Origin of the sequence: Sporosarcina sp. D27 (genome assembly GCF_000586555.1) — a bacterium.
Lineage (GTDB): Bacteria > Bacillota > Bacilli > Bacillales_A > Planococcaceae > Sporosarcina.
Genome location: NZ_AZUC01000047.1, coordinates 115,344 through 173,014 on the forward strand (window position 1 = coordinate 115,344; position 57,671 = coordinate 173,014).

Here is a 57,671-nt window from a genome sequence, read left to right on the forward strand (position 1 = left end):
TAATCGTTTTCATAAGAGCCTCCAAATTTTTTCTAGGTTCTTGTACTTCCTAGTCAGTTTTCCTTCAGTCGTTCCATTTCTCTTTTACAAATTGGTCTATACGGCGCACAGCTTCTTCTAACAACTCAATAGAAGTCGCGTATGATAATCGGATAGTTTCTTCTGAACCGAATCCGCTACCTGGTATGACTGCCACATTTGCTTCTTCCAGTAATGCTTTTGCAAACTCATCCACGTTCTCGTAACCTGTATGCTTCACAGCTTCTGATACGTCTGGTAGCAAATAGAATGCACCTTGTGGTTTGACTGTATGGAATCCAGGAATTTCCTGAATCTGCGGATAAATACGATCTAAACGAGCGCCAAAATCTTTCCGCATAATTTCCACTGCATCCTGTGAACCATTATACGCTTCGATTGCCGCATATTGTGAAGTAGTCACAGGATTGGATGTCGAATGGCTAGCAAGATTTGTCATCGACTTTACGACTTCTTCTTCCCCTGCAATGAACCCAATACGCCATCCTGTCATAGAATGTGATTTTGAAACACCATTAATGATAAACGTGCGCTTCTTAGCATCGTCTGACAAAGTTGCAATGGAAACATGTTTTGCCGTTCCATATACGAGTTTTTCATAAATCTCGTCCGAAATGATCCAAATATCATGTTCCTTACATACTTCCGCAATCGCTTTTAGTTCTTCTTCTGTATACACCATTCCTGTAGGATTACCAGGAGAGTTAAGGATAATGGCCTTTGTTTTTGCTGTAATTACTTGCTTAACCTGACTAGCTGTCACTTTGAACTCTGCATCTGCAGCTGCCTGAACGACAACAGGCACTCCGCCTGCAAGTTTCACTTGTTCCGGATAACTCACCCAATAAGGTGCAGGAATGATCACTTCATCTAATGGGTCTAGAATCGTTTGGAACAATGTGTACAACACATGCTTAGCGCCAATTCCAATCATAATTTCAGTACGCGCATACGTTAAGCCTTGATCTTTTTCCAGCTTCCCAATAACTGCATCCTTTAGAGCAGGAAGACCACCAGATGGTGTGTACTTGGTCTTGCCTTCTTTCATAGAACGCCATGCTGCCTCCAGTATAGGTTCAGGTGTATTGTAGTCAGGCTCTCCTGCACCAAGACCAATTACATCAATACCAGATTCTTTCATTTCTTTCGCTTTAGCTGTAATCGCCAAAGTTGTTGAAGGTGAAAGTGTAGTTACTCTGGATGCTAATTGCTTCGCCAAGTCCATCGCTCCCTTTACCAGTGCGTTCATGCACTTCCTATAAGTTTAATATTCGTTTTTGCCACTGTCCATCTGAAAATGAGACATACACGTAATTCAGTTTATTGTCCTCATTTTTGAATGCGACTTCCCATACAGCAGCATCGTCTTCCTCTCCCAGTTTAACATGGATGAGTTTGTTGACGTTCATTTCTTGTTTGACCGAGGATAATGCTTGTTTTGCGGTTATTCCTTTTTCAAGAGAAATCACTTTCATATCCTCGTCTGATTTCACCTTCTCGTCTACAAAAACGGCTTTTGAAACACCTTTTGCATCTTTTCCATAGACCACTGTAAGCGACGTTGTGCCATTGTACACTTCAGCCCGATCTGCTTCTTCTAAAAGACCCGCATCCAATACTCGATTGGTCGCATTTTCTTTTAATGTAGAAGCAGGTTCATACGCTTTGTAAAAGACAAAAGACGTAAAAGCTAGTGTTAGTGTGAAGAGAAAAACGACGAAAAATTTTATCCAGTTTATCACTATTTCACATCCCACTCTTAATGGGTTTAGACAGACCTAGATTGATTTTAAAGAATACATTCATCTAAGTCCGTTAGACTCATTTATTATAGCAATTATTAAGTTCATCTACCATACGTGCTAGTGACACTTTTTTAACAGGCACGTCTGGCAACGCTTCTAGAAATTTCTTACCGTATGATTTTGTTTCAATTCTTCGATCTAAGATAATGAAAAACCCAGTATCTGTAGATGAGCGAATCAGTCTTCCAAAACCTTGACGTAGTCTCAGAATTGCTTCAGGTAATGCATACGCAGTGAAAGCATTTTTCCCCATCTGGTTCAGTAGGGCAGTTTTTGCTTTAAACACAGGTTCAGACGGAGATGAGAAAGGTAAACGCACGATGATAATCGCCGATAATGAGTTACCTGGGACGTCAACACCTTCCCAGAAACTATTTGTACCGAACAATACCGCTTTTTCATACTGACGGAATGATTTCAACAATCGATACCTACTACCTGAGCTGATTCCTTGAGCGATGAGTGCATAGTCTTCCAACAATCCGCTGTCTGAAATGAGTTCGTGGGTTTGGTTCAACATATCTTGTGAGGTAAAGAGAACAAAAAGTCTTCCCTCAGTTACCATTACCGTTTGGACGATTGCCTCTGCCACTTCTTCCACGTATTCTTGTTGTGCGACTTGTTGAATGTTCGGCATATCATCGACGAGAAAAATCTGAGCACCTGTATAGAAGTGTTCAGGTGCAAGCAACTTCAAAACGGGAACCTCAGGGGCAACACCTAATTGCCGTGCAACAAAGCGCTCATCACTTTTCACTGATAATGTCCCAGACGTCCATATCACACCTTTTTTCTCAGTGAAAAATGAATTCAGAGAATTACGGATCACGGGTGCGCTATCAATCGGACTTTTAATAACTGTAAGACTTCCCGGGATACTTCTTTGGTCTTGCTCCATCCAAACGGTTCCATCCGTTTCGTTTTCAAGGAATAATTCGACCCATTCTCCGATTTTCACACGTAGCTCATCTATCCAATAATGCCATTCCGTAAGAATCGCTTGTTCCTTATCGGAAAGACTTTCCACTTCAATATCCAATCGTTTGACATATGTCGAAGCTTGCTCAATAAAGCTATTCATCGATTGAAACACAGTTTCAAATACAATCCGATCCGCTGAAATATCCTCCAAAGCGACATGAAGTCGACTACCCTTTACATGACCTCTTTGAACAGATTCTGACCCTATTAACTCATGAATGGCAGCGTCAAAAGCAGAAGAGAATTTTTCGAATGCTGTCAAAAGGTTTGAACGCTCACGTGAACGATGTAATCTCTTTCGTATGAGGATCTCTTCGATGCGACGACTAATTTGGTCATCTGCTTCCGAACCGATTTGCCCCAATACATATTTCCAATTCGTATAGGAGAATATGGTTTCATTTGTTTTATAGGCAGCGTGTATAAACTGATGGGCTTCATCGACAACGAGCCCGCAAGATTCCTTGACGATTTGTTCCTTACTGGTCCCCTCACTGAGAAGTAATGCATGATTCGTGATGACAATATCTGCATGACGGCAATTTTCCAAAGCGATTTGATGATAATCGACTCCAACTTCATCATCTGCAAGAACCGAAGACCGTTTGCGTATACGATCGATGTACAGCATGCCGCCACCTGAAAGATTAAGTTCGTTGACATCCCCCGTCGTGGTTTCCGTCAGCCAAACTAGAAGTTGCATTTCAGTGAATATATTGTCATAACTCGATTCGCCACTTAACAACAGTTCAGCAAACTTTGCTAAGGAGATATAATTTGAACGCCCCTTCAGCACGGTAGCTTGAATAGGAATCGATAGTGCTTTCGAGACGACGTCAATTTCTTCATCCATAATTTTATCTGCCAAATGGTTCGTGTACGTACTCACAATGACTGCTTGTTTAGTTTCTACTGCACGAATGGCTGCAGGCAGTAAATATGATACTGTCTTTCCTATTCCTGTAGGAACCTCAACCATGATTTCCGTTCCTGTACGTAAAGATTTCCAAGCTGCATCCATGAATTCCAGTTGCGCGTTTCTAGATTCGTAGGACGGATAAGCTTGAATGAGCAACTGATCTTTTTCGTCTTGACTAATTGGATAGGCAATTTCTCTCGGTTTAAGGTTTTGAATGAGCTCGGTCTTCTGAAATGGGATGCCCCGGAAATGAGAGAGATGCGGGTGAGACGTTTTTTGACGTGCTTCTACTAGCGCTAAATAGAATATTACAGATAGATCTGTTTTCAACGAAAAAGAGCGCTTATGTAAACGAGTTATAGTTTGTTCAGGAAGCAATTTTACTTTTTCAATGCATTTAAGTAATAAGTTGGCTGTCGCTCTTGCATCATCATCTGCACGGTGAGCAGCTGTCAGTTCGATTCCAAGTTCTTCTGTCAATTCTTTTAAACGATAGCTGACAGCCGATGGAAACATGATTTTCGAAAATTCCACTGTGTCGATTTGTTTTCCTTGCCAATGAGGAATTCCACAACGTTGAAACTCTTTTTGCAGAAATGTTAAATCAAAGTTCGTATTGTGTGCGGCAAAAACCCAACCCTCTAACAAGTCTCTCACTTCTTGCGCAATTGCTTCAAATAATGGTGCATCTTTTACCTCGGCGTTCGTGATATCCGTTAGTTCTTGTATAAAAACAGGGATTTTTTGACCGGGATTGACAAAGCGGACATACTCGTTTGTGAGGATGCCGTCTTCAATGAACATGATGGCAATTTGAATAATCCGGTCGCCTTTTTCAGAGGAATGACCAGTTGTCTCCAAATCGACTACTGCAAATTTTAGATTTTCCATGGATTCATCAACTTCCTGTATCGGTTTCCTACTGCAGATTGTACCATATATTCAGTCTAGGCTCTAAAGGAAGGGTACGAACATGACAAAAAATAAAAAAGCTATCCAGAAAGTCAGTAGATACTGATTCCGGATAGTCAAGTAGTTATATGTTCGAATGGAGTGTGTGTTTCTCAACACAATTCACATAGAGTTTATCAAACAATGACGCCGTGGGATTCTTGGATGATTTGTTGTATTTTGTTGTACTCATCCATGAGCAAGACCGTTGGAGCATGATGTTGTGCTTCTTCATCCGTCATGAGAGCATACGCAAGTATAATAACGATATCTCCTGGTTGGACGAGCCTTGCAGCAGCACCATTAACGCAGATCATGCCACTGCCACGTTTCCCTGGAATGGTATACGTTTCGAATCGTTCTCCGTTGTTATTGTTGACGATCTGTACTTTTTCATTAACGAGGATATTGGATGCATCTAGTAAGTCTTCGTCAATTGTAATGCTTCCTACATAATTCAAATTGGCTTCTGTAACGGTAGCGCGGTGTAGTTTACTTGTAAGCATAGTACGGAACATGATTCAGCCTTCCCTCTCAAAGATGATATTATCGATTAAACGAGCTTTTGGAAATTGGACAGCGCATGCAATGATTAGATTTTTCGACTTAGCGGTCGGTTCTTCCAATTGTGGATAAGTCAGTATTGATATATAGTCAACGATTCCCGATGTCTTTTTCTCAAGTTCATCTGTGACAAATTGTTTAACCACATCATTTGCGACCCCTTCAAGGACTAAAACTTGCCCCTGTTGCAACGTTTCATATATTGCTGGTGCTTCGTTCCGTTCTTGGTCAGAAAGATTCACATTCCTTGAACTTTTTGCCAATCCATCTAACTCCCGAACTGTCGGAACGCGAACTATGGTTGCAGGACAGTTGTAATCTCGGAAAAACGTCTCAATAATTGCAAGTTGTTGCGCGTCTTTCATGCCAAAGTATATATTGGTTGGTTGCACGATGTTAACGAGTTTCAAGACCACTTTCAACACGCCATCAAAGTGACCTGGACGGGATGCTCCGCATAACTGGTCTGCCAGAGGACCTGGAACTATACGTATCCCCCCGTCAGTTGGATACATTTCTTCTACCTCCGGACAAAATACAATGTCCGCACCCGCTTGCGCAGCAAGTCTTACATCAGCATCCAAATTGCGAGGATACGCTTCAAAGTCCTCCCCTGGTCCAAATTGAGTAGGATTTACGAATATACTAACTGCCACGCAGTCATTGTTCTTTTTCGCTTCCTGTATTAAAGCAACGTGACCTTCATGAAGAAATCCCATCGTCGGAACAAAACCAATTGTCCGATTCGATGCTTTCATGTCTTGCTGCCATTCAATCATTTTTGAGATTAAAGCTGTACATTGCATAGTAGTCGTATCAGTCACCGGTTTCCGCCTCCATACAAATTCACCAATTCTTCTTCCTTCATCGTAAACTGATGCTGAGTGTTAGGAAACGCCCCTGTTCGCACAGCATTTGTATATGACGTAATTCCATCTTGAATAACTTTTCCAGCATCACTAAAGCTTTCCGCAAATTTCGGCAGATGGTGTTCTCCATATTTTACGAGATCATGGAATACAAGTACTTGGCCGTCTGCTTCTGCACCTGCACCTATTCCTATGATCGGAATACTGACTGCTTTCGTTAACTTCTCAGTCAACTGATGAGGGATACACTCGACAACAATCATGCATGCACCTGCTTTTTCGCACAATATCGCATCATTCACCAATTTGCGTGCAGCATTCGCTGTCTTTCCTTGTACTTTGTAACCTCCAATAACAGATGCCGATTGAGGAAGTAAACCTAAATGGGCAACTACTGGGATCCCTGTATTCGTAAGTAGCTGAATTGTCTCTAATACTTCATCGGCTCCTTCAACTTTAAGCGCGTCTGCACCCGTTTCTTGAAAGACCCGAATTGCTTCGTTAAGAATTCGATCTTGTGATCCTCTAAACGTACCGAAAGGCAGATCGACAACAAGAAACGTATCTTTCGCACCACGCCTAACCGCTTTTCCGTGATGAACCATATCAGCTGAAGTCACATATACAGTTGATGGATATCCCAGAACGACCATTCCAAGAGAATCTCCAACTAGCAAAATGTCAACATCCGATTTTTCAGCAAAAACCGCTGTAGGGTAATCATATGCTGTCATCATCACAATTTTGTTACCCTCAGCTTTCATCCGTTTTAATTCCGTAATCGTTTTCATTGTTCTTCTCCTCTCCTATTCAGGAGAAAACCAAAACATAAAAACCCTTCTAGTCATAAAAAGACAGAAGGGTTGTGTAGGATATCGTCATAGGTTTCCTCCGTCCCTGTCAATATGATCAAGGCAGATTTATTTAATTGTATTCACGAACTGGTATTACAGGTGCGATTCTATATGATATCGCCCTTCTCAATCACTATAACACCCAAAGTGGGTAATTGCCAAATGGTTTTTAATTGTTCAGATAATGTTAATATCAGCTGAATAGATTCCTCGTATAGTTCCGTCGTCAAGCACTACTTCAAGTCGTCCGTCTTCTGAAATGCCTCTAGCAGTCGCTTCGTAGGTGTCTTGTAACGTCGAGATTCGAACACGTTTGCCGATTGAGTCTGCGTAGCTTTCCCAAAGGAGTTTAATCGGTGCGAATCCCTTATCGACGTATAACGCAACGTATAATTCTAAATAATCTAAGACTTTCGCTACCAATTTTGCGCGGCTAACCGGTTGCCCTTCTTCAATACAAAGAGATGTGGCGATTGAACGAATCTCCTCCGGGAAATCTTCTGACTGCTGATTAACGTTCATGCCGATACCAAGAATGATGGCTTTTACACGATCCGGATCTGCTTGAAGTTCTGTCAGAATTCCTGTTAGTTTACGACCATCCACCAAGATGTCGTTCGGCCATTTTATAGTAGGCGTGACATCCGTCAGTTCTTCGATAGCTCGTACAATAGCGACTGCAGCAACAAGCGTCATTTGAGGTGCTTGCTGCGGGGTTAACCTAGGTCGTGTTATAACACTCATCCAAATTCCCTTTCCTGCAACAGATGACCAGGGACGAGATAATCGGCCTTTGCCTGCGGTTTGCTCATCAGCAATAATAACAGTCCCGTCGGGTGCACCATTTTGTGCTTCTTCGTGCGCAAGTATTTGTGTCGATGGGCACGTTTCAACATGCCGAATGGCACGTCCATAGTTTTCAGTTTGTAAAAACTGTTGTACCGCCGCTGGACCTACTGTATCTGGTGAGTCGATTAAGTAATATCCTCTTTTTCGAATCGAACCAATTTCATACCCTTCACTTTCAAGTTCTTTTACATATTTCCAGATGGCGGTACGAGATACACCATACTCATCCGCCAATTGTTGTCCTGACACTGGATTGTCTTTACCTGCCGACATCCGTTTCAGCAACTCACTTTTTACATTCGTATTCATGTAAAAACCATTCCTTTATCGCATTCTGTTCGTTCGGAATTACTTGATATAGGACAGCGTGTTCAATGGCTTGAATCGCTTCACCAAGCCATCTTCCTGCTTTTTTATCGGTCCATTCCATCAGCTGTTCACCTTTCACAGCTAATTCTTGCTTGGAATGGATCGGTAACCCATTCATTGCTAACTTAATCTCGTTTTCATCAATCATTACTTGATGTGTGAAAGCGACTATCATCTTTTCAACAGACACCAACGTCGAATACTCGGCTGCGTAATAATCATCGATTGTATAAGCGCGCTGTTGTCTAATTTCAAAGAACTTTTGTATCGATTTCAGATACAACCGTTCCTTGTTTGATAATTTATATGCTCTTACGACCTCGGATGCATCGAAGTCACCAGCAATCATCAATGACGCCCACCCCTCAAGTGAATTTCGGAATGGGGCACACTGTAACCACGTATCTTGCCGCTCGGGAAATAAGGGAAGTGCCTCTGACAAATTTGTTTCTGCTAGTAACTTCAAAGCATCGTGAGCAAATGTACCTTGAAACAATTTATCGAATTCGCTTTTAATCCGCTCCACAGAGAGAGTTTTAATAGTACTGGCCAGCGCTGTAATCGATTCTTTTGTCGAGTATTCCAATTCAAATCCAAGCACAGATACAAACCGGACTGCCCGAATCATTCGAAGCGCGTCCTCATTAAAGCGTTCACTTGCATTCCCTACTGCCCGGATTGTTTTCGTCGACAAATCTTCCCTACCATTAAAGGGATCTACCACTTCTCCGTCAATCCGAAGAGCGAGGGCATTGATGGTAAAATCTCGTCTTTTCAAATCTTCTTCTAAAGAAGTTACAAAATGGACTTCATCCGGTCTCCGATTATCTGAATACGTTCCTTCTGTACGATAGGTCGTTACTTCAATAGGTTCTCCTGATTCAATCACCAATACGGTGCCATGCTCTGTTCCTAGGTCTATTGTGTTCTTGAAAACAGATTTTACTTGTTCAGGGGTCGCTGAAGTGGCTATATCGATATCCGTTGGTTCTTTACCAAGAAGAAAGTCCCGAACAGCTCCTCCTACAAAAACAGCTTCATACCCGAATTCGTTCAAACGAGTGATGACTGTACGGCTTTTAGTAGTTCCAAACATATTAGCATTCCTTCTTTTGCAAGTCATAATAAAGCTTTTCATATTGTGCGACGATGGTGTCAGATGCGAACTTTCCTTTTACAGTTTTCATCGCGTTCTCTTTCATCTGTTGATGAACATCACTGTCACTCAAAATTCGTAGCGTTTTTTCTGCTATCGCATCGGGGTCGCCTATAGGCACTATATGACCATTAATCCCGTCTTCGATTACTTCAGGGATTCCTCCTGCCTTTGTACCGACTGCAGGAACTCCACATGCAAATCCTTCTAATAATACAAGTCCGAATGCCTCTTTTTCAGAAGGAAGTACCATGACATCACTGAATGATAAAAGTTCTGGCAAGTCATCGCGTTTCCCTGTAAAAATCACATTCTCAGTAACGCCAAGCATGTCCACCAACCTACGAATTCTTGGAACTTCTGGACCCTCTCCCACTAATAGAAGTTTGGAGGGAACTTTTTCTACAATCTTCGCAAATGCACGAATCAGATCTGGAATCCTTTTGACACTTCTAAAATTCGAAATATGAATGACTACTTTTTCATCCTTCTTAATATCAAAATCCTCTCGTAATGATCCACATTCAACAGGATGGTACGTATCTTCATCAATGAAGTTATAGATGGTAATAATATCTTTTGTAGGCTCTATTAGCTCTATGGTTTCTGTACGGAGGGAGTCAGAGACCGCTGTTGTAATATCAGATTTATCAATTCCATATTTAACTGTATTGCGAAGTGCAGGATCGTGTCCGAGAATGGTCACATCCGTGCCATGTAACGTCGTAATAATTCCGATATCCGATTGAATCATGTCTTTCGCCAACACTGCTGAGACTGCATGTGGAACCGCATAATGAACATGGAGCAAATCTAACTGGTGCTCTTCAACAACTTGACCGATTCGATTTGCGAGTGCGATGTCATACGGAGGATACTTGAATACTGCATATCCATCGATTCTTACCTCATGGAAATGAATATTCTCATGAGGTTCGTTATATCTAAACGGAAGGCTAGACGTTATAAAGTGAATTTCATGACCTTTTGCAGCCATTTTAATAGCGAGCTCAGTAGCTACTACTCCCGATCCACCTAAGGATGGATAGCATATGACACCTATTTTTAATCGTTCCATCCCATCATCCCTTACTTATTAAGATTTCATTACGTTATTTACAAATGTATGGTGCTCTTGTTTATCAGTCCAGTCGATTGATTTCCGAAAGGCTCGATTTCAATCCAATAAAAACAAGGAGAGTTTGATGTGACAGATAAAAGTCTTGCTATTTTGCTCTCCCCACAAAAACTACCATGTAGAGTGCATCACACTCTTTTGTCCAACAGTATTAGATGAGTTCTTCTAGCCCATTGATAAATTGATGTTGACCCATAGACTCACGCACAGCAAGAAGAACACCTGGCATGAAGCTTTTGCGGTCAAACGAATCGTGGCGAATTGATAATAACTCACCCTCACCACCAAGCAACACTTGCTGGTGTGCAAGCAATCCAGGCAAACGGACACTGTGGATTTTCATCCCTTGAACGTCAGCCCCTCTTGCACCATAAGCGTTCACTTGTTCGTCTGGATGTCCCTGTAGGTGTGGTGTCCTTACGTTTGAAATCATATCAGCTGTTTTAACAGCAGTCCCTGAAGGAGCATCCAACTTTCGGTCATGATGCATTTCAATAATTTCAACATCACCTAGATAATGAGCGGCTTGTGCAGCAAACTTCATCATCAAAACTGCACCAATTGAGAAGTTAGGAGCTAAAATACAAGATAGTTCTTTTTGTTCTCTCAACATTTTCAACTGATCGATTTCTTCCAGTGTCAAACCTGATGTTCCAATAACAGGACGGATGCCAAGAGTAAGCGCCTTTCGAGCATTCGGAAAGACCGCTTCTGGATCCGTTAAATCGAGAAGTACATCCGGCCTCTCAATTTCTGCTAGTTCAGCAATAGAAGTATATACTCGAACTCCAGGTGAATACTCTTTAAGTGTCCCCTCATTTATGTACCAACCATCGTATTTATAGTCAAGAGCTCCTACAAATTCCATATCTGGAGCTTCCGTTATTGCAGCTGCTGCAGTACTTCCCATTCGTCCACGGGCACCTGCGATTGCGACACGGATTGTCATTAGATTTCCTCCTTTTTAGTCCAACGGTCTGCGTCACGTGTTTTAAACTTATTAAGAACTGTATCCAACGCTTCCGTCAACTCTATTCCTTGAGCGTTTGCAAAGCAAATGAGTACAAATAACAAATCACCTGTCTCTTCAGTTAGAGTGCTCGCGCTTTCAGAACTCTTCTTTTTCTTCATACCATGTACATGCTGAACTTCCCGTGATAACTCACCTAATTCTTCTGTCATACGGGCTATGAGCTCCATTGGCGGAAAGTATCCTTCTTTAAAGCTTGAAATGTATGCATCCACTTCTTTTTGCATCGTTTTCATTGTTTTCAATTCACTCATTGTCGCTCACACCTTTCTTTCCTTATCGTATTCATTCATCTTACTATTGTCAAAATATATTGGATGCCTGATAATAACACTAGTGCTTTTAGGAGAGTGATGAGATGTTCAAGGATATAAAGTTTAAAAATTTGTTTTTCATTGTACTCGGAGCTGCCATTTTCAGTTTTGGACTCGTTCATTTCAATATTCAAAACGAGTTAGCTGAAGGCGGTTTTACAGGGATTACACTACTTCTGTTTTTCGCTTTTAAATGGGATCCTGCGATTATGAACTTAGTACTTAACATTCCTATGTTCATCATTGGATGGCGTATGCTCGGAAAACGTATATTTACTTATACCGTCGTGGGGACGATTGCCGTTTCTGTTTTTCTAAAGGTGTTCATGAAGTATCAGATCGATATCCACCTCGAAGGGGACATGTTCCTCGTATCGTTATTCGCAGGTATCTTTATCGGTGTTGGCCTTGGAATCATTTTTAGATTCGGAGGTACTACAGGCGGTGTAGACATTATCGCACGTCTCGCTCAAATCCATTGGGGATGGAGCATCGGGAAAACGATGTTTATGTTCGATGCTGTCGTCATTCTAGTCTCTTGGTATGTGTATCTCGATCATCGTTCAGTGATGTACACGCTTGTTGCGTTATTTGTCGGTGCGCGAGTCATTGACTTTGTACAGGAAGGCGCATACGCCGCAAGAGGAGCGTTCATCATCTCGGATCATCAAGATGCGATTGCAACTAAGATTGCTCTTGAGATGGATCGTGGAGTGACAGTGTTCAAAGGGTATGGCCACTTCACAAAAGCGGATCGCAGTATTTTGTACTGCGTCATCGCGAAGAACGAAATTATGAGGATGAAAAATATTATCACCTCGATTGACCCACATGCCTTTGTCTCTGTTTCAGATGTCCATGATGTGATGGGAGAAGGCTTTACGTTAGACGATAAGAAACAACCGATTCCAAGATAAAAAATGCCCAACGCTAAAATTTAGCGTGGGCATTTTTTGTTTAGTCACGGTTTAAGAAAATTGTTACAAGACGTAACAATTCAAGTACCGCCACAGCAGCTGCTGCAACGTATGTCATCGCGGCTGCACTTAAAACTTTTTTCGCATGGGGTTCTTCTTCGTTTCGAATGATCCCAAGTTCTACAATTTGAGTCATTGCTCGGCTAGAAGCATTGAATTCAACAGGTAATGTAACAATCTGGAAAACAACTCCAACTGCCATCATAATAATCCCGATTCCTAGTAAACTGTTCAAACTCGAGAAGAGTATGCCCGCCATGATGAAGAACCAGCTAGCATTTGAAGTGATTCCAGCTACAGGAGCGAGACGATGTCTAAATCTAAGGAACGTATAAGCTTCCTTGTCTTGGATAGCGTGACCGACTTCGTGAGCGGCTACAGCTGTTCCAGCGACAGATGCCTCGTGATAGTTTTGACTCGATAATGCAACTATTTTTGTTACTGGATTGTAATGATCACTCAAAACTCCTTGAGTTTCTACAACTTTTACATCTTGAAGGCCATTATGGTCTAAGATTAGACGAGCGACTTGTGCACCAGTCATTCCAGATGTTGAACGAACTTTTGAATACTTGTTATACGTACTTTTTACTTTGAACTGTGCATACAATGGCAACAAAATTATGATGCCTAAATACACTAAGAAATTCAACGGTCCTCACCCTTTCCCTACTCCCTATTTTAATGTGCTTGAAAGTGACTCGCAACTTTTAAGGTGCTTAACGGATTGGCTCTGTTACAATTTTATGACGACGCTTCCAATTCCATACCGCTAGTAAAATACAAGCAATGGATAACCAGAACGTGAAGTAACCGATAGTATCCATCATCTTCATCAAGTCCCCGTAGATCGGCATTTGTCCAAAGACATAATCGATTACATCATTATGTAATGTCCAAACAGCTGCTATTAAGATCGAAATCATTCCGAACTTATACTTATTCCAATACAATACTCCCTGAAGCGCCATTGCCCCATGAGATATGACGAGCATCCATCCTGCAGGACCAATTGTACCCACTTCGTTCAATGTCAGCAGATTCATAGCCACAGCCCATATTCCATATTTCACAAGAGTAATAAGGGCGAGAGCTTCAAACAACCTGAAATTTGTATTCAATAACCAGCCGATGATAGCAAAGCAGAAAAACAAACTGGCAGTCGGACTATCCGGAACGAATATCCAATAGATCGGCTCTGTAATTTCAAGTTGCCACATGTACCAATCATACCCGTATACCGTTCCAATGATATTGATAAACAATAAAATCCATAGGAACGATTTGTTGAACAGAATCATTCGTATCCAAGTTAGTGCAAATTGCATACCCATCACTCCATACATTGCAGAATCCATTTATATGTATCAAAAAAGGAGTCAGTTTCCTGACTCCTTTAAGTTATTCTTTTCCTAGATTCGAGATGAACTCAGCCATAGTCGCCAAGTCTTCGTCGGAACCATCCCATTGACCTGCAGGCATTGTGCCAATACCGTCATGGGCAATTTTCTCAATTTCTTCCGGTGCAAGTCCAGTATCCGTTAGTGGAAGACCCAATCCACCTTGGAACTGATCACCATGACAACCGATACAGCTGGAACCTGTATAAATCTCATAGCCCGGAGCCGTTTCGTCAAATTCAACTTCTTCAACGATAGCACCTTGAGCTGCTGCTTTCTCCCAGTCATGGTTCACAACAGATTCCCATGTCAAGTAGAAAATAGCCGCAAATGCAAGAAGCATGAATCCTGTTGGCAACGGACGTTTCCAAGGACGACGTTCTTTAGAAGTATCCATAAATGGAACGAGCATAAGTGCACCAACAGCAAGTCCAGGAACAACGATAGCTCCAATGACGTTAAATGGACCGGACGCAAATTCATACTTCAGCAACTGGTACATAAACAAGAAATACCAGTCAGGAAGAGGAATATATGTCGTATCGGTCGGATCCGCTTGTCGCTCAAGCGGTGATGGATGCGCTAATGTAATAATCAAATACCCAGTTAAGAAGATTGCTCCAATCATCCACTCTTTCAAGAGGAAGTTTGGCCAGAAGGCTTCCGTCTTACCCGGATATTCGGAATAGTCTTTAGGTGTGTTGGACATTCGATTCGTTTTAATACGTGAATCTCCAACGAATTTCATACCTTTTCCGTGCTGCATCTTGTTCCCTCCTTAGTGAGAAATCAAGGACTTCCGTATATTTTACAATGGTCCGGAAATACCTTGTCTTCTGATCATGATAAAGTGTGCTGCGAGCAATCCAAGAAGTGCTGCAGGCAGGAAGAATACATGGATCGCAAAGAAACGCGTTAACGTTTGAGCTCCAAGAATCGTAGCATCACCTGCAAGAAGGATCTTAATCCACTCACCTATAAACGGAACAGAACCTGCAATCTCAATTCCTACTTTTGTAGCAAATAGTGCTTTCATATCCCATGGCAATAAGTATCCAGTGAATCCAAGACCCAAGATGACAACGAATAATAGAACGCCGACAACCCAGTTCAATTCACGAGGCTTCTTATAAGCACCTGTAAAGAATACACGTAATGTATGTAGGAACATCATTACAATTACGAGAGAAGCTCCCCAGTGGTGCATACCACGCACGATTTCTCCGTATGCAACTTCATTTTGAAGATAATAAACGGATTTCCAAGCATTTTCAATATCCGGTGTGTAATACATTGTAAGAAACATACCGGATAAGATTTGGATTACCGTCACGAAGAATGTCAATCCTCCGAAACAATAGATGAATGCAGAAAAATGATGTGCGGGGTTTACGTGTTCAGGTACTTCATGATCAGCGATATCGCGCCAAATCGGTGTGATATCAAGCCGTTCATCGACCCAATCATAAATTTTGTTCATCAATTTGATTGTACCCCCTGACTATTTAGACTAGTGTGTTCGGCATTGTTTTACCGAGATGGACGAGACCGTCAACAACTTCAACTTCATACTGATCAAGTGGACCAGTTGGTGGAGTGCCAGGAACGTTCTTTCCGTTCTTCTCATAGCGGCCACCATGACAAGGACAGAAATACTCATTAGGGTGGGTATCATCGCCTGCCCAGTTCACTGTACAACCCAAGTGTTTACAAACAGGGGATAACGCGATAATTTTATCGCCAGCTTTATAGACCCAAGCAGTGTTTGAAACGTCTGATTTGTACCAAGCGTCTTTACGATCTTTGATCGTATAATCGACTCGGATAGGCGTTTCTGTTACATCATCCGCTTTTTGGTCAGTTGGGACAAAATCACCACCATCTGCTGATGCTAAAACCGGGTCAATTGCAAAGCGAATCATCGGCATTGCTGCTGCTGAGACCATGAATCCGCCGACACCCATCAATGTGTAGTTAAGGAATTGGCGTCTAGACACTTTGCTGCTCATTCATTTCCCTCCTCTTACTCCAAAGTCAGTCCAACGGACATACTTTTGCTAATTGTTAATACTAGGACATATCTATAATATCCTACCACCACTTGAAATTCAATGTTGCATTTAAATGGGTTTTCTGTTTGTGAACAAATGATGAATTTTTCTCAATTACAATTCACAATTCCTTCTACTTATTTCCTATTTTCTCCATTCATCAGTTAATTGAGGTAAAAGCTGCTTCAATTGATCCTCTAAAATAGATTGTTTTAGACGATCGTCCATATTTTCGATTGGAATCGAGGGAAGCCACAATACGGTTCCTGTTGTTGCAATGCTTGTCCATTGAGAATCCGTTGTCAGGAAAAAAACATGTTTAAAAGAGGATTTTGAGAAGTCATCTGACAACACTTTACCAAATTGTTGTAGCCCCATTGACGGTGTATATGCAAAAGGCGGCGCAACCATAATTCTTCCTTTGAATTGCAGTTCTATATAGTCGACTAAATTCATTAAAAAATCAGTTGATGATGCGCTTGCTTTCATACTCTCTTCAACTGTCTCCACTTTTATAAGCGGTACCACCAATGTATCTATGTACTCTTTTTGCTGCAAAAACAAATTCATGTCAGAAGCGTTCCAATTCATCGAATCCAACCTTTCATAGAGAAGAACGACTCCATCACATAAGATGGAGTCACCGTTCTTCAAATACTTTCAACTCGTTTAACATCGCGGATAAAGCCAAAAATTGCTTCTCATCATTTGCATCAAGGGCTTCATCTACATACTTCATCAACGTTTCTTTAGTCATCGTTGTTACACTTTCATTTAATAACTTCTGAGCAATCTGTCGATCACGCTCACTGACTTGCTGATCCATTGGAAAATAAGGATTCTCTTCAAGCACACTCGCATAGTGTGGCGAACTGTTGCTTTTGAGGAAGTTAAGCTGAATGAACATTTTTTCATCCGGATGCAAACGCAGATCATGAAACGACTTCTCCGCATCTGTCGTCATTAGACTCCCTTTGTAAAATCTGAAAGGCACACCATTCGAGTCAGTAGTCGAAATCACCATCGCTCGCGGACAAAAATGCGCGTCATCTGTAAAATGAACATTTCTCAAAATCTTCTCATGGCTTAGTAAGTAATTCAAAATCCAGACACATTCCCGGCGCTTTAAACGATAGCGCTTTAAAAACCACCTAATGAAATCCTTTTTGGCAGCGACAGGAATCATGGCTTCCATCTTACGCCTCCTCTTCTTCCTGATCCTCTAGAAATGATGTCCATTCAGGATGATCCGGTACAAGCATCACCAGTTCCTTTACAATGTTCATCGCTTCTGGTCGTTTCCCTTCTTCTAGTAGAAATTTGGCGTATCTTTCTAGAAATTCCGGATCTTCCTTCATGCCATTGTATGCCTGAACGTAAGAATCGTATGCCTCCGCATAACGTTCCAGATTTTCCTCAGCATACGCTTTAAATGCAGCTAGTAAAGGGATTTCCAACTGTTCTTCAGATGTATCTTGAAGAAGTTCTAGTAGGTTTTCGTGTTGTTCTTGTTGTTCAAACAAAGAAGCTAGTGAAATGCGTGCTTCTACGTACTCGGGATCTAAAGCTAGTGCATCTCCCAAATAGCGCTCTGCATCTTCAGGTAGCCCTAGCTTCAGTGCAATTTTACCTGCCGCAAGATGCAGCTCTTTGTCGAATTCGTCTCTGCGTATCCCTTCTTTGAAGAAAGAGAACGCTTTTTCACTTTCATCTAGTAATAGACTTGCCTGCCCCGCTAGCATATAAGCAGAAAAATAGTCAGGATCCATTTCGATTAACTGATCTAAATGATTCAACGCTGGTTGAGGGTTTCCACTTTGGTATTGGCTATATGCTGCACCGAAAAGCGTATCGGGATGTACATTCCCATACTTTAGTAGAGACTCGTAATAAGGAACTGCTTCTTCATATGCACCACCAGCACTATATGCTTCTGCAATCCGTGATTCAAGAGATGTGCCACCAACTTCATCGTATCCCCGTTCTCTCAGTTGCAAGTAAAGACGAACAGCTTCTGAATATTTACCACTCTCCAGAAGAAGTTCAGCTTTCGCAAAACGGATGACCGGCTCTTCCGGTGCTAGTTCTGCCGCTTCATCAATTTTAGATAATGCAACTTCTGCCATTCCAACCGTTTGATAGTAATCGGCTAACAATAATAACGCCTGCAGATACTCTTCTTCTTCTTTCTGTATATCCGTCAAGAGTAACAAGGCCTCGTCTTCTCTTCCCAATGCCATCATTGCTTCTGCTCGATCGATTTTCAGTTGACCGGCATCCGGCATGTGGGCGAGTAAAGCATCATATAACTGATCTGCTTGAGGAACAAGACCGTACTCCATTAGAAGAGTAGCACTGTCATAAACCGCATCAAACTCGGTGCTTTTTGTGAGTTGCTCAACCATTTCTTCAATAGCTTGCAAATCGCCATTCATAATTATGTTTTCTAACTGTTGTACCTGCTCCATAGTTTCTCCTTTTTTAACACGTTGTATACAATAAGTCCATTAGTGTTTCGATCGAGTCAACGAATTAAGATGTTCGAAAAATCCAGGATAGGAAACATTGATACTGGAAGCATCTTCAATCTGTACAGGTCCTTCAGCCACTAATGAAGCAATGGCAGCCATCATACCCAATCTATGATCACCATGAGAGCTTAATGTTGCACCTTTTAGTTTAGTTGGACCTGTAACACGCATCCCGTCAGGAGTCGGTTCGATGGATGCACCTAGCTTTTGTAATTCAGAACAAACCGCTTCGATCCTGTCCGTCTCTTTCACCCTGAGTTCCTCAGCGTCCTTAATTATCGTTGTCCCTTTTGCTTGAGTTGCAAGTAATGCAATCACAGGTAACTCATCAATCAACCTCGGTATTAGAGAACCACTAATTTCAACTGCACGTAAGTTTGAAGATTCCACTGTTAGCTCTCCATAAGGTTCGCCTTCCACTTCAAACTCCTGCTCAATAGATACATTAGCTCCCATCTCTTTCAATACATCGACAATCCCCGTACGGGTTGGATTGAGTCCGAGATCTTTAAAGGTAATGGTACTTCCCGGAATCATAGCCGCTGCGCACATAAAAAAGGCTGCAGAAGAAATGTCGCCAGGCACTTTCACATTACACGCTTGCAAGGACTGTCCGCCAACAATTGACACAGAGGTTCCTTCTGTTTGGACGTTCGCTCCAAACTGTTGAAGCATACGTTCAGTATGATCCCGTGAGACCGCTTTTTCAGTAACAACTGTTGTCCCATCTGCTGAAAAACCTGCAAATAATAGAGCGGATTTTACTTGCGCACTGGCAATAGGCATCTCATAAGACATGGCTTTGAGATGAGAACCTTTCACCGTCAAGGGTAACGTTCCTGCTACATGATCACTCTCAAATTTAGCATTCATTTCAGTTAATGGGGTTGTGACACGACGCATCGGTCGCTTACATAAGTAACGATCACCTGTAATTTCAGCAGTCACCATCGATCCTGCGAGAATTCCTAGCAATAATCTAGCTGTGGTCCCTGAATTACCAGCATCCAATGCCTCATCCGGATTTTTCCAGCCAGTGATTCCCGGACTTTTAATGGTTACATTTGTTCCACTTCTCTCAATATTCACTCCGAGCTGGGAGAAAATACGGATTGTAGAAAGACAATCTTCGCCGGCAAGAAATCCACTAATAGTCGTTGTACCCTTAGCAATAGCACCGAGCATGACGGCACGATGCGAAATCGATTTGTCTCCTGGGACATGTAAAGTACCATTCAATGCGCCTCCTTCAAAGGAAGCTGTAATCTTATCTATTTTCTCCATAAAAAGCGCCTCCGTCAAAGTATTTGCATAGAGTACTCTGTTTCTTTCTCAAGCACTTGTGCAGCATTGTTCCGTTCCGCTGCAGAGCGGAAGCTGATGACGAGAATTCCATATACATCAGTCCGAGTTTCAACGATACGTATATTAGTCAAACTGATCTCTTTTACAGCCAAAATACGTGTGATTTCAGAAATCACTCCCGGATGATCAGGAACATCTATATGAAGGTCGAATTGCATATATAGAGCGCCTTGAGCTTCGTCCTGTGTAACTGAAGGAAGATTATCGCGAAACTGTTTCGCTTCATCGAAAAATTGTTGAATTGAACTCGGATCGTTGTCAGTTAACATTTCTCGTACCGTATGCATTTCTGTCAGCCATCGATCCAGCTGACCTACTAACTCTTCTTTGTTCTGAACAGTGATATCCCGCCACATAACCGGATCCGCCGATGCAATCCGCGTAAGGTCTCGGAAACCACCAGCAGCAAGTCTTCGCACAAAAGGTTGTCGTTGTTCTTGATAAGAAAGCAAGTTCACAAGAGAGGATGCGATAATATGAGGGAAGTGACTGACTACTGCAGTCATCTGATCATGCTCGGATGCACCTAGCACAGCTAATTTTCCTTGTGTCACTGTTAACAGTGCTTTCATGCGATCGAGGTCATCTGAATGACAACTTTCTTCAGGAGTTAACACATAATAGGCATTTTCAAATAGATGCTCGATAGCTGCCGAGATTCCACTTTTATGGGACCCCGCCATCGGATGTCCTCCAATAAAGGTGATTCCTTTGTCGATTAACCCTTTTGCAGCACTCATGATTGGTTGTTTGGTGCTTCCTGTATCACTTACAATTACAGTCGATTTCATATCCCATGATACAGCTTCATGTAATAGTTGCGCAGTTGCCGCAACAGGCACAGCAAATATGAGAAAATCTGCTTCTTTTGCTGCCGCCTTGACTGATGGCGCGACTGAGTCAATTATTCCTCTTCGGTAAGCTTCATCCGCCGATTTATAAGAACGGTCAAATCCTGTAATTACGACTTCAGGATTTCGTTTCAATGCTAAAGCTAGGGATCCACCGATTAACCCTAGCCCAATGATAGATACGTTAGTTGTCATAGATTTAACCTCTGTTTGTCAATAGTGTTTCGAACGCTTTGAAAAAACCATTATTCTGTTCTTCAGAACCGATAGTCACACGAATTCGATTAGGTGTTCCGAGTAGATCACCACTTCGTACGATATAGCCAAGTTGCATTAACTGATTTGCTGCTTCATTTGCATTTATAGGGACTTCAATCAGGACAAAATTCGCTTCTGATGGATTGATGGTCAGATCATGCTCCTCTGCAAATTTTTCAAAACGCTTTCGCTGTTTCGCATTTTCAAGACGACATTCATCAATGAAGGCCTGGTCTTCTAAAGCATTTTCTGCAGCAAGGAGAGATAGAGAACTTGTATTAAATGGATTTCTAACTTTGTTGAGCTCTGTAATAACTTCAGAAGAAGCAATTCCATATCCAACACGGAAGGAGGCAAGGCCATATGCTTTCGAGAATGTCCGTAAAATCATGAGATTCGGGTATTCAGATAACCATTGAATCGGATTCTCATAACTCTCATCAGTTATGTATTCAAAGTATGCCTCATCCAAAACAGTCAAGATCGTACTAGGCACTTCATCTAGAAACTTTTTCAAGCTATCCGATGGGATCAAGTCGCCAGTAGGATTGTTAGGGTTACAGATCCAGATGACTGACGTTGACGAATCGATTTCTTGTAAGAATTGCTTAAGATCATGTTGTCCACCCACTAACGGAACTTCACGAACTTCCGCGCCTTCAATTCTCGCATTATGTCCATATTGTGGAAACGAAGGTGTTGGCATTAACGTATTCGACTCACGTGTTAAGAGTGCACGACAAATAATCGTAATAAGATCATCTGATCCATTTCCTAAAATGATATTCGATTCATCCACACCTAATTTTTCTGCAAGTTTCGTTTTGAGTGGAGGGGCAGCGGTCTCAGGATACATCTCAATCTGAACCTCTGAATTTGCTAGAAGTTTACGTACCGAAGGAGCACAACCATAAGGATTTTCGTTAGAAGCTAGCTTCACAATTTCTTCTAAGCCGAATTCCTTTTGTACCTCATCAATAGATCGACCTGGTTTATACGGCTTCATAGTTGATAGTGCTGGTTTCCAATTCATGTGCGAACTCCTCCTGTATGATGACCTATTTCTTAAGATCAGGTCTTAGTTTCACTGCATCATTTTGATAGATATGAATGATATCTTGCTGGGCAACCTCTGTATTGACATGCATGAGTACACGTATACACAGGGGCATACCCCCAGGTACGTCCATTTCATGCATACACATCACAGGAACATATGTCCAACCTTCTATTGTACGTACCGCTTTTGCAGGAAATGCGGATTGTACGTCTACAGTTGTAGAGATTAGCACTGACACGATGTCCTCGGCTTCTAAATTATTCTCATTAGCCATTGTTTGAACTAATTGCTCGGTTGCTTCTAAAACAGCTTGTTGTTCATCCTGTCCTACAGTTGTCGCTCCCCTTACGCCTCTTACTGTCATGTTTGCACTTCCCCCTTTATACGTGATATCAATTCATAATACGAGTGTTCACATTGTTTTTCAGAAACTTTTTGGGTAAATGGATTTCCCAGACTCTCGAGTAAAACAAAGACCAATTGTCCTGAGGAAACTTTTTTATCCTTTTTCATGAAAGGTAACAGGGCAGAGAAGTCAACATCCAAAATTGCCTGCAATGGATAACTTGAATGATCAGCAAAGCGGATAAACCTCTCAGTGAATTCAGGTGTGATATCGCCAAATGATTCACTTAACAAAAGGCTATACGCCATACCGATCATGACGCACTCCCCATGACTGACCTTACCAAATCCAAAATACGCTTCAACGGCATGGCCAAGAGTATGACCGAAGTTCAAAAATCTACGCATACCTTGTTCAAATTCGTCTTGTTCAACAATATTAGCTTTAACTTGAATCCCCTTTAAAAGCTCAGAGGATAACACATCCGCAGAAAAGTACGGGAAGTCAGAATTCAAAAGCAATGACTCCGTCCATTCAGCATCGGATATCAACGCATGTTTTATGAGCTCAGCCATGCCAGAGCGAATTTCCCGTTTCGGTAGGGTCGTAAATAGATCAGGATGGAATAGCACACCAGCCGGTTGATGAAACGACCCAACCATATTTTTACCTTCAGGCATGTTAATGGCAGTTTTACCACCTACAGCACTATCATGAGCAAGTATCGTTGTCGGACATTGTAAGAAAGGAATACCCCTCATATAGGTTGCTGCTACAAATCCTGTAAGATCACCACAAGCTCCACCACCGAATGCAATTAGCACAGATTGTCTTGTGAAATTATGCTGTAGCAAAAACGAGTGGCAACTCATGAAACTTATTGGGCTTTTACTCTCTTCTCCCGCCGGAAGGGTATGTAGCTCATGGGCAATCCCAGCAGCCTTTAACGCTTGTTCAAGTTTTTCCAAGTGATATGAGGCAGCGGTCGCATCTGCAAAAACCCCGACTTTATCTGCATTATGAAGTAACTCTTTGTACTCTGTGGAAAAAAGGTCGTACACCTCTTTTCCAATATGAACGTGATAAGAACTGGTTTTGGTTTTTACTTTGAGTTGTTCCATCGCTTAAAACTCCTTTGCATAAAGACGGTATTGCTCGATGTCAGCTTTCAGTCCATCCATCTCAAACGAACGAAATTCTTCAATGATGACTTTTGCTAACTCAGTAGCGATAACGTGTTCTGCAACAACGGATGCAGCAGGAACTGCACATGGATCGGACCGCTCGATGGTTGCTGTAAACGGCTCCTTCGTATCGATATCGACACTTTCTAGCGGTTTATACAACGTCGGAATTGGTTTCATGACACCTCTTATGACAATCGGCATTCCCGTCGACATGCCACCTTCTAATCCTCCAAGGCGATTCGATTTTCTGAAATAGCCTCTCTCTTCGGACCATGCGATTTCGTCATGCACTTCACTCCCGAAACGCTTTGCCATTTCAAAGCCAATTCCAAACTCTACACCTTTGAACGCATTGATAGACATCATAGCTGCTGCAAGACGACCGTCTAACTTCCGGTCAAACTGAGCATAGCTTCCCATACCAGGTGGGCACCCTTCTATTACAACTTCCACCACACCGCCCAAAGTGTCTCCACGACCTTTTGCGTCATCGATTGCTTCAACCATAGCTTGTGACACTTCAGGATCCGCACAGTATACAGGATCAGCTTCTACTTGTGCACGAATCTCTTCCATCGAGAGTTTAGCAGTTGAAGTGGTATCCGCGACAATACCTCCGATTTCGACAACATGTGCAATCGTATTAATACCGAGCTCACGTAAAAATTGTTTTGCCACAGCACCGGCAGCTACCCGCATCGTTGTTTCACGAGCTGATGAGCGCTCTAGTACGTTTCTAAGATCTCGATGTCCATACTTAATGCCCCCGACTAAGTCTGCATGACCAGGGCGCGGACGAGTGATCTGACGTTTAATATCCTCCGGTCGAACATTCTCAGGCAGAGGTTCAACACCCATAATAGATGTCCAATGTTTCCAATCATCGTTCACGACTGTCAACGTCACAGGTGAACCAAGAGTTTTCCCATGACGGACACCAGATGATATAACTACCTGATCTTTTTCAATTTGCATTCTGCGTCCTCTTCCATGTCCACCTTGGCGACGCGAAAGTTCTCTTGTAATCATTTCAGCTGTTAATGGCAATTGCGCCGGTAACCCTTCAATAATCGCGGTCAACTCAGGACCGTGTGATTCTCCCGCTGTTAAGATCCTCATCTCCATATCCCCCTTTTGATACTTGCTGAAATGAACCATTGTTAGCACTTTACCAAACTACAGCAATATTGACTACTTCTTTAAACAAAAAAATCCGGAAATGTCCGGATTTTTCATATTTTCTTATAAAAGAAGGTATCTTCAGATTCAAGACCATAGCGTTCGGGACTAAAAATCTGCTCGGTGCTCCCTACAAAAAGAATCCCTCCAGGTTTCAACGCTTTCGCAAAGTTCGTATAAATTTGATCTTTGGCTTCTTCTGTAAAGTAGATCATGACATTTCTGCAGACGATTAGGTCAAAGTCATTACCATACGCATCATCGAGTAAATTATGTTGTTTAAATACGACAGTTTTTTTCACTTCGTCTGTAACCTGGTAAAACTGGCCTTCTTGCTTAAAAAACCTTTGCTTAACATCAGGAGGCACTTCTTTCAAAGAACGTTCCGGATAGAGACCTACTTTAGCTTTTTCAAGTACTCCATTGTCCAAATCAGTCGCTGAAATTGTAATTTCTCTTAATGGTATGTGATTGGACAGAACCATCGCCATCGAATACGGTTCTTCTCCTGTAGAACATGCAGCACTCCAACACTTTAACTTTTTCGTCTTCTGTAAAAGCTGTGGGAGGATCTTCGTGTTTAACACTTCCCACCGTTGTGAGTTCCTGTAAAATTCAGATACATTTATCGTCATTCGGTCCAGGAATTCATCCATCCTGGTTCGATCAGTACGGATCAACTCAAAGTATTCGGTGAAATTTTTACATCCTCGTTTTTCATAAAGCGATGTCAGGCGTCTTTTCATTTGTGCTTCTTTATAAAGAGATAGGTCGATCCCTGTTTTTTGTTTTACACTGGCGATAAATTTCGTGTAATCGGACAATTGTTTACCTCCATCCATCCAGCAATTATGTATAACAAAAACAGCCGGCGGAACCCGCTAGGCTGTTTTTGCTTTGTATTAGTTAATCCAGCTGTTTACTACTTTTTCATAAGAAGAAAGTTCTTCTTCTTTAAAGAACAAACCGATTTCACGTTCTGCAGATTCTGGTGAATCTGAACCGTGGATGATGTTCTTTGCAACAGTAACTGCGAAATCACCGCGGATTGTTCCTGGTGCTGATTCTTTAGGGTTTGTAGCGCCCATCATAAGGCGTGCTGTAGAGATGACGTTTTCGCCTTCCCATACCATTGCGAATACTGGACCCGATGTAATGAAGTCAACAAGCTCGCCGAAGAATGGGCGCTCTTTGTGCTCACCGTAGTGCTGCTCTGCAAGTTCTTGAGAAATTGTCATCAATTTCCCTCCAACTAGCTGATATCCTTTGCTTTCGAAACGGTTTACGATTTCACCAATTAGACCACGTTGAACGCCGTCAGGTTTTACCATTAAAAATGTCTTTTCCATAATTCAATTACACTCCTTCATAGTGACAAATCGGGATTACCCCTACTGATCGTACCAAAGGTGAAACGATCTTTCAATTTTTTCTTTTTCCGCGAGAATTTAAAATGTTCGTTTAGCCAGAAAATCAGCTACTTGTTCAAACGCTTTTTTCGCATCGCTATCCGGTAATAAACGTATCTCAGCTGTCGCTTTTTCTAGATATAAGTCACTTACCTCATGAGCTTTTTCAATGGCTCCGCTCTCTCTTATAAAACTCAACATTTCTGTACGTTCTTTTTCTGACAACGTTCCATCAAATGCTTTTGTTAAGTATGGTTGGAAAGCAGGCTCGTTTCGGATATATAAGACAGGTAACGTCAGATGCCCATTAAGAAGATCAGAACCTGCTGGCTTGCCTAACTGCTTGTCCGAAGATGTTAAGTCTAATATATCGTCGACAATTTGAAACGCCATTCCTGCATAATATCCAAAGTTCCTCAATCTCCGAACAACTTCATCATCCGCATTAGAGATTAATGCACCTAGCTCACAGCTAGATGATAGGAGAAGTGCTGTTTTCCGTTTGATGCGACGCAAATAATCTCGAAATGATTGGTCCGTTCTTCTTTGGTAATCGAATTGAATGATCTCACCTTTACAGATTTCAAGCATTGTATCCGCTAGTAATCGGTGAACCGAAGTCATTTCAATTTCACCAATTGAAGTTAACGCGCGCGAAAAAATGAAGTCGCCAGTGTACATCGCAACTCGATTATCCCACTTTGCTTTAACGGTTTTGCGCCCTCTTCTCATATTTGAATCATCAATGACATCGTCATGAACGAGAGAAGCCATGTGAACTAGTTCTAAGGAAACCGCTACTTTCGCTGTTGTTTCCATCGAATAGTCTCCGAACTTGGAAGAAAGAAATACGAAAATTGGACGGATCCTCTTCCCTCCAGCTCTCAGCAAATGTATGGATGCTTGCTGAATAAGCGGAGAATCCGATTGAACGGCATTCTCAAGCTCTTTCTCGATATAAATGAGTTCCTTTCGGAAATCGGTATATAATGCCATCGCCTTCAACTTTTCCAAAATGATTCCCTTCTCCCGCCTGCTTATTATTTGATCGCGATATGTCCAGCAGCTACCCCGCCACTATATGGACGATAATCGACTTGAGTAAATCCAGCAGACTTAAATAGCTGAGCTAATTCCTCACGACCTGGAAACTCATCAGCAGATTCTTGAAGCCAAGAATACTCATTATAACTCTTCGCGAACAGTTTTCCGAATACCGGCATAATATAATTAAAATAAAGTCTGAATAATTGACGATATCCAGGAATCTCTGATTGAGACGTTTCCAAGCACGCAACAATGCCTCCAGGTTTAACGACTCGGTACATCTCTCTCAACGCTGTTTCATAATTGGGCACATTCCGTAAGCCAAAACCAATTGTCACATAGTCAAATGTATTATCTTCAAATGGCAAATCCATCGCATTGCCTTGAATCAAGGTAATGTTAGGGTACTTTTCGGTTTTAGGCACAGCCGATGAGAGCATTGCATTGCTAAAATCAAGACCTGTCACATCTCCTTTAATCCCAACGGTTTGTGCTAAAGAGATGGTCCAGTCAGCCGTGCCGCAACAGACGTCCAGGGCCTTAGATCCCACTTTTACGTTCATACGTTGCATGATGTCAGCACGCCATTTTTTGTGTAAGTTAAAACTGATGACAGAATTCATCTTGTCATAGTCTGTTGATATGGATTCGAATACAGAATGTACTTTTTGTTCTTTAGATTGACTCAAGTGGAATCTCCTCTTTTCAATATCAGCTAAGCGATTTCAACGGTTCACCAGCTCATGAATCACCTGTTGAAGTACCGGGTCCAACGAACTCATTTGCTCGAGCTCTAGATTGAGTTTTGGTAAGAGAAAATCCATCGCCTGTTGAATAATGGTTTCATCAAATGCAAATGCTTGTTGCTCGGTGGAGTTAGCCATTCTGTCCAGTCGTACAAACGTAAGTACAGTCTCAGCTAGCTCAAGATAGCTGTCAAAACCATACGTCTTATAGTATGTAGCAGTGCACCCTGACTCGATTACTTTTAGCCTTTCAAGTAAAATTGGACCAGTCGTACGACGTTCGTGGTGCAACGTTGTTTTTTGTTCGTTTATACGGGCAATCGTTTGAGATAATTCGCGTATAAATCCGAACTCACCAATTTCAGCTAGAATCCGATAATGGATGCCACTGAAATGATCTCCAGCCAGCACTGTCAGTTGTTGTTCGGCAGACGGCGATTGAGCACTTTCTATGCGATCGTGAATATCAAGCGCAGCGTGAATCGCTCCAACAGACAATGTGATTTTTCTAAGTTTGTCTTCTTTGATTTTTTCGTTCACAATGGGTAGCAAAAGAAAAAATGCTTTTATGGAGTCAACAGGAAAATGACCAATTTCCCGTTTAAGAATGGATTCACGAAGTGCATATTGCAAATCGCTTATATATTTTTCTACAATTGAATTCAATTCGTGTTTATTCATCACCGTTTCTCCATTCCAAGGCATCTAACAAGTGAACGATGCAGGTTGCTGTTATGCTCTCTCTTCACTGGAGACAACCCCGTGCGCAGTTGTAATTTCTGCACTCCCACGGATTTTCATAGCGGATGTGTGTTCTGTAAACTGGGCAATCATCACTTCTCCACAGTCGAGTTTTTCCGTATGATGGAATTTCGTGTCGTTTCCACGGGTTAACCCGATAACACTGACACCATCTTCTTTTGCTTTAATGACGATGTAATCTGGTGCAGTCATAGTTCTCTCCCCCGTCTTTCATATCTTACCTATCATATCATAGTTAAACCGCGATCCGCAAAGGACCACAACCTTACTTTACAAGCGAAAGAATTTCTGATCGTTTGACATCATCGTGTTCGTAAATTCCTCTAGCCGCTGTTGTAATTGTTTTCGAACCTGGTTTTTTTATACCTCGCATCGTCATGCACATATGTTCTGCTTCGATGATGACGTATACACCGTGTGGCTTCAACATTTCCATCATTACTTCTGCGACAGTTGTCGTAATTCGTTCTTGCAATTGAGGACGCTTAGCCGTTGTTTCAACAGCTCTTGCTAATTTACTGAGTCCTGCCACAACTCCGTCACGGGGTATGTATGCAATATGGGCAACACCAAAAAATGGAACAAGATGATGTTCACACATCGAGTAAAATGGAATGTCCTTTACGAGGACGACTTCTTCATGTTGTTCATGAAAAACGGTTTCAAAGTACATACGAGGATCGTCCGCCATTCCTGCGAACACTTCTGCATACATTTTTGCAACGCGCTTTGGTGTTTCCAACAATCCTTCACGCTCTGGATCTTCACCGATCGCTTCGAGGATCATCGTGACCGCTTGTTCTATTTTCCCAAAATTTACTTCTTCCATCGATGGAACCTCCTCTGATGCACATCTAGTCTTCCAAAATAGTAGCATACTCCTCGCATTCAGTACAGTTGATGGCTCGTATTTTCCGCGTAACACGGAAAGAAGCCCGCCAGCTTATCCGTAATGGACGTCTGACGGGCTTCTATGTAATTGAACTCACTTTACAGCATCTTTCAATGCTTTACCTGCTTTGAATGCAGGAACTTTGCTAGCTGCGATTTCAATTTCTTCTCCAGATTGTGGATTACGGCCTTTACGAGCAGCACGCTCGCGTACTTCGAAGTTACCGAAGCCAATCAATTGTACCTTCTCACCCTTTGAAAGAGCGTCTTGGATTGTTTCGAATACAGTTTCAACAGCTTTTGTTGCATCCTTCTTAGAAAGACCTGCTGCTTCTGCAACGGAGTTGATCAATTCAGTTTTGTTCATCTCGTTCACCTCCTCTCAAACGTTTGTTTAACCTCTTTAACACTGTAAAAAGAGTAACATAACCAATTCTAGGGTGCAAGAATATTGTAGTCAAGGTGTTGCTTACGTAACCCCAAAACAGAAAAAAGACCCGCTGTAGACGGATCTTTACTCATTAGACGATGAACGTCACCATACCTTTATTTCCTTCATTCACCATTTTTTCAATGGTCTCACGCAGTCTTCTACGTGCGCTGGAAGGTACTGCAGACGTCTTAAATCGGATACTTTCCTTCAACACTTCATGTAGGGGTGTTCCAAACAATTGAGTCTCCCACAGCGCTTCACGGTCGTGTAAGTAAGCATTTTTCAGTTCTTTCAACAAGTGATGACTATGGAATTCAGACCCGATGAGTGGAGCAAATTCTGCCTCCATGTCAATCCGGATAACATGTAGCGCTGGAGCTGTCGCTTTCATGCGTACTCCATAAAAAGAGTCTTGTTTGATAAGTTCAGGCTGTGTCGGCTGAAAATCTGCAATAGTTGGCAAGGCGACCCCATATCCTTCCTTTTTCGCAGTTTCGATCGCCTCAGCGAACATATCATAGGATTTTTTCGCTTTAACCGCTTCTTGGATGAATATCAGCCAATCTTTCTTTGTTTTCATCTCGGTGTCCATATAGGACTCGCAAACTCCCAGATACGTTTGTTCGTCTATTTTCAAGTCCAGGATGGCTCTTCCTTTTCCTGCATCTACCTCAATGACTTCTGCATGCTTAATGTAGTCCTCTTCATTCAACCGTTCTGCTAGTTGTTGAACTTTACGGATCTTGGATGCTTCAAGGAATCCTTCATTGATTATTTCATCAATATTCGAATTCAAATAATGCTCTGAGCCTAACACATCCATCCAGTCCGGCTTTTGAAGATCAATATGTGTAATTGGGAATTCATAAAGGGCTTCTTTTAAAATCAATTGGATTTCCTGTGCATTCAACTGATCCGCACTTATCGCGATGACAGGAACACCATGCTCTTCTTGTAATTGTTGTTTTAGTTGAACCGTTTTCTCATGTGCTGGCATTTTCGAGTTCAGAACAATGACAAACGGCTTACCAATTTCCTTAAGTTTTGATACAATTTCTGTTTCCGCAGCTTCAGCAGAAGCTCTCGGAATATTATTGACTGTTCCATCGGTAGTCAGCAAGATACCGATTGTTGAGTGGTCTCGAATGACTTTGTCTGTCCCGATACGAGCTGCTTCTTCAAATGGAATCGGCTCATTGTGCCATGGAGTATGGACGTATTTCGGTCCATCCTCATCCTCGTACCCTTTTACACCGTCAATGACATACCCCACACAGTCTGCCAGTCGAATTTGAAAAGAGAGTTCCCCATCTCCAATCGAAACCGCCGTTCCTTGTGCAGGGACAAATTTCGGCTCAGCCGTCATAATGACTGGCCCTGGAGAGCTTTGTGGGAGCTCATCCTGTGCTCGAGTACGGTCTGCCTGCTCACTCATATTGGGGATAACTACTTCTTCCATGACACGTTTAACAAAAGTGGATTTTCCGACACGAACAGGACCTACCACTCCGATATAAATATCGCCATCTGTTCGTCTCGCTAAGTTTTCATATAGTTCTTCTTTCATTTCCATCGTCCTCCTTTTCTACGCATAGTAGTTTATGAAAACAAAAAACGTTTCATGCATAAAAGCACGAAACGTTTTCTTGTTTAGTTAGACGATTTCATGAAAATCGGTTCATTGTTTTCGTTTACCGTATACGGTAACGAATAAGCAGGGAGGATCGGATGATTGTCCGAAAGTAAGTAGCGAATGTCCTCTCCCTGCTTCACATCAGGCTTTTCCTTCTCCAAAATACGGTTTAAATCTATTGAATAATCGATATAGAAATTGCCATCTCCACCGACAACAAGCGGTAAATGAGCATCAGAATAAGGACTTTCTACAGTCAACGGTTCCTTTAGCCCCATTTTTTCAAAGTCCACTTCATAGACATTTGCACCTTCTTGAACAGGATCTTTGAATGGAAGTACACCATTCACCGTTTTTCGTAATATCAGTTCCCGAATTCTTTCTGCAACACGTAAATCTACAAGTTTAACGGTTGGGTTTTCCTCCACATCCATTAAAACATACTGATAAATCCCTCCTTGTTCATATGCATTTGAAGGGATTTTCTCTGTTAGAGATGGAACAATTTTAGTGAAATCTATTGGATACTTAATATATTGATCAATATCCATATCCCGTGTTTTTATAGGCAATAAACCTTGTGACTGTTCACGGTACGTATCTACCGCTTTTTGAACAGTCTCCAGCTGATCTTCATATGGTCTCTGCTTGCTTTCTATTTCATCTTGAGGGTACATGCATCCTGACAATAGAACAATAATTATAGCCACTAAAGGAAATCGTAACATTCTTTTCATAGGTTTACGAGCCTCCTGTAGGTCCGTTAAAGACGAGATAGATCATTGCAAAGAATGAAAAGATCAGTAAACAATAGGCAATGACCGCAAACACTATCTTGAGGAGCTTGTTTGTTAATTTGGTACGGCTAACATGAATGAGTCCCATTGAGATCATCATGAAACCCATGGCATAAAAAGATAGCCACATTTTATCCAACGAGGACAAAGTACGTCATTCCTTCCAGTCGTAAATTTATGCGACACAACACGTAATTCGCGAGAAAATTAAATAAGCTCCTTTAATTGGAAAAATCGTCAGTTTCCTTCTTTTTCCCTCGACTCATTAACCAATCTACCGCTTCTTTCGGTTCATTATCTTCAAACAAGACAGTATATAGGGCCTCTGTTAATGGCATTGAAACGTCATATTGCTTTGCCAACTGATGAGCTGCCTTAGTTGTACGGACGCCTTCAATCACCATTCCCATGCCTTCAGTCACTTCTTCTAGTGAATGTCCTTTTCCAAGCATGTTTCCTGCTTTCCAGTTACGCGAATGGACACTGTTCGCTGTGACGATAAGATCTCCCATACCGGCAAGTCCTGCAAATGTAAGTGGACTAGCACCCATCTTAACCCCAAGGCGCGTAATTTCTGCAAGACCTCGAGTAATTAGTGCTGCTTTTGCGTTGTCACCATATTCTAAACCGTCTGTAATACCAGCAGCAAGTGCGATAACATTTTTCAAAGCCCCGCCTAGCTCCACTCCGAGAACATCTTCGTTTGTATACACACGGAAATACGAGTTCATGAATAGTGTCTGAATCTCTTCTGCAGCTTGACCATCCTCTGAAGCCACTGTTACGGTCGTCGGATGACGCAATACGACTTCCTCGGCATGAGATGGCCCCGAGAGGACTACCAGGGCTCTCCGTGCTTCAGGTCGTATTTCTTCTGTTAGCATTTCAGTTATCCGCTTGAGAGTGTCAGGTTCAATACCTTTAGATACATGTACGATGAGTTTCGGATTTTGTATCAAACTATTCAATTGCGTTCCAATTTCTCTCATTCCTTTTGTCGGTACAGCAACAATTAGAACGTCAGCATGCTCAACAGCTTGCTTTAGATTTGAAGTTGCTTTCAGTGATTCTGGCAGCATACAATTCTTCAAATATGAATTATTCGTGTGTTGTTCGTTTATTTCATTGGTTTGCTGTTCCCGTCTCCCCCAAATCAGACAGTCATGTCCATTTTCGGCAAGAACAAAGGCGAGTGCAGTTCCCCAGCTCCCTGCACCAATCACAGAAACTTTTGTCACATTTCCTCATCCTTTCCCACAGTTTCGTTAACTTCTAGCCCGAGTGATAATTCGAATTGGCGTCCCTTCAAATCCGAAAGACTCACGCAAACGATTGCGAAGGAATCGTTCATATGAAAAGTGCATCAGCTCTGTATCATTTACAAATACTACAAAAGCAGGAGGTCTAACCGCTACCTGAGTTGAATAATAAATACGGAGTCGTTTACCTTTATCCGTCGGTGCAGGATTTCTAGCGATTGCATCCTCTACTACTTCATTTAGTACACTGGATTGAATACGCATCGAATGATTTTCACTAATATTAATGATCATATCAAACAATGAGCGTACCCGTTGTTTTGTTTTTGCAGATACGTAAGCAATCGGTGCATAATCCAGGAATAAAAAGTTTTTACGAATGTCTTCGTTAAAGCGATTCATCGTCTTTTCATCTTTTTCAAGAGCATCCCATTTGTTGACGACAAATAGAATTCCTTTCCCTGCCTCTTCTGCGTACCCTGCAATCCGTTTATCCTGCTCACGAATACCTTCTTCACCGTTAATAACAATTAGCACAACATCGGAACGATCAATTGCTTTTAGCGCACGGAGGACACTGTATTTTTCTGTATTTTCGTACACTTTACCTTTTTTACGCATTCCTGCTGTATCAATAATTTTAAATTTCTGTCCTTCATATTCATATGAAGAGTCAATCGCATCTGTTGTAGTTCCAGCAACATCACTTACAATAACACGTTCCTCACCTAGCAATGCGTTGACTAGCGAAGACTTCCCAACATTTGGTCGACCAATTAAAGAAAAGCGAATAACATCCTCTTCAATTTCTTCTTCTGATGGATCAGGGAAATTTTCTGCAACAGTATCTAAAAGATCTCCAAGTCCTAAGCCGTGTGCTCCCGAAATAGGATGCGGATCGCCGAAACCGAGTGAGTAGAAATCATAAATCATATCCTTCATCTCAGGATTATCCACCTTATTGACGGCAAGAACTACTGGCTTTTTTGTCTTATACAAGATTTTCGCAACTTGCTCATCTGCGTCAGTAACTCCTTCTCTACCGTTAGTAAGGAAAATAATTACATCCGCTTCCTCGATTGCAATTTCAGCCTGCAAACGAATTTGAACTAGGAATGGTTCATCCCCAATATCAATACCACCCGTGTCAATCAAATTAAAGTCGTGAGACAGCCAATCTGCCGCACTGTAAATGCGGTCTCGGGTCACACCTGAAACATCTTCCACTATCGAAATACGTTCTCCGACAATTCTGTTAAAAATCGTGGACTTACCGACATTCGGACGTCCTACGATGGCTACTGTTGGTTTACTCATTAGTCATTCATCCTTCCAAGCTATCTTCTGCATATTATACACAAAAAAAAGAGATGGCGCTCCTAAAAGAGCCATCTCTTTCAATACAGTTGTTACAGGTTCGCAAACCTTATTAGTTAGAGAACTTTTTTAACTGATCTCCAATGACATCACTGATAGAGAAACCAGAAGGTTCTTCTGGCATTTCATAGCCATCGTATGTGTCCTCTTCTTTATCCGTTAGATCTTTTATACTTAGAGATAGCCGTTTGTCATTTGGATTGACGTCCAATACTTTCACTTCTACATTTTGTCCTTCAGACAAGACTTCGTTCGGTGTTCCAATATGGTCATGGGAAATTCTCGAAATATGCACAAGACCTTCGACTCCCGGGGATACTTCGACAAAAGCTCCGTAAGACACAAGACGTTTTACAGTTCCCTGTAACACTGCACCCTTAGGGGCCTTGTTTTCAATACCTTCCCATGGGCCAGCTAGCGTTTCCTTAATAGATAAGCTAATTCGTTCAGAGTCGCGATCCACCGCCAAAATCTTAACCTGGACCTTATCGCCTTCATTTAGTACATCCGATACTTTTTCAACATGTCCATGAGCGATTTGTGAAATGTGAACTAAGCCATCCACACCGCCCAAATCTACAAACGCACCAAATGAAGCGATACGTTGCACGGTTCCTTCAAGAACTTGACCTTCGTGAAGGTTTTCAAGTATTTCCTCTTTTTTAGATGATTTCTCTTCTTGAATAACTGCACGATGAGAAAGGATTAACCGGTTTTTCTCTTTATCCATTTCTACAATTTTAAACTCCATTGAGCGACCTTTGTAGTCTTCAAATGATTCGACAAAGTGATCTTCGACTAACGATGCAGGGATGAAACCTCGCACTCCTAGGTCCACTACTAAACCACCTTTTACAACATCCTTCACTTCTGTTGTAATTGTTACAGAATCATTGAATTGCTCTTCCAATGTATCCCAAGCATCTTCAGCATCCACTTTACGTTTAGATAACACGAAAGCATCATCTTCAACCTTAATGATAGAAAGTTCCAGTTCGTCGCCTTCTTTTACTGCATCTGATGCTGTTTCGATGTGAAGACTAGATAATTCACTGATTGGAATCACGCCATCAAATGGTGCTCCAGAAATTTCTACAGTGACAGATTTGTCTTCAATCTTAGTTACTTTACCTGTCACGCGATCTCCTTCGTTGTATCCTCCCATTGCTTCTACATTCATCTCTTCAGTCATATGTAGTCCTCCTCCATAATAATCATAATTCTATACTATTGGAATATACCCATAAAAACAAAAAATTGAACTTGTGTGTCAGCGATTTTTTTCTATTAGCTCTTGAATAGCAGTCATAATTACTTCAGTAGCCTCTTCGGCGGAAGCTTTTCGTTCACGGTAAGGTGTCATATCAATAGGTTCCCCGTAAACTACTTTCAGCTGTTTGAAAAGGCGATATGGGCCGATAATTGCACAAGGCATGACTAATGCATCCCCTTTGAGTGCAAAAAAACCTGCCCCTGTTAATCCTTTCCCTATTTCCCCAGTTTTACTCCTTGTTCCTTCAGGAAACATTCCAACTACTTGTCCTGAGCGAAGTAATTCAAGCGCTGTACGAATCGCCTGACGATCACTTAGCCCGCGTTTTACAGGAAAAGCATTCACATTAGGTAAAATCGATTTTAACAAAGGCAGTTGGAAAAGCTCTTCTTTCGCCATAAAGTGCACCGGACGCGGAGCTGATAGACCAACAACAGGCGGATCTAAGTTATCGATATGGTTGGTACACAAAAGTACACCTTGGTCTTTCGGGAAATTTTCTTGACCTATTACTTTGATTCGATAGAACGGTTTTAACACTGCAGTGCACAGTGCTTTTCCAAGAGGATATAAATTCATGGGCGCTTCCTCTTTTCTGCATGATGAATGATCGCATCTGCAACTTGTTCAATACTCATCGATGTTGTATCGATAAAAATCGCATCACTCGCTTGCTTCAGTGGAGATGCGATACGTTCTGTATCCGCCTTGTCCCGATTTGCGATGTCCTGGCAAAGCTCTTCCATTGAACGATTGATGCCTCTTTTCGTGTTCTCCACAAAACGTCTTGCAGCACGTTCTTCCACAGAAGCAGTCATGAAGATTTTTAGTTCCGCATTCGGTAATACTGCTGTTCCGATATCTCTACCATCCATTACAACCCCTTTAGTATTCGCTAAAAGTCGTTGCTTTTCTACCATCATCTCTCTGACACGTGGTTGAGCAGCGGTAGCAGATACATTTGACGTAACTTCCTGTGAACGGATCTCTTCCGTAACATCTTCACCATCAACACGTACAATTTGTCCTTCTTCAGTTGGTAATAACTCAATAACGATTCGATCCAACAAACTGGAGAGTGCGTCATCGTCATATACATCTATATGCTCTTTTAACGCCTTATATGTTAGAGCTCGGTACATTGCACCCGTATCGATGTAGGTGTATCCCAACTTACTAGCAGTTATTTTAGCAATTGTACTTTTACCTGCAGCAGCAGGGCCATCTATTGCAATCTGTATTCCGTTTTCCATTTCCATTACCCCCGTACTCAATTAGCAAACATTGTACCATAGCGAAAAGGAAAAAGTCTTTTTCGTAAAGACCTTTTCCTATTCGTTCCGTTTTTTCAATTGTCGTTCAAAGCATAAACGAATGACTTGCTGTCTCGATTCGTGATCGATTTGGTCGAACTGCAAGGACGCAATTCTCCTACCATCCTTTTCCCAAATCCGCACAATTCTCGCATTTACACGCACATATTTAATGGAATTATTGGCGTAGGGAAGAACAATTGTCAATCTAACAATATCATCTTCTTCAAAATTCGATTTCGCCAAATTGACAGCCATGCCGCCTGCACTTATATCTTCAGCAACAAGTTGATGGACGATACCGTCTTTGTCTACAGCTACATCCAACGGTGAATCTACGCGCACAAATTCCCGACGTTGAATTTTTATCAATTCTGAATCACCCGGGTACGACAATTGCAACATCGGGATTCCTCGATTCAGTCTTCCCATCACTTCAGTCTTAAAGACATACGCCATTTTCAACTCATCGACGAATGATACCAAAAGTTGCGTTCCGTCGATAAAGAAAGCCGTTCTTCCTGTTTCAAGATGAGAGGGATAATCGATCATTACACAGTCTTTACCGATATCCACAACTCGACTTTTAAATTTCTCGCCTTCTTCGGTATAATCTTTGTCTATTGTGATTGAGGTACCTAGCGCAAGCTTCATAAAACCGCCACCTGTCATGATTTCATACTAGTATTATGACATGACAGGCGGGATTTTCCAATCACTATTTTAAGGCTGCTTTTCCGTCTTAATTACGGCTTTTGTTTCAGTGTCTACCAAAACTATATACGTACCAATTTCACCGTTTTCTTCTAGTGTTACTGTTAAAGCATAGGCAAGACGTTGAATGCCATGTTCATTTTCGACATAAACAAGTTCTTGTTTATTTACTTTTACGTTCTTATGGAAAAATGTTTTCCAATCTATTGTAATAATCGGTTGATCTTTTAGTTGTTCTTTTCGAATGTATTCCGCAGCATTAAGGCCAAGAATCCGACCATCTTCTTTTGCTGCTTTTATCTGAATCGTATCAGATAACACTTTCGCTCGATGCATTTTCTCCACTCGTGTGTAAACTAAGTGAAACGCTGTGTCGTTTTCCCTTACTTCCTCAAATACTACATCCGTGTATCCTGAATCTTTTAAGAACGTTTCTACACTAGTACGAACTTTGTCTATATCCATAGTCCCTGCACCCGTAGGTCGTTCTGTTAGGAAGGAAAGGATATGACCTCCTTTTTTAGTGATATCAATATATCCTACGGAGTCATTATCCGCAAAGCGGATATGATAAAATGGATAGGCTGCACCTGGCTTACTTTCTGTTGTGTCGATTACTTGGTTAGATACATCAGGAAATAGTTTTTTGAATTTAGTTAGCGCTTCCTCTTTAGTAACTGCAGGATCTTTAATATGCTTTAATTCTTTTTTCTTTAACGCGTCGGATTCACTCGCTGTTAGCGGGAAATCACTCTCCGTATATTGTTGAATGGATGCACTTAACCCATTCCAGTCGAAAGAAGCTTTCTCACCATCCAGTCGTTCTTGCCATTCGGCCATTGAGAGATTTCCACTAGCCATATCCGCAGTTGCAACTGACCATTGTTCTGAAAGGCTTTGAATATTTTGTGATGCACGATCCATTACTTTGTGAAATTCTTTAGGATCAGTTCTTTCATCTCCTTCTTTAGAGAACTTCCCTAGCCTTCCTAAGTAGTTCATCCATGTTGTTGAAAATTGTTGGTCGAGAGGAAGTGATGCGACTGATTGTTGAATGTCCGAAGACAACCGCCAAATATCCTCACGTGCCTCAAGATCTCCCTCGCCTTGATTAAATAGCAATGTCTTCTTTACGGCTTCGTCTAACTCTTGCAACTTCGAAGAAGCATCAGAAATATTTTTTGCATACTGCACAGACAACGCATTTTGCAAATCCTTATTTTGTGTAGCTGTCATATAGGAGTATGCAGATAACGCAACAATCGCGAAAACAGCAAGAAACACTAATTTTTTCATAAGAATGTACTACACCTGCTTTCTGTATAAGTTATAGTTTCAAGACAAGTTAAGAAGTTCTTGTTAGTTACAAAAAATATGCAATCCTATTTTCTTTATTTGCGGACGTGACCAAATCCATTTACTAGTAGCCGTTATCGGATTAAAGTAATAAATTGCGTTCTCAGAAGGATCCCATCCATTCATTGCATCTATTACCGCCTCTTTTGCTCGTTCATTAGGTTCTAGCCAAATTTGTCCATCTGAAACCGCAGTAAATGCACCTGGTTGAAAAATCACACCACCAACCGTATTAGGAAAGTCGGGATGCTCGATTCTATTTAAGATGACAGCTGCTACAGCCACTTGACCTTCATAAGGTTCCCCTCGGGATTCACCATAAACAGCATTAGCTAATAGTTTCAGATCGTCCTCACTATATTTTGAAGGGACTTGGGTATTGGTACTTGGTTTTGTAGTTGTCGAACCACCTTTAACTTGAGAAGTCAATGGTTTGCCCCCATAATGAGTAAACTCTTTACCAGCCTTAATATTGTCCATGACAAATTTCTTGTCATATGAAGAAACCGAAGTTAACTTTTTCTTTGTTTTAGTTCCTGCTATCCCATCTACAGGCATCCCATACTTCTCCTGAAACTCGCGTAAAGCCCAATAAGTTTGAGAACCAAAATTGCCGTCTATTTTACCTTTGAAGAACCCGATATATTGAAGTCTAGCTTGAAGTTCAATTACATCATCTCCTTTAGTCCCTTTTGCAAGCCCCCGATCCGTGAAAGCGTGAGTGTCAGTTGAAAGTGACAATTGAATACCTACAAAAAAGAGCAATCCAATCAACATTGTGCGCATCGTTTTGTTCATGTCGTTTCCTCCAGTCGTTCTTCTTGTACTTTTAGACTGTCCTAAATCGCTGGAATTATGACGCGATGTTCCATTTCCACACAAAAAAACCATCCAACAATAATGGATGGTTTTCATTGTGCTCTTTTTTGGATTTGTCTCATTGCAAAAACATGTGCGTATTTCACTCTCGTTAGTCCGAACCACCATAAAAACAACATGAATGGAATCATTAAATATAGTCATAGATCATGGATTTCCAAAATTGCATTGTATGTTACATGTAACACAAATGGAAAAATCAATGCAATTATTAAATTCCATTTTTTCTTATCCGCCACCGCAAATTTCGATCTCCCAAAATAGTATCCCATCACCACACCGAATAATGCATGGCTAGAAACCGGCAGTAACGCACGAATGAACGCCGTATCCAGGCCAAATGTGAACAAAAACAAGATATTTTCAACTGTCGCGAACCCCAGTGATACACTGGCCCCGAAAAGAATTCCGTCATACACATCTTCAAACTCAAAATTTTTGTAAACAAAGACTAATAAAATCAGCCATTTAAAAAATTCTTCCAAAGCACCTGTGAATACAGTATTCTGTAAAAATTCATTGGAGAAGACCTGTTCCTCTACGAAAACATGTTGAACGAACAGAATCGGAAACGTCATGACTGCTCCGTAAACAAAGGCTTGAAAAAGAGTGCGCGAAGGTTCCCTTGAAATTTCTTTTCTTAAGTAGAGATAACTAAATAATGCCAGTGACGGAGCGATCGCAACTGTAAACAAAATTATCAAGCTTCGCACCCCCAATCAGGGTGATTATACCACAAATAGAGAAACAATTACCTATTCTGTTAACAATTCTCTTTCATCTTTTCGGATATCGATAACGCAATTGCCTCTCCATGATGCCGTCCGTTCTCTATAAAGATTGAATTCGCATTATTACCGGCAGCAATCACACCCGCAATATAGAGGTTCTCTACTGAAGTTTCCATTGTTTCCTCATTAAAAAATGGGCATCCGCTTTCCTGTTCCAACTGAATTCCTATACTTTCTAGGAAATTGTAATCCGGATGGTAACCAATCATAGCAAACACAGTATCCGACTCGATTTCTTCAACACCTGTCTCGGTATGAATCCGAACTGCACCTTCCCTAATTTCTTCAACCATAGCTTGAAAAATCATTCTAATTTTCCCATTATTAACCAGACTTTCAAATCCAGGTAAAATCCAAGGCTTAACACTAGGTGAGTAAGAGGCACCACGATAAACGACTGTCACGTTAGCACCTGCCCTCTCAAGCTCAAGCGCAGCATCTACTGCAGAGTTTTTCCCTCCGATGACTACTACATTCTTTCGAAAGTATGGGTGCGCTTCCTTAAAATAGTGATGAACGTGCGGTAAATCTGCACCGACAGCGTCAAGTCGATTAGGTTGGTCATAATAACCTGTAGCAACTACAACATATGAAGTTTCATATACCGCTTTATCCGTTATGACATGAAACACTTGCCCTGCTTTTTCAACAGTTAGAACTGTTTCACCACTGTTTATCTTCAATTGTTCGAGTTCTGCAACAGTTCGATAGTAAACAAGTGCATCATTACGTTGAGGTTTGTCTTTCGCAGTTATAAATGGAATGTTACCGATTGATAATTTCATGCTTGAGCTAAAAAATGTCTGATGAGTTGGATAGCTGTGAATCGAGTTTACAATACTTCCCTTTTCAATCAGCAACACATCCAGACCTAACCGTTGTAAATGAATAGCAGCAGATAGTCCACAAGGACCTGCTCCTATAATAATGGCATCTGTTTTAAGCATGTCGACTTGTTTCACTCCTTTTTTTATACTCAATTTTAATAAGATGAGTTTCAGGGGGGGCACCAAAACGTAAAGGAATCAACGTAGTGCCAAAACCATTGCTAATCAGTTGTGCATGTTCTTTCTCATCCTTAAATTCACCTCGTGGTTGCATTCCGAAAGGTCCAAAGCGAATTTGTCCTCCATGTGTATGGCCACCTAAAAGGAGCTCAGGCCTAGAAATCTGGAGGAGTTTATTGAACAACGATGGATTATGAACTGCTATAAGCTGATGCATATACTCATGATCGAAAGACACAGCTTTTTGTAAGTTTGTATTTCCACTCGAAGGATCATCTGCACCACTAAGAATCCAATCTGGATGTGTGGGGATACGTACACTTTCGTTATCAAGTATCGTTCCGCCGACTCCCTCAATAATTTCCCGAATGTTGGATTCTCCTATTTCCCTATCGTTATTACCCCATACGTAATATACCGGTCCTAAGATCGATAATTTTTCTACATTACTTTTCACTCTTTTTAAAGGGACACCTTTCTCCGCCACGTCACCACCTATAATAACGAGATCAACTGAACTGGACCTTGTTTGAACTTTGTCTAACAGCTTAGTAGGTATCCTTCTGCGATGTACATCACTTATAAAAAATACAGTAAGTTGTGAGTCCACTTTGGTGGAAGATTTTACTTTCATGCGGTGAGTCTTTAAAAGATTGCGATGTGCACTATAAAACATACATCCAAGCAACAAGCTTAAACAAGCGAATAACGCACGTATTCCAATCCAAACATTTTTCATACATCCACCTACCATATGAAAAAGGCAAAGTTAGCGTACTTTGCCTTTTCGAAATTTGTAATTAAGGAATGACCAGCGTCTGTCCAACGCTGATTGAATTTGATGATAAACCATTTGCTGCTTTAATCTTTTCAACTCCGCTACCTGAACCATAATAAGTGACCGAAATTCGATAAAGTGTTTCATTCGGTTGAACTGTATGTGATTTTGCAGCTGGCTTCTCATCTGGTTTTGGGTCCGGCTTTGTTTCTGGCTTTGGATCTGGTTTCGTTTCTGGTTTTGGATCCGGTTTTGTTTCTGGCTTTGGATCCGGTTTCGTTTCTGGTTTTGGATCCGGTTTTGGTGTGGCTCCAGGCGTATTTCCCGACTTTTCGGAATCGGTTTTATCATCCTTTTTAGCGTTTTCATCCTTTTTTGAATCGTCATCTTCTTTATTTTCATCAGAATCAGCCACCGTATCATTCGAAGAATTCGGTGACTGACTTGAACCGAGTTCAAATCTCACGTCTGATTGATCAATATCGACGGTAGTACCCTCCTTAGGATTATACAAATCCGAAAGAACATACACAAATATTCCAATTGGAATTAATGTAAAGAGAACAAGAATAACGTTAATGAGCGTAAGACCTTTGCGAGATTCTTTCTTATTCCGCTTAGGAGTCGCATTCTTATTCTGACGCAATTTAACGCGAGAGGGTAGATCATCATTGGTATTCTCACCCAAGTCAATCTCTTTTCTATTTTCTTCGAACTCTGAGTTATAGTCACTTTTTGTCATAGTGGCATTCTCCTATCCCCTATTACTATATCTTTATTATGACGAATTTTGTCGTAAAAGTAAACGGCAATAAGGTCTACTAACAAAGCAGTAGTCGAATTCTCTCCTCCCATTGTAGGAGTCGCCTTCGATTTCCTAAACTCTCTGAGCTTAAAAGCCACTCATCATTAGCCGTTCCGCATACAGAACAGCACATATCAGGCTTTGTCTGAGATGTCTCATCAAAATAAGAGAGTAACTGCACTCGTAAACAGGTTCTCTCTTGTACATAGGCAATCATTTGCCTTAACTTCTCTTCTTTGTCGTACTTTAACTTTGTGAACGTTTTAAGTACATCCTCTAAAGATAGTGATTCCAGATAATATTGAACAACTCTGGAGCCCGTTTCAGAAATCCCAGCAAGTTCTGCTGAAGATTCTATCGACTGACCCGATGCTCGCATTGCCGCAAAATGATGGACTTGTGGTTCATCAGGCAAATCCTTTTGCACAATGAAACGAACTTTCTGCTCATCGTCCATAACATACAACAAGACTGCACTGGAGCGTTCTCCATCTCTACCCGCACGGCCCGCTTCTTGAACATACGCAGCTGCTGAAGCCGGCATTTGGTCATGAATGACTTGCCGGATATCGTCTTTATGTACACCCATACCAAAAGCATTGGTTGCACAAATCCAAGATATTTCCCCAGTCAGAAATTGTTGCTGAATAATATTCCGGTCACCGGCTTCCTTCCCTGCGTGGTACGAAGCAATCGCAATGCCTTCTTGCTGAAGTACACGTGTCAGTTCTTCCGCCCGTTTCCTGGAGGCAACATAAATAATTCCTGGCCCCTTTGTCCTTTTTAATCGTTCTTTCAGCCATGTCGTCTTATCCGCTTCCGTTTCCAGTTGTTGAACTGTATACGTTAGATTAGGTCGATCCAAGGACTGGCGAATTACGTTCGGATTAGACATACGTAAATAGTGAATGATATCTGCTTCTACTCGTGCATCAGCAGTTGCCGTCAACGCTAGAATCGGAGGATTTCCAGCTAAGCGGATGAACTCTCCTAAACGCAAATAATCTGGGCGAAAGTCGAACCCCCACTGGGAAATACAATGGGCTTCATCCACCACAAGAATTGAAATAGGTAATCTCATTAAAAAATTTGTCATATCAGGGCGACTAATCATTTCTGGAGAGATGAAAAGAAATTTTATTTTATGGATTTCATCAAATATGTATTTTCGTTGTTCAGATGATAGAAATGAATTAACTGCCGCAACACGTTTTTCACCACGCCTTCGAATACTCGCTACTTGGTCTTCCATCAAAGAAACGAGTGGTGATACGATAAGAACCAGTCCATCCTGCATCTCACCAGGCAACTGATAGCACAACGACTTTCCCATCCCTGTTGGCAGTATGGCAAGTGTATCATTCCGTTGCAATATAGAGCGTATAACACCTTCTTGGCCAGGACGAAATTCGTCAAATCCAAATCGCACTTTAAGTTCATGATGTAGCTCCATTACACGTGTTCCCCTTTCATTGTACTCAAAATAAGACGAAGCTGAAAATAGGACAAATGAGGAAACTTATCTTTCAGAAGACGTAGACGTTTTACATCATTATTTTCCACTTCCATTTTGACTGCTAGTTGGTCTTCACGATTTACAAACCGTAAAATGGGGAAATCTCGATCGTTCGCTGCAATTTCTGAAATATGATCCTCAATGGTATTCACTTTCAAGCGGCGGGTACTTGCAATCTCTTCAATAGACACCCCTTGGTCAAACAACCTTTTTGTAATAGCTGTCGAATCTGTTAGTGGTGTTTCAATTCGAATCCCATGTGCAAGCTTATGTAATATCGGGAGCTTTTCAGCAACATCTTCACTTTCTGACACAGCAATTAGTCGGTGTAGTGCTTCTAAATATTCGAGTTGTAAACTAGCGACAGGTTCGCTTGTTGCTTCTTCAAGTTGCTCCCACGTCCAACCAGAAGCATCCGCCCCGGTTAAACGGTGGCTCAATATGGATGCCTGAAGGTCAGAAATGCCGGTCATTTCAAATGCTAGCAGCAGCTCATCTGCTAAGTTACTTGCGCTATTATGTATGGAACCAGTCAGACTTCGTAATAGTCCTTTCACAAACTGTTGGATCTTACGGTCATTGGTAATTGGATGAAAAGAGTTTCGAGATTCTCTTAACTGAGATAGCGTTTGTACAAGTAAGACCAATCGCAAATAGAAAATCCCTTCCCTTCCTCTATAATTCCAACCATCAAAGTGAAAAACCCGTAATTCTTTTTCTGTTCGCTTTCCCTTTTCTGTGACCGTTACAATGCCTTCACTCTCTTTTATCAACCCTTCATGTTGAAGGGAGCTGACAGCTTCTGCAAAAGTTTCATCTGCTAGTTTTGGGAGTAGTGAAAAATATGGTTTTACTGAAAAATAATCGATATCTTGGAGTGTTTGCCCTGAACGTTTTCCACGCAAGACATGTAAACTCGCATTCAAAGACCTTTGCCCATCCATTTTTTCTGCGATCTTTAAAATTATTGAACTCAACTTCACTAAGAATCCCTACTTTCTAGTGGTTAAAGGTTGAAAACTGTAGAAAACCGTTTTAGAATGGATAAAGTACCTAGTTGCTAGTGCGAAGAAAAGAGGAGAGAACGAACATGTCTACTCGAAAGTTTACTATCGTAGATCAGGACACATGTATCGCTTGTGGAGCTTGCGGAGCTGCAGCGCCTGATATTTATGATTATGATGATGAAGGAATTGCGTTTGTTATCCTCGATGATAACACGGGAAATACTGAAGTTCCAGAAGAACTGCTGGAGGACCTTGAAGATGCATTTGACGGATGTCCAACAGACTCTATCAAAATTGCAGATGATCCATTCGAAGGCGATCCACTCAAATATGAAGACTAAAAAACAGGCTATCCGCATTTTAGCGGATGGCCTGTTTTTCTATATCATACCGATAATTTACGATGTTGTTGAGAAATCCAATTCTGCATACTTTTAAATAGCAGAAGGGATATCCCCATTAATATAGCACCTTTAATCAGGTTGAATGGCAAAATTCCTAAGACAATCATTGTATAAAGTCCATCTCCTGTTACTGGCGGCGCATTTAAGAAATAAGTGTATGCGGGCAAGAAGACTAAATAATTTAACAGACTCATGCCAACTGCCATAGAGATTGTGCCTGATATAAGTCCCACAGTTAAGCCACGTGAAGTACGGAATTTGTTGAATATAAAGTAGATCGGCATGATGAACAACACGCCCGTCACAAAGTTCGCTATTTCCCCAACAGGTACACCTGTCGGACTCCCTGATAAGAACCAATAGAGTACGTTCTTCAGTAATTCTACGAGAATTCCTGCGACCGGACCCAGTGTCATCACCGCTAATACTGCGGGTATTTCACTGAAATCAATCTTCAAAAAACCTGGTAATGCTGGTAGCGGGAAGTTAAACTGCATAAGAACTGTGGAAATGCTACCTAAGATGGCGACTAGAATCATCACCCGTAATTTCTTGCTATTCATACTACTCTCTCCTTTTGCGATTCACTTCACAAAGAGGAAAGGATCTGCCTAATCTTTCGTCTGTAGTCACAAAAACACCCTTCAGCAAATTCATGCTAAAGGGAGTGTGTAGACGCGTTTAAATAAGACACCAGCATTCAATAGAATGCTCGCACTTAAATAAGCCGTTGCCTAGTAGACAAAAAGACGGCTTCGCCTTCACCTTCTCCCATCCAGACTATACTGTCGGCTCCAGAATCTCACTGGAATCAGCTGTTAAGCTCGCGGGCTAAAAAGCTTTCGCTTCCATTTCCGCCGGTCGGGAATTTCACCCTGCCCCGAAGATGAATCAATATTTTGTTACACCATTAGTATATAGAAAAAAAAACAATCTGTAAACTTGTATGTTTACAGATTGGCTATTACTTCAAAATAAGTGGCATCAGATTCGCTCCGATTGCTTTTGGTAGAGGTTCTCTGAAATTTAATCCATTCCAATCCAGTGGTTCAACTTTGACTACTTTTAGTCGTAAATCAAAACTAGCTGCTGTTAGCGCAAGACCATCAATTAGTTGACTTGCTTCATCTGGTGGTATGGAATCTAGTTGAACTGTGCTGTTAAATTTAACTTCTGCAATTCCGTCATTTACAATGACAGTGAAATCCATCTCTTTTGGAATCACAGGGTCATACAGGTCATTTGGTGCTGTTTGCATGAGATGTAGGGCTTCTTTAAATGATTCCGCTTGCTGCATGAAGTTCGGTGACAGCAACTGTTGACCATCATCTTGTGTGTAGACGTAATATGGTGTATTGGCCAGTTCTGCTTGTAAATCGATTGGCTCAAGTAGACCCACTTGATCAAACTCGGCAGGCTCCCCTGAATCGTCTAGTATTCGGATATCGCGATATGATGGAAATGTCTGCATTAGGGAGTGAAGAAACACTTCCTGTGTAGCAGCTGACAAGTCATACTCATGCGTATCGCTAAGTAGTACGCTAAGCTGATCTCCCTTTTCAGAAAATGTTGCATCTAAAGGATGCATCGCTTCAAAACCTAGCGCTTGCTCATCCAACTCTTCAGTAAATGCCTCGTAAAGCTCCAGATCTGTCGACGCTCCATTTAATCCTTTAGCTTCTAACTGTTCTTTAGACAAAAGAATAGATACCGGAATACTGACAGCCCGAGAATCCTGTAACCCTATATGCAATATGCGTCCTTCGTCCAATTCAGCTGGATAAATTGCATATTGAGTAACATCTCTTATTGAAAAGGCAGATTTAGAACTAGCATCTTTTGAAAAGTTCTCCATCTCTTCATCTTCTCTTGCAGTTGCGGGCACGCCCTTTGATTCACTTTGGAGTGACGCCTCATCTGCTGATTGTTTCCCAGTGTCCATAGAGTTCAGGACACTGGGAATTAGTATCGCAACTAGTAAGACTGCTGCAACTGTCACTATTAAGGGAACTACACGGCTTTTCTTACGTAATGGTTTTGCTGGTGTTTTAGTAAGTCGTTCATCGTTCTTCAAACGTTCCAGTATTTCTTCCTTAGATCGTTCATCCTTCATTTTCGGCATAGAGTGCAGGAGCTTATCCAATTCATCATCTTTTTGTTCGTGATCCACTCGGCTCCCCCCTCTCTAATTCTGCCAAAGTTACTTTTGTCCTTAAGCTTTTCAGTGCGCGATGTTGCGTTGTTTTCACTTTTCCTTCAGACCATCCAAGCACTTCTGCTGTATCTGAAATCGACAGGTCATTGAAATAGCGCATAATGATGACAAGACGCTGATCCAGCGTACATGTATCCAATTTTTCAAGAACCGAACGTATTTCTTCAGTGTCAATCGATTGTTGCTCAGGCGTCTTGGCATTCGATTTCAAGTCATCTTTGTCCCAGTCGAAAAATGTTGCGTCATGTTTACTGCGCACTTTCGTTTTTCGAAAATAATCGATTGATACATTCTTAGCAATCGCAAACAACCAAGTTTTTTCGCTGCTCCGTCCCTCAAACGAGGAATAGGCACGAATCGCTTTCACGTATACTTCATGGGATAAGTCTTCTGCAAGTTGACGATCTTTTGTCAAGTATGTCAAGAAGTTAAATACATCATGATGATACGTTTCATATAGATGATGAAATACGGAGTCGTCCACAAAAATCCTCCTCGTTCACATAAGTTGACGGACATATACTGCTTAAGTTACATGTTAAATTACTCTAGAGGTAGCACACACGTAAAGATTGTGCCTTCCTTTTCACCTCTTCTTGCACTAATACTTCCACCGTGAGAATCCGCAATATTTTTCGCAATTGCAAGACCAAGACCTGTTCCGCTTTTACCACGTGTTCGTGCCTTGTCAGCTTTGTAGAAACGTTCAAATACGAAAGGCAAATCTTCTTCAGGAATTCCACTTCCGGTATCAATTACAGAGATCGCAACTGATTTAGGATATTTCTCAACAGAAAGTTTTACGCGCCCTCCGTCAGGTGTATGCCGAATCGCATTGTCGATTAAATTGGTGAAAACTTGTTCAATACGATCTTCATCTGCTTGCAAATGCAGCATTTCTGATCCATTAGGTTCTACTTCAAGATTGACGTTTGCATCCTTAGCAACTTGCGTGAATTTGTTACGCATCCGTTCTAAAAATGGAATTACCGCCATTTCCGATTTGTACAAACGCATATGTCCAGATTCCATCCGTGCTAGGTCAAGCAAATCTGTTACCAATCGTCCCATTCTCTGAGATTCATCATGAATAATCTTCACCATTTCATGATTTTCTTCGGCAGTCTCAGGAACCCCGTCAAGTATCGCTTCACTATATCCTTGAAGCATGGAGATTGGTGTTCTTAATTCGTGAGAAACATTTGCTATGAAATCAGATCGCAATTTGTCTAGCTGGTGTTGCTCTGTCATATCTCGAAGGACCGCTACTGCTCCTCGAATGCTATTCTTGCTGTATAAGGGACTAATCTTCACCACAAAAAATCTTTTCCCAAGTTCTAATTCAGCGTCCACTTCCTCCGCAAACATGACGGCGTGCTCCAACATATGAATAATTTCAGGAGGCAACAGTTCTTTTGAGTCTTGATTGATAAACTTCCATTTTTGCAAAACGTTCTCCGCTTGAGGATTACTGAGCAGAATTGTGTTATCTCGGTTGAACGTAATTACTGCGTCTGTCATAGACGTCAAAATGCTCGATAATTGTTCTTTATCCTGTTTAATGAGTTCCACGTTGTACTTCAACTGTCTACCCATTTGGTTAAATGCTGTAGATAGTTGACCAATTTCATCATTTTGCTTCACCGGAATCCTGGCATCGAAATTCCCTTTTGATAACTCAAATGCAGCTTCTTTCATCTGCCGTAAAGGTCGGGTTATACGTGTTGAAAGGAAGAATGCGAAAAATGTAGTTAATATGAATGCGATAAATGCAGAAAGCAATACGATATGTGTTGTCCATTTTGTCGTATCATGGATTGCTTCAAAACTTTGGTATACAACAACGTAGCCTTCACCTTCATTTGGTAATGGTGTAGATGATACAATATAGCGTTCTGAAACTTCTTTTTCAGTTAAAGAAGGAAGAATCATTTGTTTTGAGAAATTCTCATCATTATTTTTTTCGCTGAAGACCTTATCACTTAAAATCTTCTCTTCAATCGCTTCAACATTTGCCACACCATCATGGAACGAATAAGCAACTTGTCCATCGTTACCTACAACCAATGCCTGGGTGCCATTATTCAAAATATCGTTGACGACAAGTTTCATGGCAGATTCGTTTTCGTGGTCGATGATAATACTCCCAACTGTTTTCGCCTCACGCGCAAGTGTTTCTTCAGCTTGACGTGTATGGAAGTTATCAAAGAACTCTAACAACAAAGCCGTGACAATAAACAGGACAAATGAAACGAGAAGCAATATGGTTGCCCATAGCTTCCCGACGATTGAATTCCATATTCTATTCATTCAGTCGGCACCTCAAACTTATAGCCGACCCCCCATACAGTTACAATCATTTTGGCTGCTTGTTCAGAGACTCTGTTTAGCTTTTCTCTTAAGCGCTTTACATGAGTATCCACGGTTCTGAGGTCACCAAAAAATTCGTAGTGCCATACTTCTTTCAACAATTGCTCGCGGTCAAACACTTTGTCTGGTGCTTTTGCCAAAAAATACAACAATTCGTACTCTTTCGGCGTCAAGCTGACCTCTTTGCCTTCGGCCGTGACTCGATGTGCGTCGTGATCGATTGTAAGTTGCGGGAAAACGACTAAGTCTTTAGAGGTTGCAGCAGACGGAGATCCGTTAAATGAACCAGCACGGCGTAATAGCGCCTTTACACGCAATACTACTTCACGTGGACTAAATGGTTTGACGATATAGTCATCAGCTCCTGTTTCGAACCCTGTGACCCTGTCAGATTCTTCCCCTTTTGCGGTTAATAAAATAATTGGGGTTTGGTTTTCAGCTATTCTTAGTTCTTCCAAAACTTCCATTCCGTCTTTTTCAGGCATCATGACGTCAAGTAAGATACAGTCATAATGATTTTCTTCAATTTTTTCAAGCGCTTCCGCACCATCACATGCTTCGTCCATCTCATACCCCTCACGAGAGAGATACATCGTAAGAAGCCGTCTAATTCGGTCTTCGTCGTCCACGACGAGCAATTTTAAGTTTTCATCCATTGACGATTGCTCCTTTCAAAACTACTTCTTTCATTGTACTTGTCCAGCGTGAAAAAAGAAACTAGTATACCTATTTGCCACTAATACATTGCCCATTGTGCAGGAATTCGGGAAACAAAACAGTTAAAAGCATAAAAAGACTGTGCAGCGGATTGGCTGCACAGTTTTCGTTATGCGTATGAGTGTAGACCCGCAATGATTAGATTGACGGCTACTAAATTGAACATGATAATGACGAATCCAGCAACAGCAAGCCATGCCGATTTCTTGCCTTCCCAACCTTGTGATAAGCGAAGGTGCAAGAATGCTGCGTAGAAGAGCCAAGTGATGAGGGCCCATACTTCTTTCGGATCCCAGCCCCAGAATCGCGACCACGCTTCGTGTGCCCAAATCATTGCAAAAATAAGAGCTCCAAGTGTGAATACTGGGAATCCGATGAGCACGGATCGATAACCGATCTCATCCATCAGTTGTGAATTAGCTTTCTTTGCGAATGGCTGCAAGAGTGCAGCAATCGGTCGTCGGAAAATGAGTCTGATCAATATATAGAGAATGATTCCCGTAAATAGCGACCATACAAATGTAGTTAGTGTTTTCGCATTGACGATTGCCGGCATTTCGAACCATGGTTTCATGGTGTCTGTTGTGACCTGTTCGTACTCACTCATGCCAAACAAAGGCGGCATGTTGTACGTCATTTCAGAAGCTTTGCCGTTTTTGTCGACATACGTAAAGTCTGCTTCATAACCCGAAAGGCTAAATGCTGTTGAAGAAACAACAAATCCAAGAACTAGAACTACCGTAAACATAACTGCTTCAAGCCAAAAGCGTTCTTTAGACTTCTTTGTCAAGTCTACGTTCTTTGCAAGATAAATCAGTCCGGCTACCGCACTAATAGCAAGAATAGATTCACCAAGAGCCGCTGTAATAACGTGTACAGTCAACCAATAACTCTTCAGTGCTGGAATTAGTGGTGTGATTTCTCTCGGGAACATACTAGCATATGCAATAATGACAATCGCAATCGGAAGCGCGAACAAACCGAGCGAAGGTGTTTTGTAGATAAAGAAAATGAGAATGAATGATCCGACAAGCATCATACTGAATGCAGTCGTAAATTCAAACATATTGCTGACAGGAGCATGTCCCGCTGCAATCCAGCGTGTTATGAAATAGCCTAGTTGAGCAACAAAACCTATGATTGTAACTACAATCCCGATTTTCCCCCACATGCTATCTTTGTAGGTTTTTTCTGTTTTAGAAACCTTGACTGCCCCTCCAAAAAATAAGGTGCCGACCAGGTAGGCGATAAATGATACTAGCAGTAAATTCGCACTTAATGCCGCGTAATCCATTATTTTGTCTCTCCTTCCGTCGTATCAATGACAGCTTCTTTGTCCTGCTTATCGGTATACGTTGGAAGAGTAGCTACTTCTTTCACTTTATCCAAATCTTTTTTAAGTGTATACCAGTTTTTGTTGGTGTGTGCCGCAATAAGCATTTCAGAACCCGATCCTTTTTGAATCCAAATTCTTCTATGTTGCCAATAGGAACCTTGAATCACACCAATCATAAAGACGATTCCACCTAACAAAAGAATATAAAGTGTCTTGTCTTTACGGATTGTGAGACCTGATGCATCTCTAGTTTCAGCAGAGAGGAACTTAGCCTCGTAATCATTTGGCTCAACTTCTAAAGTCTGTCGAATAGCAACAAAACTCTTCTCGCCATCTGGATGTTCAGGAGTCTTCATATTGAAAATGAATGCTGGGTTGTTCGGAATAGGAGACTTTGATGAAGGCTGTCCATCGACAATTCCATCATAATCCGCATAATATTCCATGAGTTCGATTGAAGTTCCATTCCCAAGATCATAATCTTTAGCCGGCTCGTTCAGATCGATTGTGAATTCTCCAACTGATTGTTCCGTCTTTTTGTTCATCAAAGAGAACGTCATTGTTTTCAATTCACCTGTTTTGTAATCCATTTGGAAAATGCTATACCCATCAAACTTCAATGGTTTGTTGACAATGATCGGATATTCTTTCATGAATTCTACATCTGAAGAACCTGGTAGAGAACCTTCTTTTTCTTTATAGAGTTTAACATCAGATTTGAACTCACTCACGATGGCACCGTTATTATCGATTGCCTCACCGAAAACCTCGTCCGCTTCTCCTTTTGAATACGTTTCTACTGAAAAGTCGACATTTTCAAGTAAATATCCAGGTGCCCCTGGAATTTCTCGCGTTTCCCCTTCGCGGATCCACATCGTTTCGTCGACGTAAAACCCTGGTATACCACGCATTAACACACCTAATAAAAATATGATAAGTCCTGTATGGTTGACGTAGGGTCCCCAACGTCCAAACCGATTCTTTTCAGCGAGGATTGCACCATCTTCGACTTTTACTTTATAGTGTAAATCCTTTAGAGCTTTTTCAGCATTGTTAAAAGATTCATCGGGATCAGAGACATTACTTGCTCCGTAAATTCGTTGTCGTTTCATGAAGGATGGATGACGTTTCGTACGCTGTTTTGTTAATGACTTGTAAAGCGGAATTACCCTGTCCAAACTAGCAATAATAATCGAAGTTCCAAGCATGCCGATTAAAACTTTGAACCACCAGCTGTTATACATATCATAAAACCCAAGCTGATAGTATAATTTCCCGACAGTACCATAGAGGCGCTCATAGTATTCCAGATACTCTGAAGGATCATTCCCACTCACCGGAACATAGAATTTTTGCGGGAAGATTGTACCTATTGCTGACGTCGCTAGAACTGCAATAATTATACTGACACCAATTTTAACACTAGAGAAGAAGTTCCAAATCTTATCGATGACTGATTTTTTATAGGTTTGCGAACGTCTTGCGGATCCTTCATAACGCATGTCGACCATTTCACTTTTTTGTGCTTCATCAGTAAGCGGTCGACCACACTTTTCGCAAAGGACGGTTCCGAAAGGATTTTCGTGACCGCACTGGCATTTAATTTTACTCATTGGATACCATGCTCCTTATTCGGGTTGAATGCTCTCCATAAGAGACACAATTTCAGCTTCGCTCATTTCTCGAGTAACAATTTGTTTAATAACACCGTTTTTATCGATCAGCATTGTCGTTGGCAAAGGGACCACATTATAACTATTTCGGCTCACACTTTTGTTCTTGTCGATCAGAACAGGGAATGTTAGTCCGTATTGGTCAATAAATGTATTCACTTTAAACTCGGATTCACCGATATTAACAGAAAGAACCTGAACACCTTTGTTTGTGAACTCCTTAGAATGCTTTTCAATGTACGGCATTTCTTTTTTACATGGTGGACACCATGTTCCCCAGAAATTTAAAAACACTCCTTGTCCCTCATAATCAGAGAGTTTTACTTTCTTTCCATTCATATCCTGTAGTTCAAAGTTCGGCGCTTTATCTCCGACAGCAAGCACTTTTGTTTCTTTCTTAGAAGTAAGTGCAAAGATAATGGCTGCCGCCAAGACTAGTAAGATCGCTCCTCTAATGAATAGGCGCTTCTTCTTTTTGTCCATCTTAGCCACCTCTTTCCCCCCCTAACGTTAGTACTTCGAATCGTTCGTAGCATCCTTCATTATAACAAAGATGTGTTTTCTAATCGGCTTCGTTCGTGAGTGTTTTGTGAAACATTTGTGTCACAAATCAGCCAATTTTACCGGTTTCTGCGAGAACACGCAGTTGTTTCACCTCATGAGTAGTCAACTCACGCGCCTCACCCGCATTCAAACCTACTGTGGTCAGCGATGCAAATGATTCCCGTCGTAATTTCACAACTGGGCATCCAATGGCGTCAAACATACGACGAACTTGGCGGTTTTTCCCCTCAGAAATGGTAATTTCAACGAGAGCAGTTTGCGTTTTTTTATCCATTGAACGCATCTTAACGTTTGCAGGAGCAGTTAAGCCGTCTTCTAATTCAATTCCATGTTCGAGCTTCTTGAGTGCTTCCCGAGTTGGAACCCCTTTCACTTTTGCAATGTATTGCTTCCGTATTCCGAACTTCGGATGTGTCATTGTGTAAGAGAAATCACCGTCATTCGTCATAATGATTACACCCGACGTGTCATAGTCAAGTCTTCCGACCGGAAAAATCCGCTGTTCAACGCCTGGCATAAGATCCAGTACTGTCTTTCGTCCTTTTTCATCGTGAACCGTTGAAATGTAGCCTCGCGGTTTATACAATAAATAGTAAACGAAGTTTTCTTTGACGACTTGGATACCTTCGACTTCCACTCTATCTGAATTTGTCACTTTCGTTCCAAGTTCTGTTACAACGGATCCATTCACTTTAACTTTGCCTTCCAGGATTAACCCTTCAGCTTTTCTACGGGATGCAACACCAGCTCGTGCTAATACTTTTTGTAGTCTTTCCATTTCCGTCACCTCATTCTTCAGTCTAAAAAATTATGTCATATTTTTATGCAAATGAAAAGAAGACCGCATAAAGCCTCCTTGATATAAAGGAATTTGACCTCTTTCCATCACGTTTGTCCCTTTTTCATAAAAAAGAAAAAAACAGAGGCTTTAAGTAGTCCTCTGCTTCATAGAGTTTCAACTTTTCTAATCATCTTTTTCGTACAAAAGATTTCATTTGCGTTTTAGTTCTACTTCCGCAGTCACCAGTGGCTCTTGGTCGAGCGAGACTGTCCATTGACCTAGTGATGATTGTGTCCCATCTCGCGGGATTAGCATGACAGAACTAACTTTACTCTTCTCTTCCGGTTTGAGCAACACTTTTATAGGTTTCTTCAACTTGGCGGTAACGCCCGGCAAGACTGAATACTCCCCTTTCTTAGCAACAGTTACAACAGAATACTCCTGGAAAACTTTCGCTGAAAGCGATTTATGAATGTTCCAGTCATTCCCACTGTTCAATGTAACGACAATCACTTTCTTCCCATTCTTCTCGAAGTAAGTGGCTAATGTCCTGCCTGCCGCTTTCGTAAAACCAGTTTTACCCGCCACCGCGTCTGTGTCAGAGGTGATAAGGCGATGTTTGTTTTCCCAAACCCCGGGTTGTTTGCCCGTCCGGGTATACTGCTCCGTAGAAGCAATCTTTTTAAATTCCTTATTTTTCATCCCAAAGTAGAGCATCATCGCAGTATCATATGCAGACGACAAATGCTGTTCATCATGAAGACCTGAAGGATTG

62 protein-coding genes, 1 pseudogene and 1 riboswitch (2 of these 64 cut by a window edge) are annotated in these 57,671 nt (G+C 41.5%); of the genes and pseudogenes, 2 read left to right on the forward strand and 61 right to left on the reverse strand.

Going from position 1 to position 57,671, the window contains the following annotated elements; all coding sequences use genetic code 11:
• The 12 genes from asnS to N693_RS0111185 all read right to left on the reverse strand — a co-directional run.
• Nucleotides 1–13, reverse strand: the start of a protein-coding gene (gene asnS / locus N693_RS0111130; protein ID WP_025784857.1) for an asparagine--tRNA ligase. Its footprint begins 1,283 nt before the window's first position; only the first 13 of its 1,296 coding nucleotides appear in the window; the start codon lies at nucleotides 11–13; its stop codon lies off the left edge, out of view.
• Nucleotides 14–64: 51 nt separating this feature from the next.
• Nucleotides 65–1,258 (reverse strand): pyridoxal phosphate-dependent aminotransferase, encoded by a 1,194-nt coding sequence (locus tag N693_RS0111135; RefSeq protein ID WP_025784858.1) that lies wholly within the window; start codon nucleotides 1,256–1,258, stop codon nucleotides 65–67.
• 37 nt (nucleotides 1,259–1,295) lie between these two features.
• Complete coding sequence (locus tag N693_RS0111140; RefSeq protein WP_025784859.1) at nucleotides 1,296–1,781, reverse strand: DUF5590 domain-containing protein; 486 nt, start codon at nucleotides 1,779–1,781, stop codon at nucleotides 1,296–1,298.
• Nucleotides 1,782–1,860: 79 nt separating this feature from the next.
• A complete protein-coding gene (gene dinG / locus N693_RS0111145) occupies nucleotides 1,861–4,635 on the reverse strand; it encodes an ATP-dependent DNA helicase DinG (protein ID WP_025784860.1) in 2,775 nt (924 codons plus the stop codon).
• 197 nt (nucleotides 4,636–4,832) lie between these two features.
• Nucleotides 4,833–5,213 (reverse strand): aspartate 1-decarboxylase, encoded by a 381-nt coding sequence (gene panD / locus N693_RS20455; RefSeq protein ID WP_025784861.1) that lies wholly within the window; start codon nucleotides 5,211–5,213, stop codon nucleotides 4,833–4,835.
• Nucleotides 5,214–5,216: 3 nt separating this feature from the next.
• Nucleotides 5,217–6,047 carry a pantoate--beta-alanine ligase gene (panC, locus tag N693_RS0111155; RefSeq protein ID WP_371257563.1) on the reverse strand — a complete coding sequence of 277 codons (831 nt, stop codon included), beginning with the start codon at nucleotides 6,045–6,047 and terminating at the stop codon, nucleotides 5,217–5,219.
• 32 nt (nucleotides 6,048–6,079) lie between these two features.
• Complete coding sequence (gene panB, locus N693_RS0111160; protein WP_025784863.1) at nucleotides 6,080–6,919, reverse strand: 3-methyl-2-oxobutanoate hydroxymethyltransferase; 840 nt, start codon at nucleotides 6,917–6,919, stop codon at nucleotides 6,080–6,082.
• 240 nt (nucleotides 6,920–7,159) lie between these two features.
• Nucleotides 7,160–8,140 carry a biotin--[acetyl-CoA-carboxylase] ligase gene (locus N693_RS0111165; protein WP_025784864.1) on the reverse strand — a complete coding sequence of 327 codons (981 nt, stop codon included), beginning with the start codon at nucleotides 8,138–8,140 and terminating at the stop codon, nucleotides 7,160–7,162.
• Complete coding sequence (locus N693_RS0111170) at nucleotides 8,118–9,296, reverse strand: CCA tRNA nucleotidyltransferase (protein WP_025784865.1); 1,179 nt, start codon at nucleotides 9,294–9,296, stop codon at nucleotides 8,118–8,120. Before N693_RS0111170 ends, N693_RS0111165 begins: the two co-directional genes overlap by 23 nt.
• A 1-nt stretch (nucleotide 9,297) precedes the next feature.
• Complete coding sequence (bshA, locus tag N693_RS0111175; protein ID WP_025784866.1) at nucleotides 9,298–10,434, reverse strand: N-acetyl-alpha-D-glucosaminyl L-malate synthase BshA; 1,137 nt, start codon at nucleotides 10,432–10,434, stop codon at nucleotides 9,298–9,300.
• A 211-nt stretch (nucleotides 10,435–10,645) separates the two neighbouring features.
• The gene (gene dapB / locus N693_RS0111180; RefSeq protein WP_025784867.1) at nucleotides 10,646–11,443 is read right to left on the reverse strand and encodes a 4-hydroxy-tetrahydrodipicolinate reductase; all 798 of its coding nucleotides are present in this window, start codon (nucleotides 11,441–11,443) and stop codon (nucleotides 10,646–10,648) included.
• Nucleotides 11,443–11,778: a nucleotide pyrophosphohydrolase gene (locus tag N693_RS0111185; protein WP_025784868.1), complete on the reverse strand. Its 336-nt coding sequence runs from the start codon at nucleotides 11,776–11,778 to the stop codon at nucleotides 11,443–11,445. The genes dapB and N693_RS0111185 overlap by 1 nt, the downstream gene beginning before the upstream one ends.
• Nucleotides 11,779–11,882: 104 nt before the next feature.
• Here N693_RS0111185 and N693_RS0111190 point away from each other — a divergent pair, with 104 nt between their 5' ends.
• Nucleotides 11,883–12,755, forward strand: coding sequence for a YitT family protein (locus tag N693_RS0111190; protein WP_025784869.1), 873 nt, complete (start codon nucleotides 11,883–11,885; stop codon nucleotides 12,753–12,755).
• Between the two features lie 40 nt (nucleotides 12,756–12,795).
• Here the strand turns inward: N693_RS0111190 and N693_RS0111195 are convergent, their stop codons facing one another.
• The 39 genes and pseudogenes from N693_RS0111195 to N693_RS0111380 all read right to left on the reverse strand — a co-directional run bounded on the left by N693_RS0111195 (nucleotide 12,796) and on the right by N693_RS0111380 (nucleotide 46,812).
• Entirely contained in the window at nucleotides 12,796–13,467 is a 672-nt protein-coding gene (locus N693_RS0111195; RefSeq protein ID WP_025784870.1) for a zinc metallopeptidase, read from the reverse strand.
• A gap of 67 nt (nucleotides 13,468–13,534) precedes the next feature.
• Nucleotides 13,535–14,143, reverse strand: coding sequence for a DUF1405 domain-containing protein (locus tag N693_RS0111200; RefSeq protein WP_025784871.1), 609 nt, complete (start codon nucleotides 14,141–14,143; stop codon nucleotides 13,535–13,537).
• A 73-nt stretch (nucleotides 14,144–14,216) separates the two neighbouring features.
• Nucleotides 14,217–14,981 carry a menaquinol-cytochrome c reductase cytochrome b/c subunit gene (locus tag N693_RS0111205; protein WP_025784872.1) on the reverse strand — a complete coding sequence of 255 codons (765 nt, stop codon included), beginning with the start codon at nucleotides 14,979–14,981 and terminating at the stop codon, nucleotides 14,217–14,219.
• A 42-nt stretch (nucleotides 14,982–15,023) separates the two neighbouring features.
• A complete protein-coding gene (qcrB, locus tag N693_RS0111210; protein ID WP_025784873.1) occupies nucleotides 15,024–15,698 on the reverse strand; it encodes a menaquinol-cytochrome c reductase cytochrome b subunit in 675 nt (224 codons plus the stop codon).
• A 22-nt stretch (nucleotides 15,699–15,720) separates the two neighbouring features.
• Nucleotides 15,721–16,224 carry a ubiquinol-cytochrome c reductase iron-sulfur subunit gene (locus N693_RS0111215; RefSeq protein ID WP_025784874.1) on the reverse strand — a complete coding sequence of 168 codons (504 nt, stop codon included), beginning with the start codon at nucleotides 16,222–16,224 and terminating at the stop codon, nucleotides 15,721–15,723.
• 186 nt (nucleotides 16,225–16,410) lie between these two features.
• On the reverse strand, nucleotides 16,411–16,920 hold the full coding sequence (locus tag N693_RS0111220) for a DUF2487 family protein (protein ID WP_156028914.1): 510 nt from the start codon (nucleotides 16,918–16,920) through the stop codon (nucleotides 16,411–16,413).
• The gene (locus tag N693_RS0111225; RefSeq protein WP_025784876.1) at nucleotides 16,907–17,461 is read right to left on the reverse strand and encodes a ReoY family proteolytic degradation factor; all 555 of its coding nucleotides are present in this window, start codon (nucleotides 17,459–17,461) and stop codon (nucleotides 16,907–16,909) included. The genes N693_RS0111220 and N693_RS0111225 overlap by 14 nt, the downstream gene beginning before the upstream one ends.
• A 1-nt stretch (nucleotide 17,462) precedes the next feature.
• The gene (locus N693_RS0111230) at nucleotides 17,463–18,734 is read right to left on the reverse strand and encodes a tetratricopeptide repeat protein (RefSeq protein WP_025784877.1); all 1,272 of its coding nucleotides are present in this window, start codon (nucleotides 18,732–18,734) and stop codon (nucleotides 17,463–17,465) included.
• 39 nt (nucleotides 18,735–18,773) lie between these two features.
• Nucleotides 18,774–20,081, reverse strand: coding sequence for a 3-phosphoshikimate 1-carboxyvinyltransferase (gene aroA, locus N693_RS0111235; protein ID WP_051508735.1), 1,308 nt, complete (start codon nucleotides 20,079–20,081; stop codon nucleotides 18,774–18,776).
• Between the two features lie 14 nt (nucleotides 20,082–20,095).
• Nucleotides 20,096–21,208, reverse strand: a complete 1,113-nt coding sequence (locus tag N693_RS0111240; protein WP_025784879.1) for a prephenate dehydrogenase — start codon at nucleotides 21,206–21,208, stop codon at nucleotides 20,096–20,098.
• Between the two features lie 4 nt (nucleotides 21,209–21,212).
• Complete coding sequence (gene hisC / locus N693_RS19210; RefSeq protein WP_037593161.1) at nucleotides 21,213–22,304, reverse strand: histidinol-phosphate transaminase; 1,092 nt, start codon at nucleotides 22,302–22,304, stop codon at nucleotides 21,213–21,215.
• A gap of 25 nt (nucleotides 22,305–22,329) precedes the next feature.
• Nucleotides 22,330–22,695 (reverse strand): chorismate mutase, encoded by a 366-nt coding sequence (gene aroH / locus N693_RS0111250; RefSeq protein WP_025784880.1) that lies wholly within the window; start codon nucleotides 22,693–22,695, stop codon nucleotides 22,330–22,332.
• The gene (gene aroB, locus N693_RS0111255; RefSeq protein ID WP_025784881.1) at nucleotides 22,692–23,798 is read right to left on the reverse strand and encodes a 3-dehydroquinate synthase; all 1,107 of its coding nucleotides are present in this window, start codon (nucleotides 23,796–23,798) and stop codon (nucleotides 22,692–22,694) included. Before aroB ends, aroH begins: the two co-directional genes overlap by 4 nt.
• 3 nt (nucleotides 23,799–23,801) lie before the next feature.
• Entirely contained in the window at nucleotides 23,802–24,983 is a 1,182-nt protein-coding gene (gene aroC / locus N693_RS0111260; protein WP_025784882.1) for a chorismate synthase, read from the reverse strand.
• A 113-nt stretch (nucleotides 24,984–25,096) separates the two neighbouring features.
• Complete coding sequence (locus N693_RS0111265; RefSeq protein WP_025784883.1) at nucleotides 25,097–25,867, reverse strand: protein-glutamate O-methyltransferase CheR; 771 nt, start codon at nucleotides 25,865–25,867, stop codon at nucleotides 25,097–25,099.
• 78 nt (nucleotides 25,868–25,945) lie between these two features.
• Complete coding sequence (ndk, locus tag N693_RS0111270) at nucleotides 25,946–26,392, reverse strand: nucleoside-diphosphate kinase (RefSeq protein WP_025784884.1); 447 nt, start codon at nucleotides 26,390–26,392, stop codon at nucleotides 25,946–25,948.
• Between the two features lie 99 nt (nucleotides 26,393–26,491).
• Nucleotides 26,492–27,466 carry a polyprenyl synthetase family protein gene (locus N693_RS0111275; protein WP_025784885.1) on the reverse strand — a complete coding sequence of 325 codons (975 nt, stop codon included), beginning with the start codon at nucleotides 27,464–27,466 and terminating at the stop codon, nucleotides 26,492–26,494.
• A 26-nt stretch (nucleotides 27,467–27,492) separates the two neighbouring features.
• Complete coding sequence (locus N693_RS0111280) at nucleotides 27,493–28,188, reverse strand: demethylmenaquinone methyltransferase (protein WP_025784886.1); 696 nt, start codon at nucleotides 28,186–28,188, stop codon at nucleotides 27,493–27,495.
• Between the two features lie 36 nt (nucleotides 28,189–28,224).
• Nucleotides 28,225–28,926: a heptaprenyl diphosphate synthase component 1 gene (locus N693_RS0111285; RefSeq protein WP_025784887.1), complete on the reverse strand. Its 702-nt coding sequence runs from the start codon at nucleotides 28,924–28,926 to the stop codon at nucleotides 28,225–28,227.
• 51 nt (nucleotides 28,927–28,977) lie between these two features.
• A complete protein-coding gene (gene mtrB, locus N693_RS0111290) occupies nucleotides 28,978–29,199 on the reverse strand; it encodes a trp RNA-binding attenuation protein MtrB (protein ID WP_025784889.1) in 222 nt (73 codons plus the stop codon).
• Nucleotides 29,200–29,272: 73 nt separating this feature from the next.
• Complete coding sequence (gene folE, locus N693_RS0111295; RefSeq protein ID WP_025784890.1) at nucleotides 29,273–29,836, reverse strand: GTP cyclohydrolase I FolE; 564 nt, start codon at nucleotides 29,834–29,836, stop codon at nucleotides 29,273–29,275.
• Between the two features lie 156 nt (nucleotides 29,837–29,992).
• Nucleotides 29,993–30,265 (reverse strand): HU family DNA-binding protein, encoded by a 273-nt coding sequence (locus N693_RS0111300; RefSeq protein ID WP_025784891.1) that lies wholly within the window; start codon nucleotides 30,263–30,265, stop codon nucleotides 29,993–29,995.
• 154 nt (nucleotides 30,266–30,419) lie between these two features.
• Complete coding sequence (gene spoIVA, locus N693_RS0111305) at nucleotides 30,420–31,898, reverse strand: stage IV sporulation protein A (RefSeq protein WP_051508736.1); 1,479 nt, start codon at nucleotides 31,896–31,898, stop codon at nucleotides 30,420–30,422.
• An 83-nt stretch (nucleotides 31,899–31,981) separates the two neighbouring features.
• Nucleotides 31,982–32,701 (reverse strand): hypothetical protein, encoded by a 720-nt coding sequence (locus N693_RS0111310; protein WP_025784893.1) that lies wholly within the window; start codon nucleotides 32,699–32,701, stop codon nucleotides 31,982–31,984.
• 4 nt (nucleotides 32,702–32,705) lie between these two features.
• Complete coding sequence (locus N693_RS20000; protein ID WP_256378136.1) at nucleotides 32,706–32,891, reverse strand: DUF2768 domain-containing protein; 186 nt, start codon at nucleotides 32,889–32,891, stop codon at nucleotides 32,706–32,708.
• 91 nt (nucleotides 32,892–32,982) lie between these two features.
• Nucleotides 32,983–33,999: an NAD(P)H-dependent glycerol-3-phosphate dehydrogenase gene (locus N693_RS0111315; RefSeq protein ID WP_025784894.1), complete on the reverse strand. Its 1,017-nt coding sequence runs from the start codon at nucleotides 33,997–33,999 to the stop codon at nucleotides 32,983–32,985.
• 27 nt (nucleotides 34,000–34,026) lie between these two features.
• The gene (gene der / locus N693_RS0111320) at nucleotides 34,027–35,337 is read right to left on the reverse strand and encodes a ribosome biogenesis GTPase Der (protein WP_025784895.1); all 1,311 of its coding nucleotides are present in this window, start codon (nucleotides 35,335–35,337) and stop codon (nucleotides 34,027–34,029) included.
• Between the two features lie 112 nt (nucleotides 35,338–35,449).
• Complete coding sequence (gene rpsA / locus N693_RS0111325; RefSeq protein WP_025784896.1) at nucleotides 35,450–36,589, reverse strand: 30S ribosomal protein S1; 1,140 nt, start codon at nucleotides 36,587–36,589, stop codon at nucleotides 35,450–35,452.
• A gap of 78 nt (nucleotides 36,590–36,667) precedes the next feature.
• A complete protein-coding gene (locus N693_RS0111330; RefSeq protein WP_025784897.1) occupies nucleotides 36,668–37,249 on the reverse strand; it encodes a 1-acyl-sn-glycerol-3-phosphate acyltransferase in 582 nt (193 codons plus the stop codon).
• Complete coding sequence (gene cmk / locus N693_RS0111335; RefSeq protein WP_025784898.1) at nucleotides 37,246–37,923, reverse strand: (d)CMP kinase; 678 nt, start codon at nucleotides 37,921–37,923, stop codon at nucleotides 37,246–37,248. The genes N693_RS0111330 and cmk overlap by 4 nt, the downstream gene beginning before the upstream one ends.
• A 78-nt stretch (nucleotides 37,924–38,001) precedes the next feature.
• A complete protein-coding gene (locus tag N693_RS0111340) occupies nucleotides 38,002–38,637 on the reverse strand; it encodes a flagellar brake protein (RefSeq protein ID WP_025784902.1) in 636 nt (211 codons plus the stop codon).
• Between the two features lie 69 nt (nucleotides 38,638–38,706).
• Nucleotides 38,707–39,993: a PepSY1/2 domain-containing protein gene (locus N693_RS0111345; RefSeq protein WP_025784904.1), complete on the reverse strand. Its 1,287-nt coding sequence runs from the start codon at nucleotides 39,991–39,993 to the stop codon at nucleotides 38,707–38,709.
• 63 nt (nucleotides 39,994–40,056) lie between these two features.
• Nucleotides 40,057–40,851 carry a spore cortex-lytic enzyme gene (sleB, locus tag N693_RS0111350; protein WP_371257558.1) on the reverse strand — a complete coding sequence of 265 codons (795 nt, stop codon included), beginning with the start codon at nucleotides 40,849–40,851 and terminating at the stop codon, nucleotides 40,057–40,059.
• A gap of 113 nt (nucleotides 40,852–40,964) precedes the next feature.
• Nucleotides 40,965–41,636 (reverse strand): annotated as a pseudogene (gene prsW / locus N693_RS19215) (glutamic-type intramembrane protease PrsW).
• A gap of 59 nt (nucleotides 41,637–41,695) precedes the next feature.
• Nucleotides 41,696–42,670 (reverse strand): YpdA family putative bacillithiol disulfide reductase, encoded by a 975-nt coding sequence (locus N693_RS0111360; protein WP_025784908.1) that lies wholly within the window; start codon nucleotides 42,668–42,670, stop codon nucleotides 41,696–41,698.
• Nucleotides 42,663–43,469, reverse strand: coding sequence for a metallophosphoesterase (locus N693_RS0111365; protein ID WP_025784910.1), 807 nt, complete (start codon nucleotides 43,467–43,469; stop codon nucleotides 42,663–42,665). The genes N693_RS0111360 and N693_RS0111365 overlap by 8 nt, the downstream gene beginning before the upstream one ends.
• 61 nt (nucleotides 43,470–43,530) lie before the next feature.
• A complete protein-coding gene (locus tag N693_RS20460; protein ID WP_025784913.1) occupies nucleotides 43,531–44,250 on the reverse strand; it encodes a LysM peptidoglycan-binding domain-containing protein in 720 nt (239 codons plus the stop codon).
• A gap of 79 nt (nucleotides 44,251–44,329) precedes the next feature.
• Nucleotides 44,330–45,766 (reverse strand): ATP-dependent DNA helicase RecQ, encoded by a 1,437-nt coding sequence (locus tag N693_RS0111375; RefSeq protein WP_025784915.1) that lies wholly within the window; start codon nucleotides 45,764–45,766, stop codon nucleotides 44,330–44,332.
• Nucleotides 45,766–46,812: a helix-turn-helix domain-containing protein gene (locus tag N693_RS0111380; RefSeq protein WP_025784916.1), complete on the reverse strand. Its 1,047-nt coding sequence runs from the start codon at nucleotides 46,810–46,812 to the stop codon at nucleotides 45,766–45,768. Before N693_RS0111380 ends, N693_RS0111375 begins: the two co-directional genes overlap by 1 nt.
• Before the next feature lie 107 nt (nucleotides 46,813–46,919).
• On the opposite strand from N693_RS0111380, the gene N693_RS0111385 reads away from it, so the two are divergent.
• Nucleotides 46,920–47,177 (forward strand): ferredoxin, encoded by a 258-nt coding sequence (locus N693_RS0111385; RefSeq protein WP_025784917.1) that lies wholly within the window; start codon nucleotides 46,920–46,922, stop codon nucleotides 47,175–47,177.
• A 44-nt stretch (nucleotides 47,178–47,221) separates the two neighbouring features.
• Here N693_RS0111385 and N693_RS0111390 read toward each other — a convergent pair whose 3' ends face one another.
• From N693_RS0111390 to N693_RS0111435, 10 genes are all read right to left on the reverse strand, one after another.
• Nucleotides 47,222–47,803, reverse strand: coding sequence for an ECF transporter S component (locus N693_RS0111390; protein ID WP_025784918.1), 582 nt, complete (start codon nucleotides 47,801–47,803; stop codon nucleotides 47,222–47,224).
• Between the two features lie 196 nt (nucleotides 47,804–47,999).
• Nucleotides 48,000–48,132, reverse strand: a riboswitch (FMN riboswitch).
• Between the two features lie 72 nt (nucleotides 48,133–48,204).
• Complete coding sequence (locus N693_RS0111395; protein WP_025784920.1) at nucleotides 48,205–49,410, reverse strand: hypothetical protein; 1,206 nt, start codon at nucleotides 49,408–49,410, stop codon at nucleotides 48,205–48,207.
• On the reverse strand, nucleotides 49,388–49,939 hold the full coding sequence (locus N693_RS0111400) for an RNA polymerase sigma factor SigX (protein ID WP_025784922.1): 552 nt from the start codon (nucleotides 49,937–49,939) through the stop codon (nucleotides 49,388–49,390). The genes N693_RS0111395 and N693_RS0111400 overlap by 23 nt, the downstream gene beginning before the upstream one ends.
• Before the next feature lie 59 nt (nucleotides 49,940–49,998).
• The gene (locus tag N693_RS0111405) at nucleotides 49,999–51,765 is read right to left on the reverse strand and encodes an ATP-binding protein (protein ID WP_025784924.1); all 1,767 of its coding nucleotides are present in this window, start codon (nucleotides 51,763–51,765) and stop codon (nucleotides 49,999–50,001) included.
• Nucleotides 51,762–52,481 (reverse strand): response regulator transcription factor, encoded by a 720-nt coding sequence (locus N693_RS0111410; protein WP_025784926.1) that lies wholly within the window; start codon nucleotides 52,479–52,481, stop codon nucleotides 51,762–51,764. Before N693_RS0111410 ends, N693_RS0111405 begins: the two co-directional genes overlap by 4 nt.
• A 170-nt stretch (nucleotides 52,482–52,651) precedes the next feature.
• On the reverse strand, nucleotides 52,652–53,836 hold the full coding sequence (gene ccsB, locus N693_RS0111415) for a c-type cytochrome biogenesis protein CcsB (protein ID WP_025784928.1): 1,185 nt from the start codon (nucleotides 53,834–53,836) through the stop codon (nucleotides 52,652–52,654).
• Nucleotides 53,836–55,491: a cytochrome c biogenesis protein ResB gene (locus N693_RS0111420; RefSeq protein ID WP_025784930.1), complete on the reverse strand. Its 1,656-nt coding sequence runs from the start codon at nucleotides 55,489–55,491 to the stop codon at nucleotides 53,836–53,838. The genes ccsB and N693_RS0111420 overlap by 1 nt, the downstream gene beginning before the upstream one ends.
• A 15-nt stretch (nucleotides 55,492–55,506) precedes the next feature.
• Complete coding sequence (gene resA / locus N693_RS0111425) at nucleotides 55,507–56,034, reverse strand: thiol-disulfide oxidoreductase ResA (RefSeq protein WP_025784932.1); 528 nt, start codon at nucleotides 56,032–56,034, stop codon at nucleotides 55,507–55,509.
• Between the two features lie 127 nt (nucleotides 56,035–56,161).
• A complete protein-coding gene (locus N693_RS0111430; RefSeq protein ID WP_025784933.1) occupies nucleotides 56,162–56,893 on the reverse strand; it encodes a pseudouridine synthase in 732 nt (243 codons plus the stop codon).
• Nucleotides 56,894–57,106: 213 nt separating this feature from the next.
• Nucleotides 57,107–57,671, reverse strand: the 3' portion of a protein-coding gene (locus N693_RS0111435) for a D-alanyl-D-alanine carboxypeptidase family protein (protein ID WP_253271192.1). Its footprint extends 431 nt past the window's final position; only the last 565 of its 996 coding nucleotides appear in the window; its start codon lies beyond the right edge, outside the window; its stop codon occupies nucleotides 57,107–57,109.

Coding starts and splice junctions, on each gene's coding strand:
- dinG (WP_025784860.1), bottom strand. CDS start 4,635: ATGGAAAATCTAAAATTTGCAGTAGTCGATTTGGAGACAACTGGTCAT.
- panD (WP_025784861.1), bottom strand. CDS start 5,213: ATGTTCCGTACTATGCTTACAAGTAAACTACACCGCGCTACCGTTACA.
- panB (WP_025784863.1), bottom strand. CDS start 6,919: ATGAAAACGATTACGGAATTAAAACGGATGAAAGCTGAGGGTAACAAA.
- N693_RS0111165 (WP_025784864.1), bottom strand. CDS start 8,140: ATGAATACGAATGTAAAAAGTGAGTTGCTGAAACGGATGTCGGCAGGT.
- N693_RS0111170 (WP_025784865.1), bottom strand. CDS start 9,296: ATGTTTGGAACTACTAAAAGCCGTACAGTCATCACTCGTTTGAACGAA.
- bshA (WP_025784866.1), bottom strand. CDS start 10,434: ATGGAACGATTAAAAATAGGTGTCATATGCTATCCATCCTTAGGTGGA.
- dapB (WP_025784867.1), bottom strand. CDS start 11,443: ATGACAATCCGTGTCGCAATCGCAGGTGCCCGTGGACGAATGGGAAGT.
- N693_RS0111185 (WP_025784868.1), bottom strand. CDS start 11,778: ATGAGTGAATTGAAAACAATGAAAACGATGCAAAAAGAAGTGGATGCA.
- N693_RS0111190 (WP_025784869.1), top strand. CDS start 11,883: ATGTTCAAGGATATAAAGTTTAAAAATTTGTTTTTCATTGTACTCGGA.
- N693_RS0111200 (WP_025784871.1), bottom strand. CDS start 14,143: ATGCAATTTGCACTAACTTGGATACGAATGATTCTGTTCAACAAATCG.
- N693_RS0111205 (WP_025784872.1), bottom strand. CDS start 14,981: ATGCAGCACGGAAAAGGTATGAAATTCGTTGGAGATTCACGTATTAAA.
- N693_RS0111215 (WP_025784874.1), bottom strand. CDS start 16,224: ATGAGCAGCAAAGTGTCTAGACGCCAATTCCTTAACTACACATTGATG.
- N693_RS0111225 (WP_025784876.1), bottom strand. CDS start 17,461: ATGGAAGCCATGATTCCTGTCGCTGCCAAAAAGGATTTCATTAGGTGG.
- N693_RS0111230 (WP_025784877.1), bottom strand. CDS start 18,734: ATGGAGCAGGTACAACAGTTAGAAAACATAATTATGAATGGCGATTTG.
- aroA (WP_051508735.1), bottom strand. CDS start 20,081: ATGGAGAAAATAGATAAGATTACAGCTTCCTTTGAAGGAGGCGCATTG.
- N693_RS0111240 (WP_025784879.1), bottom strand. CDS start 21,208: ATGACAACTAACGTATCTATCATTGGGCTAGGGTTAATCGGTGGATCC.
- hisC (WP_037593161.1), bottom strand. CDS start 22,304: ATGAATTGGAAACCAGCACTATCAACTATGAAGCCGTATAAACCAGGT.
- aroH (WP_025784880.1), bottom strand. CDS start 22,695: ATGACAGTAAGAGGCGTAAGGGGAGCGACAACTGTAGGACAGGATGAA.
- aroB (WP_025784881.1), bottom strand. CDS start 23,798: ATGGAACAACTCAAAGTAAAAACCAAAACCAGTTCTTATCACGTTCAT.
- aroC (WP_025784882.1), bottom strand. CDS start 24,983: ATGAGGATCTTAACAGCGGGAGAATCACACGGTCCTGAGTTGACCGCG.
- ndk (WP_025784884.1), bottom strand. CDS start 26,392: ATGGAAAAGACATTTTTAATGGTAAAACCTGACGGCGTTCAACGTGGT.
- N693_RS0111285 (WP_025784887.1), bottom strand. CDS start 28,926: ATGAATAAACACGAATTGAATTCAATTGTAGAAAAATATATAAGCGAT.
- mtrB (WP_025784889.1), bottom strand. CDS start 29,199: ATGACTGCACCAGATTACATCGTCATTAAAGCAAAAGAAGATGGTGTC.
- folE (WP_025784890.1), bottom strand. CDS start 29,836: ATGGAAGAAGTAAATTTTGGGAAAATAGAACAAGCGGTCACGATGATC.
- N693_RS0111300 (WP_025784891.1), bottom strand. CDS start 30,265: ATGAACAAAACTGAATTGATCAACTCCGTTGCAGAAGCAGCAGGTCTT.
- spoIVA (WP_051508736.1), bottom strand. CDS start 31,898: ATGAAAGAAGAACTATATGAAAACTTAGCGAGACGAACAGATGGCGAT.
- N693_RS0111310 (WP_025784893.1), bottom strand. CDS start 32,701: ATGAAAAGAATGTTACGATTTCCTTTAGTGGCTATAATTATTGTTCTA.
- N693_RS20000 (WP_256378136.1), bottom strand. CDS start 32,891: ATGTGGCTATCTTTTTATGCCATGGGTTTCATGATGATCTCAATGGGA.
- der (WP_025784895.1), bottom strand. CDS start 35,337: ATGAGTAAACCAACAGTAGCCATCGTAGGACGTCCGAATGTCGGTAAG.
- rpsA (WP_025784896.1), bottom strand. CDS start 36,589: ATGACTGAAGAGATGAATGTAGAAGCAATGGGAGGATACAACGAAGGA.
- N693_RS0111330 (WP_025784897.1), bottom strand. CDS start 37,249: ATGAATTTATATCCTCTTGGAAAAGCACTGTGCACTGCAGTGTTAAAA.
- cmk (WP_025784898.1), bottom strand. CDS start 37,923: ATGGAAAACGGAATACAGATTGCAATAGATGGCCCTGCTGCTGCAGGT.
- N693_RS0111340 (WP_025784902.1), bottom strand. CDS start 38,637: ATGAAGCTTGCGCTAGGTACCTCAATCACAATAGACAAAGATTATACC.
- N693_RS0111345 (WP_025784904.1), bottom strand. CDS start 39,993: ATGAAAAAATTAGTGTTTCTTGCTGTTTTCGCGATTGTTGCGTTATCT.
- sleB (WP_371257558.1), bottom strand. CDS start 40,851: ATGAACAAAACGATGCGCACAATGTTGATTGGATTGCTCTTTTTTGTA.
- N693_RS0111360 (WP_025784908.1), bottom strand. CDS start 42,670: ATGCTTAAAACAGATGCCATTATTATAGGAGCAGGTCCTTGTGGACTA.
- N693_RS0111365 (WP_025784910.1), bottom strand. CDS start 43,469: ATGAAAAATGTTTGGATTGGAATACGTGCGTTATTCGCTTGTTTAAGC.
- N693_RS20460 (WP_025784913.1), bottom strand. CDS start 44,250: ATGACAAAAAGTGACTATAACTCAGAGTTCGAAGAAAATAGAAAAGAG.
- N693_RS0111375 (WP_025784915.1), bottom strand. CDS start 45,766: ATGGAGCTACATCATGAACTTAAAGTGCGATTTGGATTTGACGAATTT.
- N693_RS0111385 (WP_025784917.1), top strand. CDS start 46,920: ATGTCTACTCGAAAGTTTACTATCGTAGATCAGGACACATGTATCGCT.
- N693_RS0111390 (WP_025784918.1), bottom strand. CDS start 47,803: ATGAATAGCAAGAAATTACGGGTGATGATTCTAGTCGCCATCTTAGGT.
- N693_RS0111405 (WP_025784924.1), bottom strand. CDS start 51,765: ATGAATAGAATATGGAATTCAATCGTCGGGAAGCTATGGGCAACCATA.
- N693_RS0111410 (WP_025784926.1), bottom strand. CDS start 52,481: ATGGATGAAAACTTAAAATTGCTCGTCGTGGACGACGAAGACCGAATT.
- ccsB (WP_025784928.1), bottom strand. CDS start 53,836: ATGGATTACGCGGCATTAAGTGCGAATTTACTGCTAGTATCATTTATC.
- N693_RS0111420 (WP_025784930.1), bottom strand. CDS start 55,491: ATGAGTAAAATTAAATGCCAGTGCGGTCACGAAAATCCTTTCGGAACC.
- resA (WP_025784932.1), bottom strand. CDS start 56,034: ATGGACAAAAAGAAGAAGCGCCTATTCATTAGAGGAGCGATCTTACTA.
- N693_RS0111430 (WP_025784933.1), bottom strand. CDS start 56,893: ATGGAAAGACTACAAAAAGTATTAGCACGAGCTGGTGTTGCATCCCGT.